General features: G+C 64.2%; 54 protein-coding genes, 1 tRNA gene and 2 pseudogenes (1 of these 57 running past the window's edge). 24 read left to right on the forward strand and 33 right to left on the reverse strand.

The features are described 5' to 3' along the window. Nucleotides 1-135 precede the first annotated feature (135 nt). Nucleotides 136-975, reverse strand: coding sequence for an NAD-dependent epimerase/dehydratase family protein (locus tag QCD70_RS13610; RefSeq protein WP_301217178.1), 840 nt, complete (start codon nt 973-975; stop codon nt 136-138). A 96-nt stretch (nt 976-1,071) separates the two neighbouring features. Between QCD70_RS13610 and QCD70_RS13615 the strand changes: the two genes are divergently transcribed. After that, nucleotides 1,072-1,701 carry a YqaJ viral recombinase family protein gene (locus QCD70_RS13615; protein WP_367316726.1) on the forward strand — a complete coding sequence of 210 codons (630 nt, stop codon included), beginning with the start codon at nt 1,072-1,074 and terminating at the stop codon, nt 1,699-1,701. After that, a complete protein-coding gene (locus QCD70_RS13620; protein ID WP_301217180.1) occupies nt 1,698-2,456 on the forward strand; it encodes an alpha/beta fold hydrolase in 759 nt (252 codons plus the stop codon). The genes QCD70_RS13615 and QCD70_RS13620 overlap by 4 nt, the downstream gene beginning before the upstream one ends. On the opposite strand, the gene QCD70_RS13625 is transcribed toward QCD70_RS13620, so the two are convergent. Next, entirely contained in the window at nt 2,428-3,036 is a 609-nt protein-coding gene (locus QCD70_RS13625; protein WP_301217182.1) for a DUF998 domain-containing protein, read from the reverse strand. The genes QCD70_RS13620 and QCD70_RS13625 overlap by 29 nt on opposite strands. A 213-nt stretch (nt 3,037-3,249) precedes the next feature. On the opposite strand from QCD70_RS13625, the gene QCD70_RS13630 reads away from it, so the two are divergent. Together QCD70_RS13630 and QCD70_RS13635 are read left to right on the forward strand one after the other, a co-directional pair. Beyond that, nucleotides 3,250-4,272, forward strand: a complete 1,023-nt coding sequence (locus QCD70_RS13630; RefSeq protein ID WP_301217184.1) for an NADP-dependent oxidoreductase — start codon at nt 3,250-3,252, stop codon at nt 4,270-4,272. A 49-nt stretch (nt 4,273-4,321) separates the two neighbouring features. Then, entirely contained in the window at nt 4,322-5,755 is a 1,434-nt protein-coding gene (locus QCD70_RS13635; protein WP_301217186.1) for an RNB domain-containing ribonuclease, read from the forward strand. 12 nt (nt 5,756-5,767) lie between these two features. Here QCD70_RS13635 and QCD70_RS13640 read toward each other — a convergent pair whose 3' ends face one another. Further along, nucleotides 5,768-6,424, reverse strand: coding sequence for a TetR/AcrR family transcriptional regulator (locus QCD70_RS13640; protein WP_301217188.1), 657 nt, complete (start codon nt 6,422-6,424; stop codon nt 5,768-5,770). Between the two features lie 75 nt (nt 6,425-6,499). Between QCD70_RS13640 and QCD70_RS13645 the strand changes: the two genes are divergently transcribed. Continuing rightward, nucleotides 6,500-7,933 carry a DHA2 family efflux MFS transporter permease subunit gene (locus QCD70_RS13645; RefSeq protein WP_301217190.1) on the forward strand — a complete coding sequence of 478 codons (1,434 nt, stop codon included), beginning with the start codon at nt 6,500-6,502 and terminating at the stop codon, nt 7,931-7,933. A gap of 42 nt (nt 7,934-7,975) precedes the next feature. Here the strand turns inward: QCD70_RS13645 and QCD70_RS13650 are convergent, their stop codons facing one another. The 7 genes from QCD70_RS13650 to QCD70_RS13680 form a co-directional block, all read right to left on the reverse strand. After that, entirely contained in the window at nt 7,976-8,506 is a 531-nt protein-coding gene (locus QCD70_RS13650) for a GNAT family N-acetyltransferase (RefSeq protein WP_301217192.1), read from the reverse strand. 146 nt (nt 8,507-8,652) lie between these two features. Further along, nucleotides 8,653-9,042 (reverse strand): hypothetical protein, encoded by a 390-nt coding sequence (locus tag QCD70_RS13655; RefSeq protein WP_301217194.1) that lies wholly within the window; start codon nt 9,040-9,042, stop codon nt 8,653-8,655. A gap of 789 nt (nt 9,043-9,831) precedes the next feature. Further along, on the reverse strand, nt 9,832-10,521 hold the full coding sequence (rplA, locus tag QCD70_RS13660; protein ID WP_301217196.1) for a 50S ribosomal protein L1: 690 nt from the start codon (nt 10,519-10,521) through the stop codon (nt 9,832-9,834). Between the two features lie 80 nt (nt 10,522-10,601). Beyond that, nucleotides 10,602-11,033, reverse strand: a complete 432-nt coding sequence (gene rplK / locus QCD70_RS13665; RefSeq protein WP_055776148.1) for a 50S ribosomal protein L11 — start codon at nt 11,031-11,033, stop codon at nt 10,602-10,604. A 199-nt stretch (nt 11,034-11,232) separates the two neighbouring features. Next, nucleotides 11,233-12,219 carry a transcription termination/antitermination protein NusG gene (gene nusG / locus QCD70_RS13670; protein WP_301217198.1) on the reverse strand — a complete coding sequence of 329 codons (987 nt, stop codon included), beginning with the start codon at nt 12,217-12,219 and terminating at the stop codon, nt 11,233-11,235. Between the two features lie 156 nt (nt 12,220-12,375). Then, nucleotides 12,376-12,648, reverse strand: a complete 273-nt coding sequence (secE, locus tag QCD70_RS13675; protein ID WP_055924239.1) for a preprotein translocase subunit SecE — start codon at nt 12,646-12,648, stop codon at nt 12,376-12,378. A gap of 89 nt (nt 12,649-12,737) precedes the next feature. Further along, nucleotides 12,738-12,810, reverse strand: a tRNA-Trp gene (locus QCD70_RS13680). Between the two features lie 208 nt (nt 12,811-13,018). Between QCD70_RS13680 and rfbB the strand changes: the two genes are divergently transcribed. Genes rfbB through QCD70_RS13695 form a run of 3 tightly spaced genes read left to right on the forward strand, consistent with a single transcriptional unit; the run spans nt 13,019 to nt 15,531 of the window. Beyond that, nucleotides 13,019-14,017: a dTDP-glucose 4,6-dehydratase gene (gene rfbB, locus QCD70_RS13685; RefSeq protein ID WP_301217201.1), complete on the forward strand. Its 999-nt coding sequence runs from the start codon at nt 13,019-13,021 to the stop codon at nt 14,015-14,017. Nucleotide 14,018: 1 nt separating this feature from the next. Next, a complete protein-coding gene (locus QCD70_RS13690; protein WP_301217203.1) occupies nt 14,019-14,726 on the forward strand; it encodes an HAD-IA family hydrolase in 708 nt (235 codons plus the stop codon). A gap of 46 nt (nt 14,727-14,772) precedes the next feature. Then, the gene (locus tag QCD70_RS13695; RefSeq protein WP_301217205.1) at nt 14,773-15,531 is read left to right on the forward strand and encodes an HAD-IIB family hydrolase; all 759 of its coding nucleotides are present in this window, start codon (nt 14,773-14,775) and stop codon (nt 15,529-15,531) included. A gap of 66 nt (nt 15,532-15,597) precedes the next feature. Here the strand turns inward: QCD70_RS13695 and QCD70_RS13700 are convergent, their stop codons facing one another. Beyond that, nucleotides 15,598-16,374, reverse strand: coding sequence for an SDR family oxidoreductase (locus QCD70_RS13700; RefSeq protein ID WP_301217207.1), 777 nt, complete (start codon nt 16,372-16,374; stop codon nt 15,598-15,600). A gap of 65 nt (nt 16,375-16,439) precedes the next feature. Here QCD70_RS13700 and QCD70_RS13705 point away from each other — a divergent pair, with 65 nt between their 5' ends. Continuing rightward, nucleotides 16,440-16,937 (forward strand): MarR family winged helix-turn-helix transcriptional regulator, encoded by a 498-nt coding sequence (locus QCD70_RS13705; RefSeq protein ID WP_301217209.1) that lies wholly within the window; start codon nt 16,440-16,442, stop codon nt 16,935-16,937. Between the two features lie 74 nt (nt 16,938-17,011). Here the strand turns inward: QCD70_RS13705 and QCD70_RS13710 are convergent, their stop codons facing one another. Continuing rightward, nucleotides 17,012-17,749 (reverse strand): glycosyltransferase family A protein, encoded by a 738-nt coding sequence (locus QCD70_RS13710; protein WP_301217356.1) that lies wholly within the window; start codon nt 17,747-17,749, stop codon nt 17,012-17,014. Continuing rightward, a complete protein-coding gene (locus QCD70_RS13715; protein WP_301217211.1) occupies nt 17,740-18,864 on the reverse strand; it encodes a diacylglycerol/lipid kinase family protein in 1,125 nt (374 codons plus the stop codon). The genes QCD70_RS13710 and QCD70_RS13715 overlap by 10 nt, the downstream gene beginning before the upstream one ends. A gap of 123 nt (nt 18,865-18,987) precedes the next feature. Between QCD70_RS13715 and QCD70_RS13720 the strand changes: the two genes are divergently transcribed. Then, nucleotides 18,988-20,211: a pyridoxal phosphate-dependent aminotransferase gene (locus QCD70_RS13720; RefSeq protein ID WP_301217213.1), complete on the forward strand. Its 1,224-nt coding sequence runs from the start codon at nt 18,988-18,990 to the stop codon at nt 20,209-20,211. Nucleotides 20,212-20,322: 111 nt separating this feature from the next. On the opposite strand, the gene QCD70_RS13725 is transcribed toward QCD70_RS13720, so the two are convergent. After that, on the reverse strand, nt 20,323-20,604 hold the full coding sequence (locus tag QCD70_RS13725) for a hypothetical protein (protein WP_055924271.1): 282 nt from the start codon (nt 20,602-20,604) through the stop codon (nt 20,323-20,325). 196 nt (nt 20,605-20,800) lie between these two features. On the opposite strand from QCD70_RS13725, the gene QCD70_RS13730 reads away from it, so the two are divergent. Further along, nucleotides 20,801-21,382, forward strand: coding sequence for a histidine phosphatase family protein (locus tag QCD70_RS13730; RefSeq protein WP_301217216.1), 582 nt, complete (start codon nt 20,801-20,803; stop codon nt 21,380-21,382). Nucleotides 21,383-21,453: 71 nt separating this feature from the next. Here the strand turns inward: QCD70_RS13730 and QCD70_RS13735 are convergent, their stop codons facing one another. The 5 genes from QCD70_RS13735 to QCD70_RS13755 all read right to left on the reverse strand — a co-directional run bounded on the left by QCD70_RS13735 (nt 21,454) and on the right by QCD70_RS13755 (nt 28,309). Continuing rightward, on the reverse strand, nt 21,454-22,827 hold the full coding sequence (locus QCD70_RS13735) for a hypothetical protein (protein WP_301217217.1): 1,374 nt from the start codon (nt 22,825-22,827) through the stop codon (nt 21,454-21,456). A gap of 50 nt (nt 22,828-22,877) precedes the next feature. Then, nucleotides 22,878-24,119: a multiple monosaccharide ABC transporter permease gene (mmsB, locus tag QCD70_RS13740; protein WP_301217218.1), complete on the reverse strand. Its 1,242-nt coding sequence runs from the start codon at nt 24,117-24,119 to the stop codon at nt 22,878-22,880. A gap of 33 nt (nt 24,120-24,152) precedes the next feature. Further along, the gene (gene mmsA / locus QCD70_RS13745) at nt 24,153-25,691 is read right to left on the reverse strand and encodes a multiple monosaccharide ABC transporter ATP-binding protein (RefSeq protein ID WP_301217357.1); all 1,539 of its coding nucleotides are present in this window, start codon (nt 25,689-25,691) and stop codon (nt 24,153-24,155) included. Between the two features lie 144 nt (nt 25,692-25,835). Further along, the gene (chvE, locus tag QCD70_RS13750) at nt 25,836-26,915 is read right to left on the reverse strand and encodes a multiple monosaccharide ABC transporter substrate-binding protein (RefSeq protein WP_441004946.1); all 1,080 of its coding nucleotides are present in this window, start codon (nt 26,913-26,915) and stop codon (nt 25,836-25,838) included. Between the two features lie 347 nt (nt 26,916-27,262). Continuing rightward, nucleotides 27,263-28,309: a LacI family DNA-binding transcriptional regulator gene (locus tag QCD70_RS13755; RefSeq protein ID WP_441004944.1), complete on the reverse strand. Its 1,047-nt coding sequence runs from the start codon at nt 28,307-28,309 to the stop codon at nt 27,263-27,265. 276 nt (nt 28,310-28,585) lie between these two features. Between QCD70_RS13755 and QCD70_RS13760 the strand changes: the two genes are divergently transcribed. Continuing rightward, a complete protein-coding gene (locus tag QCD70_RS13760) occupies nt 28,586-29,509 on the forward strand; it encodes a type IV toxin-antitoxin system AbiEi family antitoxin domain-containing protein (RefSeq protein ID WP_301217222.1) in 924 nt (307 codons plus the stop codon). Between the two features lie 49 nt (nt 29,510-29,558). Here QCD70_RS13760 and QCD70_RS13765 read toward each other — a convergent pair whose 3' ends face one another. Continuing rightward, a complete protein-coding gene (locus QCD70_RS13765; protein WP_301217224.1) occupies nt 29,559-30,656 on the reverse strand; it encodes a fatty acid desaturase family protein in 1,098 nt (365 codons plus the stop codon). Nucleotides 30,657-30,808: 152 nt separating this feature from the next. Then, nucleotides 30,809-31,243, reverse strand: coding sequence for a VanZ family protein (locus tag QCD70_RS13770; RefSeq protein ID WP_301217226.1), 435 nt, complete (start codon nt 31,241-31,243; stop codon nt 30,809-30,811). 155 nt (nt 31,244-31,398) lie between these two features. Between QCD70_RS13770 and QCD70_RS13775 the strand changes: the two genes are divergently transcribed. Beyond that, nucleotides 31,399-32,322 carry a hypothetical protein gene (locus QCD70_RS13775; protein WP_301217228.1) on the forward strand — a complete coding sequence of 308 codons (924 nt, stop codon included), beginning with the start codon at nt 31,399-31,401 and terminating at the stop codon, nt 32,320-32,322. Nucleotides 32,323-32,365: 43 nt separating this feature from the next. On the opposite strand, the gene QCD70_RS13780 is transcribed toward QCD70_RS13775, so the two are convergent. Then, nucleotides 32,366-33,754 carry a bifunctional dTDP-4-dehydrorhamnose 3,5-epimerase family protein/NAD(P)-dependent oxidoreductase gene (locus QCD70_RS13780; RefSeq protein WP_301217230.1) on the reverse strand — a complete coding sequence of 463 codons (1,389 nt, stop codon included), beginning with the start codon at nt 33,752-33,754 and terminating at the stop codon, nt 32,366-32,368. A 127-nt stretch (nt 33,755-33,881) separates the two neighbouring features. On the opposite strand from QCD70_RS13780, the pseudogene QCD70_RS13785 reads away from it, so the two are divergent. The 5 genes and pseudogenes from QCD70_RS13785 to QCD70_RS13805 form a co-directional block, all read left to right on the forward strand. Beyond that, nucleotides 33,882-34,820 (forward strand): annotated as a pseudogene (locus QCD70_RS13785) (MFS transporter); the annotation flags it as partial. A 46-nt stretch (nt 34,821-34,866) separates the two neighbouring features. After that, nucleotides 34,867-35,718: pseudogene (locus QCD70_RS13790) on the forward strand (SDR family oxidoreductase); the annotation flags it as partial. 196 nt (nt 35,719-35,914) lie between these two features. Beyond that, a complete protein-coding gene (locus QCD70_RS13795; RefSeq protein WP_301217232.1) occupies nt 35,915-36,205 on the forward strand; it encodes a hypothetical protein in 291 nt (96 codons plus the stop codon). Between the two features lie 142 nt (nt 36,206-36,347). Continuing rightward, nucleotides 36,348-37,664: a UDP-glucose dehydrogenase family protein gene (locus QCD70_RS13800; protein WP_301217234.1), complete on the forward strand. Its 1,317-nt coding sequence runs from the start codon at nt 36,348-36,350 to the stop codon at nt 37,662-37,664. Between the two features lie 233 nt (nt 37,665-37,897). Further along, nucleotides 37,898-38,080: a hypothetical protein gene (locus QCD70_RS13805; RefSeq protein WP_301217236.1), complete on the forward strand. Its 183-nt coding sequence runs from the start codon at nt 37,898-37,900 to the stop codon at nt 38,078-38,080. Nucleotides 38,081-38,198: 118 nt separating this feature from the next. Here QCD70_RS13805 and QCD70_RS13810 read toward each other — a convergent pair whose 3' ends face one another. The 5 genes from QCD70_RS13810 to QCD70_RS13830 form a co-directional block, all read right to left on the reverse strand. Next, entirely contained in the window at nt 38,199-38,411 is a 213-nt protein-coding gene (locus tag QCD70_RS13810; RefSeq protein ID WP_301217240.1) for a hypothetical protein, read from the reverse strand. Nucleotides 38,412-38,795: 384 nt separating this feature from the next. Further along, nucleotides 38,796-40,523 carry a DUF4012 domain-containing protein gene (locus tag QCD70_RS13815; protein WP_301217242.1) on the reverse strand — a complete coding sequence of 576 codons (1,728 nt, stop codon included), beginning with the start codon at nt 40,521-40,523 and terminating at the stop codon, nt 38,796-38,798. 160 nt (nt 40,524-40,683) lie between these two features. After that, nucleotides 40,684-41,688 carry a GDP-L-fucose synthase family protein gene (locus QCD70_RS13820; protein ID WP_301217243.1) on the reverse strand — a complete coding sequence of 335 codons (1,005 nt, stop codon included), beginning with the start codon at nt 41,686-41,688 and terminating at the stop codon, nt 40,684-40,686. Between the two features lie 2 nt (nt 41,689-41,690). After that, the gene (gene gmd, locus QCD70_RS13825; protein ID WP_301217245.1) at nt 41,691-42,722 is read right to left on the reverse strand and encodes a GDP-mannose 4,6-dehydratase; all 1,032 of its coding nucleotides are present in this window, start codon (nt 42,720-42,722) and stop codon (nt 41,691-41,693) included. 130 nt (nt 42,723-42,852) lie between these two features. Further along, a complete protein-coding gene (locus QCD70_RS13830; RefSeq protein WP_301217247.1) occupies nt 42,853-44,121 on the reverse strand; it encodes a glycosyltransferase in 1,269 nt (422 codons plus the stop codon). A 52-nt stretch (nt 44,122-44,173) separates the two neighbouring features. Here QCD70_RS13830 and QCD70_RS13835 point away from each other — a divergent pair, with 52 nt between their 5' ends. Beyond that, entirely contained in the window at nt 44,174-44,794 is a 621-nt protein-coding gene (locus QCD70_RS13835) for an acetyltransferase (RefSeq protein WP_301217249.1), read from the forward strand. A gap of 117 nt (nt 44,795-44,911) precedes the next feature. Here QCD70_RS13835 and QCD70_RS13840 read toward each other — a convergent pair whose 3' ends face one another. Continuing rightward, nucleotides 44,912-46,015, reverse strand: coding sequence for a glycosyltransferase (locus QCD70_RS13840; protein WP_301217251.1), 1,104 nt, complete (start codon nt 46,013-46,015; stop codon nt 44,912-44,914). 12 nt (nt 46,016-46,027) lie between these two features. Beyond that, nucleotides 46,028-47,143: a glycosyltransferase gene (locus tag QCD70_RS13845; protein WP_301217253.1), complete on the reverse strand. Its 1,116-nt coding sequence runs from the start codon at nt 47,141-47,143 to the stop codon at nt 46,028-46,030. A gap of 218 nt (nt 47,144-47,361) precedes the next feature. On the opposite strand from QCD70_RS13845, the gene QCD70_RS13850 reads away from it, so the two are divergent. The 3 genes from QCD70_RS13850 (at nt 47,362) to QCD70_RS13860 (ending at nt 51,167) form a co-directional block, all read left to right on the forward strand. Then, nucleotides 47,362-48,591: a lipopolysaccharide biosynthesis protein gene (locus QCD70_RS13850; protein ID WP_301217255.1), complete on the forward strand. Its 1,230-nt coding sequence runs from the start codon at nt 47,362-47,364 to the stop codon at nt 48,589-48,591. A gap of 97 nt (nt 48,592-48,688) precedes the next feature. Next, complete coding sequence (locus tag QCD70_RS13855) at nt 48,689-49,936, forward strand: glycosyltransferase family 4 protein (protein ID WP_301217257.1); 1,248 nt, start codon at nt 48,689-48,691, stop codon at nt 49,934-49,936. 211 nt (nt 49,937-50,147) lie between these two features. Then, complete coding sequence (locus QCD70_RS13860; RefSeq protein WP_301217259.1) at nt 50,148-51,167, forward strand: glycosyltransferase family 4 protein; 1,020 nt, start codon at nt 50,148-50,150, stop codon at nt 51,165-51,167. 127 nt (nt 51,168-51,294) lie between these two features. On the opposite strand, the gene QCD70_RS13865 is transcribed toward QCD70_RS13860, so the two are convergent. Then, nucleotides 51,295-51,468, reverse strand: a complete 174-nt coding sequence (locus QCD70_RS13865; protein ID WP_301217261.1) for a hypothetical protein — start codon at nt 51,466-51,468, stop codon at nt 51,295-51,297. On the opposite strand from QCD70_RS13865, the gene QCD70_RS19245 reads away from it, so the two are divergent. Both QCD70_RS19245 and QCD70_RS13870 read left to right on the forward strand, forming a co-directional pair. Beyond that, nucleotides 51,469-51,711 carry a DapH/DapD/GlmU-related protein gene (locus tag QCD70_RS19245; protein WP_367316728.1) on the forward strand — a complete coding sequence of 81 codons (243 nt, stop codon included), beginning with the start codon at nt 51,469-51,471 and terminating at the stop codon, nt 51,709-51,711. Further along, nucleotides 51,708-53,249 carry an O-antigen polymerase gene (locus QCD70_RS13870; protein WP_301217263.1) on the forward strand — a complete coding sequence of 514 codons (1,542 nt, stop codon included), beginning with the start codon at nt 51,708-51,710 and terminating at the stop codon, nt 53,247-53,249. Before QCD70_RS19245 ends, QCD70_RS13870 begins: the two co-directional genes overlap by 4 nt. 18 nt (nt 53,250-53,267) lie before the next feature. Here the strand turns inward: QCD70_RS13870 and QCD70_RS13875 are convergent, their stop codons facing one another. The 3 genes in view from QCD70_RS13875 to QCD70_RS13885 are tightly spaced (at most 55 nt apart) and all read right to left on the reverse strand, a layout consistent with a single transcriptional unit that may run on beyond the window. Beyond that, complete coding sequence (locus QCD70_RS13875; protein WP_301217359.1) at nt 53,268-54,755, reverse strand: sugar transferase; 1,488 nt, start codon at nt 54,753-54,755, stop codon at nt 53,268-53,270. Continuing rightward, nucleotides 54,748-55,455: an arsenate reductase/protein-tyrosine-phosphatase family protein gene (locus QCD70_RS13880; protein ID WP_301217265.1), complete on the reverse strand. Its 708-nt coding sequence runs from the start codon at nt 55,453-55,455 to the stop codon at nt 54,748-54,750. The genes QCD70_RS13875 and QCD70_RS13880 overlap by 8 nt, the downstream gene beginning before the upstream one ends. Nucleotides 55,456-55,510: 55 nt before the next feature. Further along, nucleotides 55,511-56,843 carry the 3' portion of a polysaccharide biosynthesis tyrosine autokinase gene (locus QCD70_RS13885; RefSeq protein ID WP_441004945.1) on the reverse strand. Its footprint extends 104 nt past the window's final position, so the window shows 1,333 of its 1,437 coding nt (coding positions 105-1,437); the start codon falls outside the window, past its right edge — the gene reads right to left on this strand; it ends in the stop codon at nt 55,511-55,513.

The following is a 56,843-nucleotide window of genomic DNA, read 5'->3' on the forward strand; positions in this document are numbered from 1 at the left end:
CAAGGGCCGAACCGGGAGCGTGTCCACGGGCCGTTCCCTTAGCGTGGCGAGGGGCGTTACCGTGAGCGTGTCAAAGGGCGGTACCGGGAGCCTGGCGACGGGCCCCCCTGCGACAGGCTCAGGGAACGGAGAGGGTCAGTCGCGCCAGCTGTGCTTCGGGTCGTAGCCGAGCAGGCGACGGGCCTTGTCGATCGACAGCAGTGTGCGGGTGTTGTCGAGGTCGCCCCGGGTCTCGACGCCCGGAAACACCTCGGCGACGAGCTCCGCATTCGAGCGGCTCATCACGGTGTCGGGCGACGCGATGATGAAGCGGTCGAACCCGGTGTGCTGCCACTCGAGCGCCTTCAGCACGGCCTGCGCGCCGTCGCGCGCGTCGATGTAGCCCCAGAGGTTCCACTTGCGCAGCATCGCGTCCGCGTCGAACGACGGGAACTCCGCGTAGTCGGACTCGTGCATCACGTTCGAGAAGCGCAGCGCCACGATCTTGAGCTCGGGGTTCCACCGGGTGAGCTCGATCGCCATCGTCTCCTCGAGGTGCTTCACCAGCGAGTAGGTGCTCTCGGGTCGGGCCGGGTACTCCTCGTCGACGGGGATGTAAGGCGGCGGCGCATCGAACGGCAGCCCGAGCACGGTCTCACTCGAGGCGTAGACGATGTTCGTGATTCCGGCCCGCTCGGCCGCCTTGAACACGTGATAGGTGCCGAGCATGTTGTTCTCGAACGTCACGACATCGCTTCGGATGCCCGGGGCAGGGATCGCGGCAAGGTGCACGATCGCGTCGAAACCGTCGGGTCCGTCGTCGACGCCGTGGAAGGCATCCACGACATCGCCGTAGTTCGTGAGGTCGAGCCGCACGAAGCCCTCGCCGCGCTGGCCGACGACGTCGAAATTCGTCACGGTGTGACCCTGCTCCCGCAGGTAGGGCAGCACCACGCTGCCGAGCTTTCCAGAACCACCGGTCAGTGCAATACGCATCGAGAACTCCATTGTCATAGGCGAGGAAACGCGTTCGTGGGATCGATCACGCCGCGTCATCCCAGTCTGTCACCGGTCGTGGGAGAGAATGGACCGGTGACCCTCCAGCCCATGCTCTCCTTCCCGTGGGAAGAGGAGCAGCGGCCCGCCCGCCCGGCCCACCTCGAGCGCCTGGTCGCCGACGGCACGAACCGCGTCGAGTGGCTGCGCGCGCGCAGCCGCGGGGTCACCGCCACCGACGTCGCCCGCCTCACGGGCCCGCAGAACCTCGAGTCGGTCGCCTACGACAAGATCAACGGCACCGGCTTCGGCGGCAACATCTTCACCGAGCACGGCAGAGACCGCGAGCCGCACATCGCGCGCTACGTGCGGGCCATGTACGGCGTGCTGCCGAGTTCGTCGCTTTTCCACGCCGAGGGCGAGAAGCGGCATCTCGCGACGCCCGACGGCGTGGCGGTCACCAAGCACGGCACCGTCGAACTCGCCGAGATCAAGACCACGAACAAGGCCTGGCGCTCCATTCCCCGGCACTACCTGCGACAGGTCTGGTGGCAGCAGTACGTTCTGGGCGCCGAACGAACCATCGTCGTGTGGGAGCAGCACGACAACTTCCTTCCCGTCGACCCAGAGCCGCAGAGCCGGTGGGTCGACCGCGACGAGAACGAGATCGCGCGTCTCGTGAGCCTCGCCGACAAGCTGCTCGCGCTCATCCAGCCCGGCCGATGACCGTCGTTCTGCTGCACGGCCTGGGCGGCGAGAGCTCCCAGCCGCTCAGCCTGTTCGCCCCGGTGATCCCGCCCACGATCACCGTCGTGGCACCCGACGTCCGGGCGCATGGCAGCAGCACGGTCGTGGGATCGGCAGCCGACTTCTCGCTGGCGAACCTCGCCGACGAGGTGGCTCTGGCACTCCTGTCGGCGGGCCATGCCGCCACGCCGCTCACCCTGATCGGCATCTCCATGGGCGCAGCGATCGCCCTTCGTCTGGCCCTCGACGAGCGCCTCGACGTGCGCGAGGCCGTCTTCGTTCGACCGGCCTTCACCGACAGCGGACTCCCCGCGAATCTGCGGCCCTTTCCCGTGATCGCCCAGCTGCTGGCCGACCACGGCGCCGTCGAGGGAGAGCGACGATTCCGCCGCAGCGCGCTGTTCGCGCACGCCGCCGCCGAGTCCCCCGTCGGCGCCGACGCGCTGCTCCAGCAGTTCCGCAATCCGCTCGCCGTGGAGCGCTCGAGGCGGCTCGTCGAGATCCCCCGCAACCGTGCCTGGTCCGACGCATCCGAGCCCGCCGCCGTGACCGCCCGCACGGCCGTGGTCGCCGCGATCGGCGACCCCGTGCATCCGGTGGCCGTCGCTGGCCGCTGGGCGGAGCTGCTGCCCGACCCGGACTACGCGGAAGTGCCCTCGCGCGACGCGGGCTACGGAGCGCAGGTCGCTGCGACCCGTCGAGCCGTCACCGCGTTCCTGGGGTGGGGCGCGTAACGCCGAGCAGAGCCAGGGCGAGCGCGGCGAGCCAGAGCAGGGCCACGGTCGTGGCGACGAACTCGAGAATGCCGCCGAGGTCCACCATGAAACGGGCCAGAGACAGGATGCCGCCGGTTCCGGCGACGACGGCGACCACGACGGCCGAGATCCAGGAGAGCCGGGCCAGGCCCGGGTGGTCCTTCGCCGTCGCCACCTGGAGCATCGCGACACAGGCCGCGGCGAATCCGAGCACGGCGATGCTCGTGTGGATGAGGTCCTGCCAGGTGAACGACGAACCGACGGGCAGGGGGCATCCGCTCGTGCAGGTGACCTGGGAGGCCACCGCGAACGAGACGCCCGCGACGACCAGTGACACCGAGGGACTCCACACCGCGAGGATGCGCAACCGCGAGCGCAGGTGGCGCGCGGCGACGGCGACGACCACGGCGGCCGAGGCGATGAGGAGGAGGGCCCAGCGGAACGCCCATGCGGTGGGTTCGCCGTCGGCTCCGAGCTCGCTCACGTAGACGAAACGATTCGCGGCGATGCGCGCTCCCCAGAGGAGGGCGAGCCCGACGAGAACGGCTGTGGCAGCCATCGGAAGGAGGATTCGGACTGTCACGATATGCGAATGGTACCGGGGGTGCCGTTTGTTTGCTTCCAAGGAACACCGTCGTAACACCGGTGAATCATTCGACCGATTGACTGGAGCCTGCGGGAAGCCCGAACGACCCTCACACTCGATGGACTCTGTATTCCCCATCGAGAATCCCTCACGGGATGCCCAGAACCCGTCGATGAAAGGCCAGCGATGACGCCGCACGAGACCCATTCGATCACCCCGAGCCTCGTCAGCGCTCCCCCGTCGAACACTCCCGCGACAATGAAGGCGATCGTGTTCGATGCGCCGGGCGGCCCGGGCGTTCTGCACCTCGCCGACGTGCCCACGCCCGTCCGAGCCGGCTCGGAGATTCTGGTGAAGGTCTCGGCGGCGGGAGTCAATCCGATCGATGCGAAGACGCGGGCGGGCGCCGGCGTCGCGGCGGCCATCCCGCTCTACCCCTCCGTTCTCGGGCGCGATTTCTGCGGCATCGTCGTCGAGAGCCCGTACGACGGGCATCCGCTCAAGCCCGGCGACGAGGTGTACGGCGTCAGCGCCTCGCCGCGGGTGGCCGGCTCGTACGCCCAGTACGTGTCCGTGCCCAGCCTGCAGGTCGCGCGCAAGCCGCGGCGGCTCACCCCCATCGAGGCGGGTGCGGTGCCGACCGCGGCGCTCACCGCCTGGGGGCTGGTGGTCGATGTGGCTAAGGCGCACGAGGGGCAGCGCATGCTCATCCACGCGGGAGCCGGCGGAGTTGGCCACCTCGCCGTGCAGCTCGCGGCATACTTCGGCGCCCGGGTGGTCGCCACGACCTCGGCCGCAAACGCGAGCTGGCTGCGCGAGCTCGGAGCGGAGGAGGTCATCGATTACACGACGACGAGGTTCGAAGACCGGGTGTCGGATGTCGACGTGGTGATCGACCTCGTCGGCAACGTTCGCGACGACACCGGAACGCGCTCGCTCGCCACTCTGCGCCCCGGAGGGCTCATCATCTCGGTTCCCACGGGCAGCTGGCCCGGTTTCGCCGCGGAGGCGGAGGCGGCCGGCATGCGGTCGAGCGGATACTCCGTCGCCCCCGACGCGGCCTGCCTCTCCATCATCTCCCGGCTCATCGACTCGGGCGATCTGCATGTGCACATCTCCGAGATCTACCCCTTGGAGGACGCGGCCGAGGCGCACGCGCTGCTCGAACGCGGACACACCCGCGGCAAGATCGTGCTCGAGATCCCCTAGCGACCCGTGCGAACGGGCGTCGTCACCGGCGCCGCGTACGCTGGGGCGGGTGACCACGTTTCCGCTGAGACTGACCTCCACCGACGACCGGCTCACCGCTGCGATAGCGGCGATCCGTGACGACCTCGCCCTGCCGCAGGGGTTTCCGGCCGCGGTCGAGCACGAGGCCGAGCGCGTCGTCGCGGCGCATCCGCTGCCCGAAGCCGACCTCACGGCGGTTCCGTTCATCACCATCGACCCCGAGGGCTCGACCGACCTCGACCAGGCCGTGCAGATCGAACGCCTCGGCCAGGGGTTTCTCGTTCGCTATGCGATCGCCGACGTGCCGGCGTTCGTCGAACCGCTCGGCGCGATCGACGAGGAGACCCGGCTCCGCGGCCAGACGTTCTACGCCCCGGACGGGCGCATTCCGCTTCATCCGACCGTGATCAGCGAGAACGCCGCGTCACTTCTTCCGGATCTCGAACGAGGCGCGTTCGTGTGGAGGTTCGAGCTCGACGGCGACGGCGCCGTGCTCGACACCACCCTCTCCCGCGCGCGCATCCGGAGCGTGCGCCAGCTGTCGTACCTCGAGGCCCAGCGCGAGATCGACGCGGGCGCGCTCGAGACCGATCCCGTGCGGTCGACGCTGCTGCTGCTCGCCGAGCTCGGCCCTGCGCGGCGCGAGCTCGAGCGCCTGCGAGGCGGTGCGAGCCTGTCGAGACCCGAGCAGATCGTGGAATCGCACGACGGGCACTACACGCTCGAGCGTCGCTCGTCGCTGCCGGTCGAGCAGTGGAACGCGCAGATCTCGCTGCTCACCGGCATGGAGGCCGCGCGCATCATGATCGACGGTCGTGTCGGCATCCTGCGCACGATGCCCGAGCCCGAGCCCGACACCGTCGATCGCTTTCGACGACGCACAGAGGCGCTGGGGCATCCGTGGCCCACAGACATGCCCTATGGCGAGTACCTCGCGTCTCTCGATCCGAACGAACCTCTTCAGCTCGCCATCACGCACGCGGCGGGCTCGCTGTTCCGAGGCGCCGGCTACACGGCCTTCGACGCAGAGCTGCCCGAGCAGGTGATGCAGGCCGCCGTCGCGGCGCCCTACGCTCACACCACGGCGCCGCTCCGGCGCCTGGTCGATCGCTTCGTTCTGGTCGTCTGCGAGGCCCTGTGCGCCGACGAGGCTCCCCCTCGGTGGGTGCGCGATGCCCTCCCCGCGCTGCCCAAGATCATGGCCTCGTCCGACTCGCGCGCATCGCAGCTCGACAGCAGGTCGATCGCGGCGGTCGAGGCGGCCCTGCTGTGCGATCGAGTGGGCGAGGTCTTCGATGCCTCGGTGATCTCGGCAAAGGAGTCCCGCGGAATCGTGCAGGTGCTCGACCCCGCCGTCGATGCAGAGTGCACCGGCGCCCTGACGCCCGGCCAGCGGGTGCGCGTGCGTCTCGTCGAGGCCGAGATCGCGACCGGCCGGGTGCTGTTCGAGCTGGTCGCGTGAGGCAGGTCGGGCCTAGGGCAGGTTCGCCTGCGCCCGATCGGCCGGTCGGTCTGTCGCCGCGCACAGCACGGTGTCGAGCTTCGCCCCGAACGAGAGGGTCATCAGCTCGGTGGCCGCCTCGTCGCCCTCGAAGTTGTCGGGCAGACCGATGGCGAGGAGCGTGTTGATGAGCATGCCGTCGGCGAGGAAGCTGCGCACCTCGTCTGCCGGAAAGTTCGCCTCGTCGCGGAGCAGTCGATAGATCTCTAGGAAGCCCGCCCGTGCCCGCTCCCCGATGACCGGGTCGTGACCCTGGATGAAGCCCTGCATCAGGGACATCAGGATTCCCCTGTCTTCGATCAGGTCGACATAGGCCTGCCCGAGCCTCGCGCCGAGTTCGTTCGACGGGATCTCCCCCGTGCTGTGCAGCCGGAGGACCTCCCGGAACGCCACGGTGAGCTTGCCCAGGGCGCGCTCGATGACCTCGACGAAGAGCTTCTCCTTCGTTCCGAACATGCGCACCACATAGGGCTGGCTGATGCCGGCCGCCTGTGCGATCTGCTCCGTCGTCGTGCCCGCATAGCCGCGCCTGCCGAAGACCTCGCTCGCGTGGCCGAGAATCAGCTCTCGGCGCTCGGCGGCGGGCATGCGTTCTCTGACCGGGTGTTCGACGGCGGCGTTGTTGGTCACGCTTGACATGGTATCAGGTGATAACTTAGCCTCTGGTTATTGATTGATTACTAAGCAGAACCGTCTGGAGAATCCATGTCCGTCGCCCGTCGCATTCCCGTCTGGCTCGCGCTCGTCGCCGCCTCGTTGCCCATGTTCATGGCCACCCTCGACAACCTCGTCGTGACGAGCGCGCTCCCCGTGATCCACGAGGACCTCGGCGCCGGCGTGACCGAACTGCAGTGGATCACCAACGCATACACCCTGAGCTTCGCCGCCCTCATGCTGCTCTTCGTCAGTCTCGGCGACCGCTTCGGCAGGCGGCACTTCTTCGTCGGGGGAATCGTGCTTTTCACAGTCTCGAGCGCCGCCGCCGCGCTCAGCACGGAGCCATGGATGCTCGTGCTCGCCCGGGCGCTGCAGGGTGCGGGGTCCGCGGCCGTGATGCCCCTGTCGCTCACTCTCCTCGTCGGCAGCGTCTCCACCCGCATGCGCCCTCTCGCCATCGGCATCTGGGGCGGCATCTCCGGACTCGGCGTGGCGCTCGGCCCCCTGGTCGGCGGCGCGGTGGTCGAGGGCTGGAGCTGGCAGGCCATCTTCTGGCTCAACGTGCCACTGGGCATCCTGTCGGTTCCGCTCGCCATCGCCGCCCTCCCGAACTCGTTCGGCGCACGGGTGCGCGCCGACGTCATCGGCGTCATCCTCGCCGGGGTGGGAATTCTCGGCATCGTCTACGGGATCGTGCGCGGCAACGATGCGGGCTGGGCGAGCGCCGAGGTGCTCGTCGGCCTGATCGGCGGCGCTGTGCTGCTGGCGCTGTTCCTGGTGAGGGAGTCGCGCGTGTCCGCGCCGCTGCTGCCGCTGCGTCTGTTCCGAGACCGCAGCTTCTCGATCTCGAACGCGGTGGGCCTCACGTTCAGCTTCGGCGCCTTCGGCTCCGTCTTCATCCTCATCCAGTTCCTGCAGATCGTGCAGGGGTACTCCCCCCTCGAAGCGGGTGTTCTCACCATGCCCTGGACCATCGCGCCCATGGTCGTGGCCCCGCTCGCCGGGCTCGTCGCACCCCGCGTCGGCACGCGCATCCTGATCGTCGCCGGCCTCACCTCGTTGGCGATCGGCATCGGCTGGCTGGCCGCTACCATGGCCCCGGATGCGACGTACCCGAGCATGCTTCCCGGGTTCATCTTCGCGGGGCTGGGCATGGGCCTGGTCTTCGCGCCGAGCTCCACCGCGGTGCTGGTGAACATGGCTCCCGACGACCACGCCAAGGCCTCGGGCACCAACTCGACGCTGCGCGAGATCGGCGTCGCCCTCGGCATCGCCGTGCTCACCGCCGTCTTCACCGGGGCGGGCGGCGAGCTCACGCCCACCGGGTACGTGGATGCCGCGGTGCCGGCCGTGTTCGTCGGCGCCGGGGCCCTGGCCCTCGCCGCCGTGATCGCGCTCTTCCTTCCGGCCGGGCGGAGCCGCGGCATGCGCGACGTGGCCCCGCTCACCCCGGAGCCGGTGCTCGTCTCGGCCGCACCCTGATCCTCTCGAAGGGCGCCGTTCCCTGAGCCTGTCGAAGGGCGCCTACAGGGCGAGTTGCCTCACGAAGTCGTCTTCGTAGGTGTCGCCGACGAGAAAGTGCTTCGTGCCCACCCTCACGAAGCCGTTCTTCTCGTAGAAGCGGTTGGCGCGAGCGTTCTCCTCGTTCACGCCGAGCCACACCCCGGCGGCGCCGCGACCGCGCGCTGTCAACAGCGTCTCGGTCATCAGGGCTGCGGCGATGCCCTGGCCGTGGTGGCCCTGCATGACGTAGAACTTGCTGAGCTCGATCGACGGCCGCAGGCTGAGGGCCGCGACGACGTCGGGATCGCTCGGCTCGGCGAACACCAGCATCGTGTAGCCGACGACCTCGTCGTCGACCTCGGCGATCAGGATGTCACGGGCCGGGTCTGCGAGGTACGCCTCGAAGTTCGCCTGGCTGAGGTGAGTCGCGATGAAGGCCGCCTTGGCCTCGTCGGTGGTGTGCGGAGGACACGCGAGCGGGAAGGTGGCGGCGGCGACCCGGGCGAGCGTCGCGGCATCGGACGCGACGGCAGGCCTCACAGAAACAGACATCCCGCCACACTACTGCCCTCTGCCAAACGGCACTCTGCCCACCGATCACGGGCACCGTGTTGCCAGTCCGGTGCACACCTAGGGGCCGAGTTGCCGACTGCGGCGATCCGAACTGTCACCGCATTGCTTTAGCCACGTGCCGACGCTCAGTTCGACCTGTAGCGGAGCCTTCCTACCCACCCCTGCCGGTCGAGTTCTCCCTGCAAATCCGCGAGAAACTCGAAGACTCCAGGCGGCTTCAGGTCATCGCCGACCACGCGAAGTGCGACCATCTCCTCGCCCGCGAGCTGCCGAAAACGCCTGATGTCGCGCATCCATTGACTGCGGCTCGTGCGGTGATGGTCGCCTTCGTAGTCGAGGGTGATGCGGTAGTCCCGAATGCGCAGATCGGGCTGCACGATGACACGGCCCCGCTCGTCGAGGATGGCTTCGTTGACGACGAGGTCCGGGCATCCTGCCCGAAGCAGCAGCAGACGAAGCTGCGTCTCTTTCGGTGAATCGACGCCTTCCCGTATCGCTCCCAGCGCTGCCGACACGAGGCGACTCCCTCGGCGGTCGGCGGACTGTTCCGCGGCTGCGCGCAGTTCTTCGAGCGTCGCCAGGGGGCGATATCCCCTTCTGGTCTCCCGTGCTCGAACGAGGTAGTCGCCTGCAACGACGACATCCTCGAGAGTCAACGACGTGCTCGCCAGCTCGACCCAGGCCCGCGCCGCGGTGCTGTGCGCGAACCCGGCGGATCGCATCCACTCAGTGCCTGTCAGAGTCGCACGATGGCCGAAGACCTGGGCACGCCGGGGAGCACGATACGGCGCAGGCACAGTGACATGGATGCTCGGAGTCCCGGCCGCACCCACGGGAAATCCGTAGAGCCGTGCCGCCGAGCCATGGCTGACGAAGGAACCGGCAGGGAGTACCCGCATCAGTGCCCGACAGCGCTGAATGAAGGTCGGCCCGGAACGAGACGCGAGGTTGACGCCACGAACAGGCTGACGAATGTCTCTAGCACGGAGCCTCGACGCGCCGATTCCTCGCGCGAGCGCCTCGCGAGTGGTGAAGGCGCGAAGGATCAGATCATCGGGGAGCGGCGCTGGGGTAGGCATGAAGCGAGGATGACAGTGCTCGACGCGGGTGCAGAAGCGCCTTCCTGCAACTGTGCACGGGCGGGATTCTCGGTCGCCTGTGGCGGAGTCGATCATGTGGGCGGTTCCGTTGCTTCGGATCGTCACCTCGTGGCCACCTCACGACGGCAACTGCCATCTCGGGGCGTGGATGCAGAAAGGGCCGCCCTCGCGATGCGAGGGCGGCCCTTTCTGAGGGAGCTGAGCCTAGATGGCGTTGACGTCGAGCGGGATGCCCGGGCCGAACGTCGTGGAGACCGTGCCCTTGTGGATGTAGCGGCCCTTGGAGGAGGACGGCTTCAAGCGGACGACCTCTTCGAGGGCGGCCTTGATGTTGTCGGTGAGCTGGTCTTCGGAGAACGAGGCCTTGCCGGCGACGAAGTGCACGTTGGAGTGCTTGTCGACGCGGAACTCGATCTTTCCGCCCTTGATCTCGTTGACAGCCTTGGCGACGTCGGGCGTCACGGTGCCGGTCTTCGGGTTGGGCATAAGACCACGCGGGCCGAGCACCTTTCCGAGACGACCGACCTTGCCCATGAGCTCGGGGGTCGAGACGGCGGAGTCGAAGTTCGTGTAGCCGGCGGCCACCTTCTCGATGAGCTCGTCGCCACCGACCTCGTCGGCGCCGGCCGCGATGGCGGCCTCTGCTGCGGGGCCCGTCGCGAAGACGATGACGCGCGCGGTCTTGCCGGTGCCGTGAGGAAGAATCACGGTGCCGCGGACCATCTGGTCTGCCTTGCGGGGGTCGACACCGAGCTTGAGGGCGACCTCAACGGTGCTGTCGAACTTGGCGGAGCCGGTGACCTTCGCGAGGGCGACTGCCTCGGTGGGCGAGTAGACCTTGCCCTCTTCGATCTTCTCTGCCGCGGCCTTGTAAGCCTTGGAATTCTTTGCCATTGTCGATTCTCCTGAATCTGAGAGTGTGGTTTACGTGAGCCTGGCTGGCTCTCCCACGTCGTGCGTTAAGCGGTGAGGTGTTACGCCTCGACCGTGATGCCCATGGAGCGGGCGGTGCCGGCGATGATCTTCGACGCGGCGGCGATGTCGTTCGCGTTGAGGTCGGCCATCTTGGTCTCGGCGATCTCGCGGACCTGAGCCTGGGTGAGCTTCGCAACCTTGACGGTGTGCGGCGTGCCCGAACCCTTGGCGACTCCGGCGGCCTTCTTGATGAGCTCGGCGGCCGGGGGCGTCTTCAGGATGAACGTGAACGAACGGTCTTCGTAGACGGTGATCTCGACGGGGATGACGTTTCCGCGCTGAGCTTCGGTTGCTGCGTTGTACTGCTTGCAGAACTCCATGATGTTGACGCCGTGCTGTCCGAGCGCCGGCCCGATGGGCGGTGCGGGGTTGGCGGCGCCGGCCTTGATCTGAAGCTTGATCAGACCAGTAACCTTCTTCTTCGGTGCCATGATTTCTCTTCCTTCTCTGTGTCGAGTCGGCCCTGATTGGCGAACTCTCCCGCCGTTCGGTGAACGCGGTTTGTGGTCGACCCCGTCAGCACGCCATTGGCGCGCCGGAATGAGCACAACCCCGCAAGCATACGCGATTCAGCCCGTTAACGCCATCGAGCCCACCGGATCAGCGGTGGGCTCGATGGGATGAAGAGCGTTAGAGCTTGGTGACCTGGTCGAAGCTGAGCTCGACCGGAGTCTCGCGCTCGAACAGGGAGACGAGCACCGTGAGCTTGCCGCTCTCGGGCTTGATCTCGCTGATCGACCCGGGCAGACCCGCGAACGAGCCTTCCTTGATCGTGATGGTCTCGCCGATCTCGAAGTCGACCTCGGCCGGGATCGAGCGGGAGACGGCCTTGCCGCCCTTGCCACCCGACGCCTTGGCCACGGGGACCTCGGCGACGACGACGAGCGACTGCAGCATCGAGAACGCCTCTTCGAAACGCAGCGGCGTGGGGTTGTGCGAGTTGCCGACGAAGCCGGTGACGCCGGGCGTGTGACGCACGACAGACCAGCTGTCTTCGTTGAGGAACATGCGCACCAGCACGTAGCCGGGGATGCGCACGCGGGTGACGAGCTTGCGCTGGCCGTTCTTGATCTCGACGACGTCTTCCATCGGAACCTCGACCTGGAAGACGAAGTCCTCCATGCCCATCGAGGTCTTGCGGCTCTCGATGTTCTGCTTCACGCGCTTCTCGAAGCCGGCGTAGGAGTGGATGACGTACCACTTGCCGGGGAGGGTGCGGAGCTCTTTGCGGAACGCCTCGTAGGGGTCGACCTCGGCGGGCTCGGCCTCGGCCTCATCGGCCTCGTCGTCACCGGATGCGTCGGGCTGGCCGGCCGCGTCGATCACGTCTGCCTCGGCCTCGGCCTCGGCGACCGCGGTGGCGATGTCGTCTTCATCGGCGTCGAGCACCGTGTCGGCGTCGGGGTCGTCGATCACGTCGATGGCCGCTCGGGCCTCGTCTGCGTCGCTGATGTCGAGGGCGTCATCGACGATGGCGTCGGCCTCGGGGTCTGGGTTCGCGTCGATAGCCTCGAGGAGAGCGTCGAGGTCGGCGGGCGTCTCGCGCGCCGCCGTGCTCTCGGCTGACTTCTCTTCGGCTGCGACGATATCGACGTCGTCGCGCTGTGACTCTGACACGTAAATCCGTTCCAATTCGTTTATTGATGCGCTCCGCGCATGGGGCCTTCGGTCACCGCTCAACGGCACCAAGCCGTACTACTGCAAAGGTCGGCCGCTCTACTTCTCAGGCTGCACCTGTTCGAGTGGAACATGTGTACCCCGTCTTCAATATATTCAGACCGGGTTGCCGAAGACGATCAGTGCAAGCCAGGCGAACACCGCGTCGAGACCCGACACCAGCGCCATCATGATGATGACGAAGACCAGAACGACTGCGGTGTAGCTCAGCAGCTCCTTGCGCGTCGGGGTGACGACCTTCTTGAGCTCCTGGAAGACCTGCTTGATGAAGAGCACGATACGGGCGAACGGGTTGCGGCGAGCAGCCCGTTCTTTCTTGGCGCTCTCGACGACGTCTTCACTCGGTTCGTCGATTACTTTGCGTGCCACGTAAGTAGTTACCCTTCACAATTCGGCCATCCGGCCCAATCGCATCCGTTCTCCCTCGCCGAACAGCGAGGGCTACCGGATTCGATCAGCAGGGCGGACAGGACTCGAACCTGCAACCTGCGGTTTTGGAGACCGCTGCTCTACCAATTGAGCCACCACCCTTCGGGCTGAGAAGCCCGGGAATCGATGCCCTCCAAGCTGTCGCATACCCAAAATGGGCACAAAAAAGCTTGGCAGACTTCAACTACCTCGACCAAGTGTAGGCGAGAGCAGAACGAGAGTAAAGCCAGCGCACACAGCCCTCCCTGAGAGCGGCATCGGGCCCCCGTTACTATGGGGTCATTCTTTTCCTCTACTTCAGGAGATCTCCGTGCGCAAGCTTCTCGTTACCGGTGGGGCCGGTTTCATCGGTTCCAATTTCGTGCACTACGTGCTCGAGAACACCGATGACCACGTGACCGTGCTCGACAAACTGACCTACGCCGGCAACCTCGCCTCGCTCGAGGGGCTCGACCCGGAGCGGTTCACGTTCGTCAAGGGCGACATCGCCGACGCGGCCCTGGTCGACGGGCTCGTGAAAGACGCCGACGTGGTGGTGCACTACGCGGCAGAGAGCCACAACGACAACTCCCTGCACGACCCGCGTCCCTTCCTCGACACGAACATCATCGGAACGTTCACGCTGATCGAGGCGGCCCGCACCCACGACGTGCGCTTCCACCACATCTCGACCGACGAGGTCTACGGCGACCTCGAGCTCGACGACCCGGAGCGCTTCACCGAGCAGACCCCCTACAACCCGTCGTCGCCCTACTCCTCCACCAAGGCCGGCAGCGACCTGCTGGTGCGCGCCTGGGTGCGCTCGTTCGGCCTGCGCGCCACCATCTCGAACTGCTCGAACAACTACGGCCCCTATCAGCACGTCGAGAAGTTCATCCCACGCCAGATCACGAACGTGCTCACGGGTGAGCGCCCGAAGCTCTATGGAGCGGGCGAGAACGTACGCGACTGGATCCACGCGAACGACCACTCCTCGGCCGTTCTCACCATCATCGACAAGGGCGAGATCGGCGAGACCTACCTCATCGGCGCCGACGGCGAGAAGAACAACAAGCAGGTCGTCGAGCTGATCCTCGAGACCCTCGGACAGCCGTCGGACGCCTACGACCACGTCATCGACCGCCCGGGCCACGACCTGCGCTACGCGATCGACTCCACCAAGCTGCGCACCCAGCTCGGCTGGACCCCGAAGTACTCCGACTTCGAGTCTGGGCTGGCGTCCACGGTGGCCTGGTACCGCGACAACGAGAACTGGTGGAAGCCGCAGAAGGCCGAGACCGAGGCGAAGTACCAGCTCCAGGGGCAGTAGCGTGACGACCGCCGCTTCGACAGGAGCCGACGGCACGACGAACCTCACCGCGCGTGCCGTCCTGTTCGACATGGACGGCACCCTCGTGGACTCGACCGCCGTGGTCGAGCAGGTCTGGACCGCCTTCGCGGCCGAGAACGGCCTGGATGCGCAGGCGATCATCGCGACCGGCCACGGCGTGCGGGCGGAGGACACGATGCTCCGCCACGGACCGGCCGGCTTCGACGTCGCCCGGGGCGCCGACCGCCTCTTCGACCTCGAGCTGGCCGCGGTCGACGGGATCGTCGCCGTTCCCGGAGCCGCCGCGTTCGTCGAGAGCCTGCCCGCGGCATCCATCGCCCTGGTCACCTCGGCGAGGCGCGCGCTCGCGCTGCGCCGCCTCGAACTGGCCGAGGTGCCCGCCCCCGGGGTGGTCGTGACCGCGGCCGACGTCGAGCACGGCAAGCCAGCCCCCGACTGCTACCTGATGGCGGCGTCGCTGCTGGGCGTCGACCCCGCCGACGCGATCGTCTTCGAGGATGCCGAGGCCGGTATCGCCGCGGGCCTCGCGGCGGGCATGCGCACCGTGGTCGTCGGCTCGCACGAGAGCGAGACCACCCGCGGGCTTCCGCGCATCCGCGACTATCGCGACGTCGTCGTGACCCTGCACGAGCCGGCCGCCGGCGACGCCGACGCCCGGCCGAGCTTCACCATCGCACTGCCCCTCTAGAATCGACGCGCCCGCGACTTTCGCGACCGGTGCAGAACGGACAGCCATGACCTCGACTCCCCGCCTCGTCGCCTTCGATCTCGACGACACCCTCGCGCCGTCGAAGACGGCCATCGATCCGCGCATGGCCGACCTGCTGCTCGAGCTGCTCGACCGCGTCGAGGTCTGCATCATCTCGGGTGGACAGTACGGACAATTCACGGCCCAGGTGATCGACAGGCTCACGAACGCGAGCGGGGCGGCCCTCGAGCGGCTGCACCTCATGCCCACCTGCGGCACCCAGTACTACCGCTACGGCGAGGGCACCTGGAACCAGGTCTACGCGCAGAACCTCACCGACGACGAGAAGCAGCGTGCGCTCGCCGCCGTCGAAACCGAGGCCAAGCGGCTCGGCTACTGGGAGAGCGAGACCTGGGGCCCGATCCTCGAGGACCGCGGCTCGCAGATCACGTTCTCGGCCCTCGGCCAGGGCGCTCCCGTGGCCGAGAAATCGGCGTGGGACGCCGACGGGGTCAAGAAGAACACGCTGCGCGAGGCGGTGCAGGCGCTCCTCCCCGACCTCGAGGTGCGCAGCGGCGGCTCGACCTCCGTCGACATCACGCGGCAGGGCATCGACAAGGCCTACGGAATGACCCGCCTGGCCGAGCTCACGGGCATTCCCCTCGACGACATGCTGTTCGTGGGCGACCGCCTCGACCCCGACGGCAACGACTACCCGGTGAAGGTGCTCGGGGTCGAATGCCACGCGGTCGAGGGCTGGCACGACACGGCCGCCTACCTCGACGAGCTCATCCCGACGCTGTAGGCCCGCTCCCTGAGCCCGTCGAAGGGAGCCCGTCTCGACAGGCTCGACGAACGGGGCCTCCGGCGATCACCAGGTGGAGTCGCCCCTGATCACCGCGTCGCTGCCGCCGTCGACGAACACGATCTGGCCGCAGAGGTGCGAGTTCTCCTCGCTGACCAGCCACGCGAGCAGCCGCGCGGGCACGATCGCGTCGGCGAAGCCGTTGAGCGGCATGGGCACACCCTGGCGGATCTGCTCCCTGCCCTCCTCGGTCTCGAGCAGCGGCGCGGTCATGGGGGTCACGATGACGCCTGGCGCGATCGCATTCAGGGGGATGCCCGCCCCGGCCCAGTCGGGCGTCGGAGCAGTGCGCCGAATCCACTGCGCGAACGCCTTCTTGGTCGAGGCGTAGATCGTGCCGCCGGTTCCGCCCTTCGCCACGGCCTCGGCCCTCGTGAGCGCCGCCGCCTCGTCGCCGGCGGCCATCGCGGCGACCAGTTCGTCGTCGACGGGATGCAGGCTCGCCATGGAGGCGACCCCCACGGCGCGCGGCGCGTCCGACGTCGCGAGCAGCGGGCGCAGCCCCTCGAGGGTGGCGACCATCCCGAAGAAATTCACCCCGACGGTCGCGGGGATCTCTGCGGCGAGTCCCGCGATCGCGAGCACCCCGTCGATGGATCCGCCGCTGATGCGCTCGACCTCGGTGACGAGCGTGCTGCGCCCCTCCGCCGTGGTGAGGTCGACGGTGATGTCGGCGTTCCTCAGGTCGACACCGATGACGGTGGCTCCCCGTTCCGCAAGAAGGGCGGCTGTGGCCTGCCCGATTCCGGATGCGGCTCCGGTGACGACGTACGTGCGAGTCATGAGATCTCCTTTGGTCATGAAAAGGTTTCCATTGGAAAGCATATCTGTCGACTAGCGTGGACTCCATGGTCGGCGGCGAAACCTCAGGCGAGTACGCCGCTCCCCTGCAGTACCGCTCCGAGCTCGTCGCGATCCTCGCCGACCTGCAGGGCGTGTGGGACTCTCCGCGGTTCCAGTCCGGCATCGCGCACTCCCGCCGACGCGACTTCGGCGCCATCGAGGTGCGCATCCTCTGGACCCTGGCCCGCCGCGGCCCGCTTCGATCGTCGGCGCTCGCCCAGCTGCTGGTGACCGGCGCCCCGACGATCAGCAAGGCGCTCGTCAAGCTGACGGCATCCGGCCTCGTTCGCCGCGACGTCGACGCCAGCGACGGCCGCGCGCACACCATCGCGCTCACCGACGCGGGCGTGGCCGCCGCGCAGGATCTCTACGACGCGGGCGACGACATGATTTCCGAGCTCCTCGCGGACTGGCCGGCCGACGAGGCCGCCGACTTCACGCGCTTCGCCCGACGCTTCCTCGAGCAGACCATCGCCTACGCCACGCGCCTGCCCGCCCCCTGAGCCCGCCCGTTCGCTGAGCCTGTCGAAGGGAACCGTCTCGACAGGCTCGACGAACGGGGTCCCTGTTCGACGACTCAGGGAACGCGCCACAGGATGCGCCGAGCCCAGCGCAGCCACGGCAGGTCGTGCGGCCAGTGGATGAACAGGGAATGGAAGCCCCGGCGAATGCGGGTCGCGAACCCGCTCGCATCGAAGAGCGGGCGCATCGAGATGCCCATCCCCAGCCGTCGCACGTAGCGGATGCGCCGGCGCGGCCCGATGTGCATCGACAGGTCCATGTCGTCGTGAACGACCTCGTCGCCCCGGTGCACGGCGTCGCTCACCGACACCCAGGCGTCGCGCCGGATGGCGAAGTTCGAGCCGAAGAGCGGCGGGTGCCCGAGGGCCAGGAACACCGTGCCGAAGTACGCGCCCAGGTAGAACAGCGCCAGGGGCGCGCGCAGGGCCCTCGGTCCGTCGATGAAGTGCGCGCCGCCCGTGACGGCGACGGCATCCGGATGCCCGACCAGGGCCCGTTCGATTCGCTCGAGCCAGTCGCGCCCGGGCACGCAATCGGCATCCAGTCTCGCGATGACGTCGCAGGCGGCCGCGTCGTAGCCTGCCGCGCTGGCCGCCGGGATTCCGCCGCCCTCGATGAAGACCACGCGGGCGCCGGCATCGCGGGCGACCCGCGCGCTGTCGTCGCTCGAGCCGTTGTCGACGACCACGATCTCATCGGGTCGGCGCGTCTGGCCCGCGATCGCGCGCAGGCAGCGCGCCAGCAGGTCGGCGTCGTCCTTGACCGGGATGACGACCGAGATCGTCAGCGCGATGGGGTCTCGTCACCCGAGGCCTCGAAGAGGTCCTCTTCTGCCCCGTCGCCTTCGTCGATGCGCTCACCCGGCAGGGCGGTCTCGTCGGGCTCGTCCTCGGGCTGCGGCTCTTCGAGCGCGGCCTCCGCCGGGATGCGCACGCGCAGCGCGCCCGCGTCGACCCATGTGCGGAAGGCGACCGTGGTGCCGAAGCTGTCGCCGTCGAGCTCGATGTCGTGGGCGCGATCCAGCTTGACGACGAGCTCCTTGCCCTTCACGTAGTTGAGGGCGCGCACCTCCTTCGACAGACCGGCGAGGCGACGGCCCGCGGCGGTGCGGCGCAGCACGCCGTTCTCCCAGACGATCTTCACGATGATCTGAACCCAGCCGACGACGCCCTTCGGACGCAGCATCACGATGTCGAAGAGGCCGTCGTCGACGGCCGCCTCGGGAAGCAGCAGGATGTTGGCCGGCAGCGACCCGCAGTTGCCGATGATGATCGTGTGGGCGCGCACGGAGTGGTTGCCCTGCTTGTCGAGGTTGTAGCGCATGCGCAGCTCGTTCTTGTCGCGCAGCGCCTTGGCGATGGCGCTCACATACGCGAGCCAGCCGACCTTCTTCTTGAGGTCGTCGTCGGTGTTGGCGATCATCGTGGCGTCGATGCCGAGACCGGCCATCACGACGAAGGCGAACTTCTCGACGGAGCTGTCCTCCCGGCGCACCTGGATCATGCCGACGTCGATCGCACGATCGTCACCCGAGAAGGCGGTCTCGACGGCATGGTCGAGGTCGTTCAGGGTGAGGTCGAGGTTGCGGGCGAGCAGGTTGCCCGTTCCGCTCGGAAGCAGGGCGAGCGAGGCCTCGCTTCCGTGAACGGCCTCGGCGACCGACCGCACCGTGCCGTCACCGCCGGCCGCGAGGATCATGTCGGCACCGGCATCCAGAGCGTCTTTCGTGACACCCTGCCCCGGGTCGTCGACGCTCGTCTGGAACCAGAGCGTCTCGCCCCACCCGTTGGGGCCCTCGTGCCGCTCGACCGAGGCGCGCAGCGCGTCGAGGTCGACCTTGATCGGGTTGTAGACGACGGCGGCGACGGGCTTCTGGCTGTCGGATGCGTCGGGCTGGTTTTCGCTCATGGGTCAAGGGTATGGGTGACGTGCGATTGCAGGAATATATCCCTCCGACCGGATGCGCAAACGGCCGCGGAGGCCCTAAACTCTCCCGTCGATTCGCGCCCCCTCCCGCTAGGCTTGACTCTTGTGACCGAACCCACCCGCATCTCGCACCGCATCGCATCCATCGCCGAATCGGCGACCCTGAAGGTCGACAGCAAGGCCAAAGCGCTCCAGGCGCAGGGCCGCCCTGTCATCAGCTATGCGGCGGGCGAGCCCGACTTCGCCACCCCCTCGCACATCGTCGAGGCGGCGTCGCGCGCGGTGCTCGATCCCAAGAACTACAAGTACACCCCCGCGGTGGGCCTGCCCGAGCTGCGCGAGGCCATCGCGGCCAAGACGCTGCGCGACTCGGGGCTCGAGGTGTCTGCGGCGCAGGTCATCGTCACCAATGGGGGTAAGCAGGCCGTCTACCAGAGCTTCGCCACGCTGCTCGATCCGGGCGACGAGGTGCTCGTGCCCACTCCGTACTGGACCACGTACCCCGAGGCGATCCGTCTCGCGGGTGGTGTGCCCGTCGACGTGTTCGCCGGCAGCGACCAGAACTACCTCGTGACCGTCGAGCAGCTCGAGGCCGCGCGCACCGAGCGCACCAAGGTGCTGCTGTTCGTGTCGCCGTCGAACCCCACGGGCGCGGTGTACTCGGAGGAGCAGACCAAGGCGATCGGCGAGTGGGCCGAGGCCAACGGGCTGTGGGTCATCAGCGACGAGATCTACCAGAACCTCACGTACCCTTCGACAAGCTCAGGGCAAGCGCCGAAAGCTGCATTGTCGATCGTCGAGGCCGTTCCGGCACTGGCCGACCGCACGATCCTCGTCAACGGCGTCGCGAAGACGTACGCGATGACCGGATGGCGGGTCGGGTGGATGGTCGGCCCGGCCGACGCCATCAAGGGCGCCGCGAACCTGCAGTCGCACCTCTCGAGCAACGTCTCGAACGTGTCGCAGCGCGCCGCCATCGAGGCCCTGAACGGTCCGCAGGACGCGGTCGAGGAGATGCGCCAGGCCTTCGACCGTCGACGCAAGACCATCGTCGCGGGCCTCAACGCCATCGACGGAATCGTGTGCCCGACTCCGGAGGGCGCGTTCTACGTCTACCCCGATGTCACCGGGCTCCTGGGGCGCTCGTGGGGCGGAGTCACTCCCACCACGTCTCTCGAGCTCGCCGATCTGATCCTCGACCAGGCCGAGGTCGCCGTCGTTCCCGGAGAGGCCTTCGGGCCCAGCGGGTTCCTGCGTCTGTCGTACGCGCTGGGCGACGAGCCGCTCGCCGAGGGCATCGCCCGACTGCAGAAGCTCTTCGCGGTCTAGCCTCGCCGCTTTTGTGCCCGAACACCTCCATTACGCATCTGTCAGGGTGACGGAATGGAGGTATTCGGGCACGAAGGCCGCGACCGTAGCGGGCCTAGCGCTGCCGGGCTTCTACTTCGAGGCCTTCTTCTCTTTCTTCGAGATCGTCTCGCGCTCGGCCTCAAGGGTGGCCCGCAGATTGTCGTCGATGCGGTCGTCGACGACACCGAGGAACGGGTTGGCCAACCGCTTCTTCGCGGGCAGCGACGACAGGTAGGCGGTGGCCGCCTTCTGCACGCGAACGGTCGCCCGCTCGATCTTCGAGACCGACGCATCGGGGGTGGCGGCGATCTCCGCGTGCTTCCCCAGAGCCTTGATGAGTTCGGCCAGCGCCGTGGTGATCTTCTTCGTCATGGAGGCATTGTCTCAGGCGAAGGTTAACTCGCAAGTCGAAGACGACCATTGCTCACAACCGCCCTTTTCGCCCCCGAACAGATGTGCAGAAAAGAGCACTCCGGGGCGTGTCGGCGAGCGGGGTTCTACGATGGGTCAGGGCCCCGACGTCTGAGCGGATCGCCCTCCTCACCCTGCCGACGAAAGCCCTTCCTCTATGCGCATCGAACTCATCCGCCACGGCCAGACGGACTGGAACCGCGACGACCGGCTGCAGGGATCGAGCGACATTCCCCTCAACGCCACCGGGCGCGCGCAGGCCGTCGAGACCGCTGCCCTGCTCGCCGACCAGGGCCTCGCCGCCATCGTGTCGTCGCCGCTGGCACGCGCCCGCGACACCGCGCGCATCATCGCCGACATCCTCGGCATCGACCTGGGCGCCAGCTACGACGACCTCATCGAGCGCGACTACGCCTCCTTCGAGGGAACCGTGGCGACCAGCCCGATGCCCGACGAGCCCGATGCCGAGTACCCCGACATCGAGAGCCGCGAGTCCGTGACGCTGCGCGGCATGCGCGCCATCGGCGAGATCCGCGACACACGGCTGCCGATCGACGGGCCGGATGCGACGATCGCCGCGGTCTGCCACGGCACGATCATCCGGTTCGTCCTCTCCGAGATCCTCGGCCAGGAGATCCCCCACATCCACAACGCCGCCATCAACGAGATCGAGTGGGCCGACGGCTCGTGGCGCGTGCTGAGCGTCAACGGCACTCCCACCCTCGACGTCTCGGCGTAGCGACCGCCGCAACTCAGGAAGAACCGGGGCGCGGCGCACGAAAATCCGCGATCGGCGCGATTTTTCCTGCGTTAGAGCGGTGCGATCAGGTCGAGCAGCTCGAGTCGACCGCCGCCCCCGGGCACCTCGCCCACGACGCGACCGCCGGCCATCGCCACGGTGCGGTCGCACAGCTGCTGCAGCTCGTCGAGGTCCGACGAGGTCATGATCACGGCTTTACCCGCCGCCGTGATCTCCCCGAGGAGCCGCCACACCTCGGCGCGCTGCCCGGCGTCGAGCTCGCGGGTCGGCTCGACGAGCAGCAGCACTCGATGCGCCGACGCCGGGAACAGTTCGAGCAGGCTGCGGATGCGCACCCACTCGTCGTCACGTCCGCGCATGCGCACGGCGTCGAGCGCCCGGGCTCCCGGCGTCGACGCGGGCGGCTCGTCGTCACGGCTGACGAGCCCCGTGTTCACGAGCGTCGGCAGCATCGAGGGCGTCGCGGGCGCGGAGATGCCACCCACGATGCGCACGCGGTACTTCGGCTGCACCGTCACGATGGCGAAGATGCCGGCGTGGATCGCTGCGATGGTCGAGCTCGTGTCGACGGGCAGCCCGTCGAGCAGCACCGCGCCGGTGGGCTCGGTTCCCGCGGTGCGCCCGAACACGCTGAGCAGCAGTTCGTTGCGGCCCGATCCCTCGAGTCCGGCCAGACCGACGATCTCGCCGGCCGCCGCGCTCACCGAGGCGTCGACGACCACCGGGGTCGTGCGGTCGAACTCGTCGAGAGTGCTCCAGTTCGCGATCTCGACCAGGGGCCCGGATGGCGACTCCGTCGATCGGTCGCGTGGCGCAGGGCCCGTTGCGCCGGCGGGCGCGTCACCGGCCGGCGCCTCGCCGATCGGCGCGTCGCCAGCCATCGCCCGGAGAAGCCGGCCACGGGCATCCACCCGACTGTCGCTGGGCTGCAGCACGGTCGTGACCGACCCCGACGACAGCACCGAGACCGCGTCGGCGATCTCGAGCGCCAGGCGGGGTCGCTGCGAGGCGATGACGACCGCGACTCCGTCGTTCGCGAGGCGGCGCAGCACCTGCACGACGCGGCCGGCACCGGCCTCGGTCAGACCGGCGGTCGGCTCGGTGAGGGCGATCGTGGTGGCCCCGTGGGCGAGCGCCCTGGCCACCTCGACGAGCACGCGCGACGCGGCGTCGAGCTCTCTCGCCGGGGTGGGCAGAGGCGTATAGACGTCGACGCGGCGCAGCAGGGCGGTCGTGCGGGTGCGCATCGACACCCGGTCGACGATGCCCGGAAGCCCGAACAGCCGTCGGCGCGGCTCGATGCCGAGGAACACGTTGTCGGCCAGGTCGAGGGTCGCGGTCAGGCCCGACTGCCGCCGCACGTGGGCGAACGCGACGTCGCCCGCGACCCGCGCCAGGACGGCATCGAGCCCGGGCGAGTCCACGCCGAGTACGACGTGGATCTCGCCCGGGCTCGGGCTGAACGCTTCGGGGATCAGCGGCCTCCGGAGCGGCGCTTGTTGTAGACGTCGAAGGCGACGGCGAAGAGCAGCACGAGGCCCTTGACGGCCTGCTGCCACTCGATGCCGATGCCCATGATCGACATACCGTTGTTCAGAACACCGATGATGAGACCACCGATGATGGCGCCGCCGATGGTGCCGACACCACCCTGAACCGCGGCTCCACCGATGAAGGCGGCCGAGATGGCCTCGAGCTCGAAGCCGTCACCGGCTTTCGGGCCTGCGAGGTTGAGTCGCGCGGTGAAGATGAGGCCGGCGAGGGCGGCGAGGAAGCCCATGTTGACGAACAGCCAGAAGGTGACGTTGCGGGTCTTGATGCCCGAGAGCTCGGCCGCGTGCAGGTTGCCGCCGATGGCGTAGATGTGCCGGCCGAAGACCGAGCGGTTCATCACGATGCCGTAGACGAGCACGAGCACGGCGAGCACGATCAGCGTGATCGGGATGCCCTTGTAGCTGGCGAGCGCGTAGGCGAAGAATCCGATGGCCACCGCGATGAGCACGAGCTTGGCGATGAACCAGATGATCGGCTCGACGGCCTGCCCATAGCTCGCACGGCCCTTGCGGGTGCGGAACTGCTGCACGACGAGCGCGATGATCGCGATGGCGGCAACGCCGAGCGTCAGCGGATCGAGTTCGAGTTCACCGAAGACGTTGCTGAGGAAGCCGTTGCCCAAGGCGCGGTACTCGGTGGGGAACGAACCGATGTTGGCGTTGCCGAGCACGACGAGCGCGAGGCCCCTGAATATGAGCATGCCCGCGAGCGTCACGATGAACGCGGGTATGCCCACGAAGGCGATCCAGAAGCCCTGCCAGACACCCACGAGGGCACCGACCAGCAGCGACAGGATGATCGACAGCCACCAGGGAAGGCCCCATTGCACGGCGAAGACACCCGATACGGCACCGACGAAGGCCGCAACCGATCCGACCGACAGGTCGATGTGGCCGGCGATGATCACCATCACCATGCCGATCGCGAGAACGAGGATGTAGCCGTTCTGCACGATCAGGTTGGAGATGTTCTGCGGTCGCAGCAGGATGCCGTTGGTCAGCACGCTGAACAGCACCACCACCAGGATCAGTGCGATGAAGATGCCGTTCTTGCCGAGGTCGGACAAGATGTGGCTGAACCGTTCGGTGAACCTGTTCTCAACCGGGTTCACCTGGCTGCCGGCCGCGACGCCGTCGGCGGGCTTGGTCTCGAGGTCAGACATGTCGTTGTGCTCCTATATCCACCAGCGCGGGCGCTAGCGGGCCTTTTCCATGGTCATGAGTTTGAGCAGAGCCTCGGGGCTCGCCTCTTCGATCGGCAATTCGCCGGTGATGCGTCCCTCGGAGAGGGCGTAGATGCGGTCGCAGATTCCGAGCAGCTCGGGCAGTTCGCTCGAGATGACGATCACGCCTTTGCCCTCGGCGGCCAGCTTGTTGATGATGCTGTAGATCTCGTACTTCGCTCCCACGTCGATGCCTCGGGTGGGCTCGTCGAGGATCAGAACGTCGGGGTCGGAGTAGATCCACTTCGACAGCACGACCTTCTGCTGGTTTCCGCCCGACAGCTTGCCGGTCTTCGCCAGCACGGTCGGAGACTTGATGTTCATGCTCTTGCGGTACTCGTTGGCGACGGTCCACTCCTGGCCGTCGTTCACGAGGCCGAGCTTCTCGAGCTTCTTCAGCGCCGCCATCGAGATGTTGCGCTTGATGTCGTCGATCAGGTTGAGGCCGTAGGTCTTGCGGTCTTCGGTCGCGTAGGCGAGGCCGTTCGCGATCGCCTCGGAGACGGTGCGGGTCTTGATCTCGACGCCGTTCTTGAACACGCGGCCACTGATCTTCGAGCCGTAGGTGCGGCCGAACAGGCTCATCGCGAACTCGGTGCGGCCGGCTCCCATGAGCCCGGCGATTCCGACGATCTCGCCACGACGTACGTTGATGTTGACGTTGTCGACCATCACGCGGCTCGGGTCCTGGGGGTGGTGCGCGGTCCAGTCCTCCACTCGCAGGATCTCATCGCCGATGTGCGGCGTGTGATCGGGGTAGCGGTGCTCGAGGTCGCGGCCCACCATGTCTTTGATGATGCGCTCTTCGGTGACGTCGCTCTTCTTGATCGTCTCGATCGTCTTGCCGTCTCGGATGACGGTGACCGAGTCGGCGACCTTCTTGATCTCGTTCAGCTTGTGGCTGATGATGATCGCCGTGATCCCCTGCTCCTTCAGGTGCAGGATCAGGTTCAGCAGGTGATCGCTGTCCTCGTCGTTCAGGGCCGCGGTCGGCTCGTCGAGGATGAGCAGCTTCACACGCTTCGACAGCGCCTTCGCGATCTCGACGAGCTGCTGCTTGCCGACTCCGATGTCCATGATCTTGGTCGTCGGGTTCTCGCGCAGGCCGACCCGGGCGAGCAGCTTGGCCGCCTCCGAGTTGGTCTTGTTCCAGTCGATGAGGCCCATGGCCCCACGCTGCTCGTTGTTGAGGAAGATGTTCTCGGCGATCGACAGGTACGGGCTCAGGGCAAGCTCCTGGTGGATGATGACGATGCCCTCGGCCTCGGAGTCGCGGATGTCCTTGAACTCGACGATCTTGTCTTCGAAGACGATGTCGCCCTCGTAGGTGCCGAACGGGTAGACGCCCGAGAGCACCTTCATGAGCGTGGACTTGCCGGCGCCGTTCTCGCCGCAGATGGCGTGCACCTGGCCACGGCCGACCTCGATGGTCACATCTTGCAGAGCCTTGACGCCGGGGAACGTCTTGGTGATTCCCCTCATCTCGAGGATGTTGAGCGGCGCATCGACCATGTCCGTCATCTGCGAACCTGCTTCCTTGCTGGTTGTTCGTGTGGGGGGGTTTTACGTCGCCCTGGGCGGCGACGAGAGACGGGATGCGCCGGGCGCGCGACCCGATCGGGTCACGCGCCCGGAACATCCGGGATCTTCGGGGTATTAGCCCTTGATCTCGTCTTCGGTCCAGTAGCCGGAGTCGACCAGAACCTCGGTGATGTTGTCCTTCACGACGATCTGCGACTCGAGCAGGTAGGAGGGAACGACCTTCGCACCGTTGTCGTAGTCCTCGGTGTTGTTCACCTCGGGCTCTTCGCCGTTGAGGATCGCGGTCGCCATGGCGACGGCGACCTTGGCCAGCTCACGCGTGTCCTTGAAGATGGTCGCGTACTGCTCGCCCGAGTTGATCGCCTTGACCGAGTCGAGCTCGGCGTCCTGGCCGGAGATGGTCGGCCATTCGTCGCCCACCGTGTAACCGGCGTCGGTGAGAGCCGAGATGATTCCACGCGAGATGCCGTCGTAGGGCGAGAGAACCGCGTTGACCTTCTTGGAACCGTCGGAGTACGTGGAGGTCAGGATGTCCTCCATGCGGCTCTGCGCGGTTTCGCCGTCCCAGCGGAGGGTTGCGACCTGCTCGAAGTCGGTCTGGCCACTGCCGACGACGAGAACGCCGCTGTCGATGAGGGGCTGGATCTCCTGCATGGCGCCGTCGAAGAAGAACGTGGCGTTGTTGTCGTCGGGCGATCCGGCGAAGAGCTCGATGTTGAACGGGCCGGCGGGTGCGCCCTCGATGGGCGTTCCGCCGAGCTCGGTGAGGCCGAGACCGTTCAGCATCGACCATGCCTGCTGCTGGCCGACCTTGAAGTTGTCGAACGACGCGTAGTAGTCGACGTTCTCGGTGTCGCGGATCAGGCGGTCGTAGGCGATGACGGGGATGTCGGCGTCGGCCGCATCCTGCAGAACGCTGGTGAGCGTGGTGCCGTCGATGGAGGCGACGATCAGGGCCTTGGCGCCCTTGGTGATCATGTTCTCGATCTGCGAGACCTGGGTGGGGATGTCGTCTTCTGCGTACTGCAGGTCGACCGTGAAGCCGGCGTCTTCGAGCTGCGACTTGACGGCGTCGCCGTCCTGGATCCAGCGCTCGCTCGACTTGGTGGGCATCGCGACGCCGATGAGGCCGCCGTCTCCGCCGCCGTCTCCACCGCTCGATCCGCTCGAGCAGGCCGAGAGGCCGATGATCATCGCGCCGGCGGCGACGCCGGCGAGGAGGGTTTTGATTTTCACTGTGTGAATTCCTTTCGAATGTGCAGTGGACGTCGTTGTCTGCAGTGGTGCGCGAACCGGCGTCGTCCCGGATGACCGATTCGTTTGCCGTGCGAGGCATAGGCCTCGAACGGCGGGGTGCTGGCTAGGAAGAGGACGGTGGACAGTTGCTGCCCCTTCGACGACTCCCTTGTCTGCTCTGTTGTTTCTTCTTGGTACTCAGCGCGAGGTGCTTCACTTTCCTTGTGAACGTTCACAACGCGTGTTCATACTAGTCCTGCACCGGATCACCGTGTCAACCACCATTTTCGGCCGTGTCACGATCGTTACCGAGAAAGCGGCGGGCCGGTCGATCCGCGCACGACGAGGGTCGGAGCGATGATGCCGTCGTACTGCTCCCCCGCGTCGAGGCCGCCGAGAAGCAGTGCCACGCAGCGCCGTCCGAGCTCGGGGAAGTCTTGCCGCACCGTGGTCAGGGGCGGCCAGAAGTGGGCGGCATCCGGAATATCGTCGAAGCCGACGATGCTGATGTCGCCCGGAACATCGAGACGGGCGTCGCGAATGGCGTGCATGAGCCCGAGGGCCATCTGGTCGTTCGCGGCGAAGATGGCCGTGAAGTCGCGCACGCGCAGCAGCTCGCGCCCGGCGAAATAGCCGAACTCGGCGGTCCAATCGCCCAGGAACGGGGCCGTCGTCGGCATGTCCTGGGCGTTCATCTCGTCGAGGAAGCCGGTCATGCGTGCCTCCGCCTCGATCCAGTCCTGGGGGCCGGCGAGGTGGTAGATCGAACGATGGCCGAGTTCGATCAGGTGGCGCGTTGCGAGGCGCGCGCCCATGATCTGGTCGACGGAGAGCGACCTGTCGCCGTCTGTTCCCGTGGACTGCAGGGTGACGATCGGCAGGCGCAGCGCCATGCCCGCCAGGGTGTCGAACACACGCCGCTGCGGCGCGATGACCACGAGTCCCTCGATGGCCTGGTCGAGCAGACGATCGATGGCGCGCACGATCGAGGTCGATTCGAAGCCGTGGATGTTCGCCGTCGTCACCGCGTAGCCGGCCGCGTTGGCCGCGTCTTCGATCGCCTGGATACTGGCGGCGGGGCCGTAGTTCGTGCGCGACGCCGACAGGATGCCGATGGTGCGGGATCGGGAGGTGACCAGCGCGCGGGCGGCCCGGTTGGGCCGGTACTGCAGCTGCTCCATCGAATCGAGCACACGCTGCTTTGTCTCGTCGCGGATGTTGGGCGCGTCGTTGATGACCCGGGAGACCGTCTGGTGGGAGACCCCGGCGAGGCGCGCGACATCGTGCATGCTCGGCGCCCGTGACTTCTTCGCCACCGGCTCGGGTTCGTCTGTCACGCTCTCAAACCTCATCGTTGTTCACGTTCACAAGGGTGAGCGCCTACTCATTATGCACACCCCGGCCGATGGCGCCAGCATCGTGCGGCGCGCAGGGCCCGCCCGCCTGACGATTGACGCCGCCCGTATGCAGGAGAAATGAGCCGAATACGCGGTTTTCGCGCTCGGCACCCCGGTTCTTCCTGAGAAGAGGCGCTTCTCCACTCCGCACTCCGGCCCAGCAGGCAAAGAAGTCCACCGAATCGCCGCCGTCTGCCGCGGGCCACCGCTCGGGTGACCACGATCGGGGCCATGACGACGACCTACGACCGCGACCAGATCATCTCCCGAAGGGGGCTCCTTGCCTTCGGAATGACCCACCACTCCATCGCTCGCGCCGTCGAGCGGGGCGACCTGCTGCGTCTTCGTCGGGGTTGGTACGCGGCGGCCGGGGCACCATCCGATGCCACTCGCGCGGTGCAGCTCGGTGGAGTCGCGACCTCGCTGTCGGCGGCATCCCTGCTCAATCTCTGGACTCCGCCCGACAACACCCTGCACGTCGCGATGCCTCCGAAGGGCAACAGGCGCCGCGTGCCCACCACGCCTCGGCAGGCGCCGAGCCGATACCCGGCGGTATGCCTTCACTGGCGCCAGCACGGCGACAGGCCACGGGCAGGAATCGCATCGGTGGTCGACGCACTCGCCGACGCGGTTCAGTGCCAGCCGGAGGAGTACGCGGTTGTCGTAATCGACTCGGCGCTGAATAGCGGCCTGGTCTCCCTGCGCGAACTCGAGGCCGCATTCACTCGACTCCCCCGCCGCTACGCACGTGCACTCCGCCGCGCGGATGCACGGAGCGAGTCCGGCACCGAGACCCTGGTGCGGATGAGGCTTCGCGCCCTGGGTATCCGCGTCTCGGTGCAGGTGCGCATTGTCGGAGTCGGCCGAGTCGACCTGCTCATCGGCGATCGTTTCGTGATCGAGTGCGACAGCAAGAAGTGGCACACCGGCTCGGAGAAGTACCATGCGGATCGAAACCGAGACCGCATACTCATCGGCCTGGGCTACCTGCCCATGCGCATCACGTACGAGATGGTGATGTTCGACTGGCCCGAGACCGAGCGAGTGATTCTGCGCCGCGTCGCGCAGCGAGACCACCTGTGGCCGCGTCGCCGCAACGCAGGAAAAACCGCCCCTCGTCGGGCGAATACTCGCCGGAAGGACGGTTTTTCCTGAGTTACAGCAAGCACACTCGAAGCGCCGACGCTGCGGAACTGCGCTGGTGCTAGCGGCCGAACGCCTGCGCCGCCGGGCAGTCGAACGGGTCTCCGCCGGCCGAGAGTCCGACCTTGTTGAGGTAGCGGATCACGATGCCGTAGGACTGGCGAAGACCGGTCTCGGTGTAGAGGATGTCGTGCTTCTCGCAGTACTCCTTGGCGATGGCCTGCGCCTTCTTCAGGTTCGGCCGGGCCATGTTCGGAAAGAGGTGGTGCTCGACCTGGTAGTTGAGCCCGCCCATGAACGTGTCCATGGCGAAGCCGCCGCGGATGTTGCGCGAGGTCAGCACCTGGCGACGCAGGAAGTCGACCTTGCTGTCGTGCGGCAGGGTGGGCATTCCCTTGTGGTTCGGGGCGAACGAGGCGCCCATGTAGACGCCGAAGACGGCGAGCTGAACGCCGATGAAGGCGAACGCCATCCCGGGCTCGAGCAGCAGGAAGATGACGACGACGTAGGCCGCGATGCGCGTGGTCAACATGCTGATCTCGAGCCAGCGCTTGTCGACCTTGCCCTTGCCGAACACCGTGCGGAAGCCGTGGATGTGAAGGTTCAGGCCTTCGAACATCAGCACGGGGAAGAAGAAGTAGCCCTGGCGCTTGGTGGCCCAGGCGTAGAGACCCTTCGACTTGGCCGCGTCTTCAGGGATGAACGAGATGAAGTCGCGCTCGATGTCGGGGTCTTTGCCGAGCACGTTGGGGTTGGCGTGGTGGCGCGAGTGCTTCGTCATCCACCACGAGTAGCTGATGCCCACGAACAGATTGGCGAGGGCGCGTCCTGCGATGTCGTTCGCCTTGCCCGAGGTGAAGACCTGGCGGTGCGACGCCTCATGAGCGAGAAACGCGAACTGGGTGAAGATGATGCCGAGCGCGGCGGCCATCAGCAGCTGGAACCACGAGTCGCCGAGCAGCACGATGCCCACGCCGACTCCCCCGAGTGCGGCGATGAGCACACCGAACATGGAGTAGTAGAAGCCCTTGCGGCGGCGCAGCAGGCCGGCGTCGCGAACGGTGTTGAGCAGCGAGGAGTACTCGCTGGTCGGGCTGGTGCGCGCCCCGCCAGGCTTGGTCTTCGTGAACGTGATGCGCGGTTTTACTGTGTCAGTCACAGAGGCCCCCTTCGGCCATCGGGCCCGAGCAGGGCAGCAAGACAACCGGGTTCTAGGGGTGACTTGTTGCCACTCTACGGGGCGGGGCCTCGTTCATGGGCTCGAAGACCGGATGCACGGTCGACCCACAGGCGCTTGCCAGCCCCGGCGGGTTACGCCGGCGATCGGTGCGTCTGTATATAACGCAGGATGCATATGATCGCTCCCCCGAGCAGGGCGCCGCTCGTATTGGCGGCGACATCACCCAGCGAGGCGTACCTGGCGGGCAGGAAGATCAGCTGCGAGAGTTCGATGCACACGGATGCGAGTAGACCGAGCACACCGGACACCCACCAGAGAGACCGTCGCACGAGGATGGCGATGAGAGCACCGATCGGTACGAACATCACGACGTTCGAGGCCGACTCGATGGCGGCGTAGGTCACCCAGTGGGGCAGGCCATGGCGATGCAGGGTCGCCAGAACCCGGCCGATCGCCAGATGGAACGGCCGGTCGACCGGTGTGGGCCAGAAGGTGATGGTGATCACCGCCAGGGTGATCAGTCCCAACGCCATCCATGCCCAGCGTCTGGATCGTGGGCTGTCCATCCACCGAGGGTACCGAAGCAGTGTTTCGATGCCATTTCCTCCGCGCACACCAGCAGAAAATGAGAATTATTCCTTTTTCTCTGGCGAAATTCAGTTATGAGGCGTAGCGTCCGGCTAATGAGAAATATTCATCAAAGTCTCGTCTGGATATAAACATGAGAATTCATCAGTTAGTGATGGCTGTGGCGCTGGCCGGGATACTTCCCGGCGCTGCGATGATCGGTGTCGCCGGCGCCCCCTCCTCGGCGTCGGCCGCAAGTCTCACGTCCGCACCCTCGGCTGTCGTCACCGGCGACGCGGCCTGCGCTGCCGACGGCACCTACTCGATCACCTGGACCGTACAGACGTCAGGCATCCCCGACGGCGACGAGGCCGAGGTCAAGGTGATCACGCCCGAGAACGCGTGGCTCTACGAGTGGGCCCAGCACAGCGCCAACCACGGGCTGCCGGCACTGCCGCCGAACGCATCGTTCACCTGGGTGCAGACCGGCGTCGCCGGAACCACCACGACGGCGCACGTCACCTTCCAGATCGACTGGCACAGCTACAGCCACGACCCCGAGGGCGTGCTCACCCTCACCGGCGACTGCACGACGCCGCCTCCCCCGCCGACGGATGTCCTGCCCGAGACCACGACCAGTTCGATGGACGACACGTCATGCTCGACCGGCCTGGTCACGACCACGACCACCACGACCACCTACTCGTGGATGCCGTCGAGCACGTCTCGCCCCGTCGCCACCCCCACGACCACCACGTCGACATCCACGCGTGCCACCACCGCGGTCGAATGCCCGGTCCCACCCGTCGATCCGCCGGTCCCTCCGGTCGATCCGCCGATCACCCCGGACCCCCCGATCACCCCAGACCCCTCGGTCACGCCGAATCCCCCGACGATCCTCGCCTCGCCCATCACGACGACGGCCCACACCGGAGTCACCCCTGCCCCGCCGGCGCGCCAGCAGCTCGCGAGCACCGGAGTCGACGCACGTCTCCTCGGGGTGGGCGCCCTGGTGCTGCTCACGGGAGGGGTCATGGCGGCGAGCACGGCCGTCATCCGTCGCCGCTCCACGCGATGACAGGGCAAGGAGCAGGGATAAGAGCGCCGAGCCCCGGAGAGCGCTACACGCCCAGGTAGCTCTTCAGAGCCTCGTCGCCATCGCGGGGAACGAACCCGGTGGCGGCGAGCTTGCCGAGGGGCAGCACGCTGCCCAGCGGGCGAGGCGCGACCGACTTGCCGGCGAAGTACTCCTCGGTCGAGACGCCGGTCACATCCGACGCGGAGTGACCGGTGAGCTCGTAGACGCGGGCAGCGATGGCAGCCCACGACAGCGGCTCGCCCTCGTTCGTGAGGTTGTACGTTCCGAAGTCGGCGCCCGTCTTCAGCAGGTGCCGGATGCCGTCGGCCAGGTCGGTCGTGAAGGTCAGGCGCCCGATCTGGTCGTTCACGACGCTCGGGGCCACCCCGCGCGACGCGAGCGACGCCATGGTGCGCACGAAGTTGTTGCCTTCGCCGATGACCCAGCTGGTGCGCACGATGTAGTGACGCGGAACGGTCGACACGATGGCGTCGGCCGCCGCCTTGGTCTGGCCGTAGACGCCGAGCGGCGAGAACGCCTCGTCTTCGGGGTGCTCCGGCGCGGTTCCGTCGAAGACGTAGTCGCTCGAGACGTGCACGAGGGTGAGCCGGTTGGCGGTGGCGACCGATGCGAGCAACGCGACGGCCGAGACGTTCGCGGCCCAGGCATCCGCTCGGCCCGATGCCGTCTCGGCCTCGTCGACCTTCGTGTAGGCGGCGGCGTTGATGATGGTGTCGTAGTCGCCCCAGTGCCGCGTGGTGTAGCTGGCGGGGTCGGCGACGTCGAACTCGGCGCGCGACACGTATTCGGCGTCGGGGAAGACGTCGCGGAGGGCGAGGCCGAGCTGTCCACCGGCGCCGAGCACGAGCGTGCGCGCACCCTTCATAGGAACGACGTCGGCGAGGCGCGGGTGAGCCTGGTCTTTGGCGCTGATCTCGACGTCGTCGAGCGAGATGGGCCAGGGGATGTTCGCGGTCTCGTCGGCGAGGTTGAGGAACGTGTACGAGGCGGCCGGGCTCCAGTGGTCGTTGACCAGGTAGGTGTAGGCCGTGTCCTCTTCGAGGGTCTGGTAGGAGTTGCCGACCCCGCGCGGCACGTAGACGGCGCGGCCCGCGTCGAGCTCGACGGTCACGACGGCGCCGAACGTGTCGCCCTCGCGCAGGTCGACCCAGGCTCCGAAGATGCGGCCGGTGGCCACCGATACGTACTTGTCCCACGGCTCGGCGTGGATGCCGCGGGTGGTGCCGGCCTTGCCGTTGAAGGAGATGTTGTTCTGCACCGGTCCGAAGTCGGGCAGCCCCAGGGCGAGCATCTTCTCGCGCTGCCAGTTCTCTTTGAACCAGCCGCGGTTGTCGCCGTGCACCGGAAGGTCGAGGATCACGAGCCCCGGAATCGCGGTCTCGGTCAGACGCAGTTCGGTCGCTTCGGTCATCGGTAACACCTGTGCTTTCTTTTGCCGCACGCGTTCGGTCGCGCGCAGCGAGCCTACCGGGAACGGGCGCGAGGGTCACTCCGTTGCGCCGGGAATGGACTCGGGTGTTCGGCGCTTGTAGCTCGTCATGACCTCTGTCGCGAACCGGCCCGGCACCACCAGCTCCGACCTGCGTGGATGGCTCGGGGTGCTGTCCGTATCTCTGGGCTCGTTCGTGCTGGTGCTCTCGGAGTTCCTGCCGATCGGCCTCCTCACGGCGATCGCCGACGATCTCGATGTGAGCATCGGAACGGCGGGCCTGATGGTCGTCGCCACCGGCCTGGCCGGTGCGGTCAGCGCGCCGATCGTCACCATCGCCACCTCGCGGATCGACCGGAGGATCGTGCTGTGGTCGCTCAGCCTTCTACTCGTGCTGGCCGATCTGCTCGGCGCGATGGCGCCGAACTTCACCGTGCTCATCGTGGCCCGGCTGCTGCTCGGCGTCGCCCTCGGCGGATTCTGGTCGATCGGCGCCGGCGTCGCGGCGCGGCTCGTGCGCCCGGAGTCGGTCATCCGGGCGTCGTCGTTCATCACGGCCGGCATCTCGGTGGCGACCGTCGTGAGCCTTCCGCTCGGCTCGTTCATCGCATCCGTGGCCGACTGGCGCCTCGCGTTCGTGATCGGCGCGGCGCTCGGCGCCGTATCGCTCGTCGGCCAGCTGCTGCTGCTGCCGAAGATCCCGTCGGTGCAGCGGGTGCGCGCGTCGACCCTGGCCGCGCTGCTGAAGCTGCCCCGCGCCCGGGTGGGACTGATCGGAGCAGTCTTCGTCTTCGTCGCACAGTTCGCGGCCTACACGTTCGTGTCTCCTTACCTCGACGAGCTCGTCGAGGTCGACGCGGCCACGATCACCATGGCGCTGCTCATCTTCGGCATCGCGGGCATCGTGGGCAACTTCGTGGCCGGCTTCACCCTCTCTCGCAGTGTGACCGGCACCGTGGGCGGAGCCATGATCGTGGTCGCCGCCGCCATCGTGCTGCTGCCTTTGCTGGCGTCGACGCTGGTCGGCGTGATCGTGTTGCTCGCTCTGTGGGGTCTGGTCTGGGGCGCACTGCCGCTCGGCCTGCAGACCTGGATGGTCGCGCCAGTCGACCGAGGAGCAGAACATCGCGGTGAACGGCGGCATGGTGCGCGACCTGCTCGCTGCGCTCGACGGGTCTCCGGTGGTGCACGCCGCCCTGGTGACGGGCCTCAAGCACTACCTGGGCCCGTTCGACGCCTATGCACAAGGCGAGATGCCCGATACGCCCTTCCACGAGGACGAGCCCCGGCTCGACGTGCCGAACTTCTACTACACGCAGGAGGACGAGCTCTTCGCCGCCGCGGAGCGACAGGGCTTCACGTGGTCGGTGCACCGCTCCCACACGGTGATCGGCCACGCCGTCGGCAACCTGATGAACATGGGGCTCACGCTCGCGACCTACGCCTCGATCTGCCGTCACCTCGATCGCCCCTTCGTGTTTCCCGGCAGCGAGACGCAGTGGAACGGCGTGACCGACATGACCGACTCGACCGTGCTCGCCGAGCAGATGGTCTGGGCCTCCACATCGCCGACCGGCGCCAACGAGGCGTTCAACGTGGTGAACGGCGACATCTTCCGGTGGCGCTGGATGTGGCCGCAGCTCGCCGCGTACTTCGGCGTCGAGCCCGTCGGCTTCGACACGAACCCCCGACCGCTCGAGCAGCAGATGGAGGGGATGAACGACGTGTGGACGGAGATCGCCACCCTGCACGGGCTCGCCGAGCCCGACCTCGGCCGCCTGGCCTCGTGGTGGCACACCGACGCCGATCTGGGCCGTGACATCGAGGTCGTGACCGACATCAGCAAGAGCCGGCTGGCCGGGTTCCACACCCATCACCGCACGGTGGACTCGTTCACAGCCCTCTTCGATCGCTACCGACACGAGCGGCTCATCCCTGCCGCGTGAACCGAAAAGCCGGTCGAACTCTGCTGACGGCACCCCGCGGTAGGCGGCGCGACCCTACGGCATCCGGGCCCACCTGGCTAGCATCAGTTGCGCCGCTCGCCTGCACGGCTAGCCTCGAAGCTCGATCGAACATGACACCGCAAAGAGGCGGTGCAGGCGATGGGACAGCTGTCCTGATCGTGTCGAGGGGGCCGACATGAAGTTCATCCGATGCCAGGGCAAGTCGTTCGTGACGACCGATGACGTCGCACACGCGGTGACGAACTTCTCGGTCGCCGCCGGTCGCCGCGGGCGTGTGGTGATCATCGACGTTCCGGTCGTCGCCGAGAACGATGGGCCGGTCGTGCAGCTCATTCTCTTTCCGGGCGAACCGCTCGAGGTCTCCGACTCGGCGATGCCGCACCAGGAGCTCGACACGACCCCCCTCATCCGGTCGCTCACGGAAAGAAGGCTGGCCTGGCTGCCCCACACGACCGAGACCGACTGAACCGAGCAGACACACGCTGACACCGGCCGGATGCGCCGCAGCGCACCTCAGGAAACTCGCCGGATACATAAGTCTGGTAGGAATGAGGAATGGATATGCACAACGGAGTGCGTCAATTTGCTAAATCGGGGGAAGGCAGCAAATGAAGCTCTCTGTAATCGGCTGCGGTTATCTAGGCGCGGTTCACGCCGCATCGATGGTGGAGCTGGGTCACGAAGTGATCGGCATCGACATCGACCAGGCCAAGATCGACGCACTCGCCGCCGGCATATCTCCCATCTTCGAACCAGGACTACCCGAACTCCTCACCGCAGCCATGGCCTCCGGCCGATTGCGCTTCTCGACCGACCTCGCCGACGCCGCCGGCAGCCAGGTGCACTTCATCGCGGTGGGAACGCCGCAGAAGAAGGGCAGCTACGCCGCCGACCTCACCTACGTGAACGCAGCAGTCGACGGCCTGCTCCCCTACCTCTCCGAGGGCGACCTGGTGGTCGGCAAGTCGACCGTTCCCGTGGGAACGGCCGCCGATCTCGCCGGAAAGGTCGCCGCGAGCGGAACGGGCGCGATGCTCGCCTGGAACCCCGAGTTCCTGCGTGAGGGCTTCGCCGTTCAAGACACCATCTCTCCCGACCGTCTCGTCTACGGGCTGCCGCCCGAGCCGGCCCAGGCCGAGGCATCCAAGGCCTTGCTCGACGGCGTCTACGAGTCGGCGCTCGGCAAGGACACCCCGCTGGTGGTCACCGACTACGCGACAGCCGAGCTCGTGAAGGTCTCGGCCAACGCCTTTCTGGCCACGAAGATCTCGTTCATCAATGCGATGGCCGAGATCGCCGAGGTCACCGGCGCCGACGTGACGCAGCTGTCGACCGCCATCGGCCTCGACGACCGAATCGGCTGGAAGTTCCTGAAGGCCGGCGTCGGCTTCGGCGGCGGGTGCCTGCCGAAGGACATCCGCGCGTTCACCGCCCGCGCCGAAGAGCTGGGCCGCGGCGAGTCCGTCGCCTTCCTCAAGGAGGTCGACGCCATCAACCTGCGTCGCCGCCAGCGTGTGGTCGATCTCGCGGTCGAGTCGCTCGGGGGCCAGGTCAATGGCAAGAAGATCGCCGTTCTCGGCCTGGCGTTCAAGCCGCACTCCGACGACATCCGTGACAGCCCGGCGCTCGACGTGGCCGTGCAGCTCAAGGGCCTCGGAGCGAACGTCGTGGCCACCGACCCCGAGGCGATCCATACGGCCAGCCGCGCGCATCCACAGCTCTCATACGAGGCCGACCCGGCCGCGGCGCTGCAGGATGCCGACCTGGTCGTACTGGTCACGGAGTGGGACGAGTTCCGTCACATGGACCCGGCGTGGGCGCTGCCCCTGGTGAAGACCGCGACGATCATCGACGGCCGCAACACACTGGATGCGACGGCCTGGCGCGCCGCCGGCTGGTCCTACATCGGGCTGGGTCGCCCCTAGTACGGCCGCCGCTCCCTGAGCCTGTCGAAGGGAGCCCGCGTTCCCTGAGTCGTCGTTCCCTGAGCCTGTCGAAGGGGCGTCCACCACCGGTGGGCGCCCCTTCTTCTATGGGATGCGCCGGTCGAGTAGCAGAGGCCGCCCGCGGCCGACGCGTATCGAGACCACACACACGACAACCCGTAGTTAACCGAGAAATCCTCGCCTTCGGCGCAATTTGGCCCTATGCTCCATTCATGGATCTCGCCGCCGTCGTCACCGCCGCCGCCCTCGCGCTGGCTGCCTGGCTCGTGATCGCAACGGTCACCGCCGTGGCCATCGGGGCGACCATCCGTCTTCGCGACTCGTTCCGAGCGATCCCCCAAGAGTCGACTCGAGACGAGTTCGCGAAAGGCAGATCCGCGTTCGACGTCTTCTGACGCCTCACGAAGACCTGCAGATACGCAGAATGCCCCCGGCTTTCGCCGAGGGCATTCCGTGTAAGACGCCTACCAGAAGCTATCCGAGTGTCGGTTCAAGACACCTTCCAGGCGTTTGCTAGACCGACGCCTTCTGGCGACGAACGATGGTGAGAACCACCGTCAGGGCGATACCGAGAGCAAGAGCGCCGGCAGCACCCCAGATGATCAGCATCGGGGTCTCGAGACCCGTGTTGGGCAGAGCGCCGTTCGAGCCAGAGCCCGAACCGCTTCCGGCACCCGAGTCAGCAGGTACGACAGTCAGCGCTGCCGATCCAATCTTTCCCGACACACCTACGACCGTAACTGTGTAAGTTCCGGGCGTGGATGCCGTGGCCGTGTAGGAGACAACTCCCGACCCGTTTGCCGCACGAGAGAATGTCGAGACGACCTTGACGATTCCGAGAGTCACCGCGTCGGGTGCTGATGCGGTGGTGGGCTCGTTGGCATCAAAACCAGAGAACGTCAGGGTGGCAGCGACACCCGGCGTGGTAGTGACGGCAGGCCCGTCAATTTCGTACGCATTCGCCGCTGCTGGAACAGCGAACACCGCGAGAACTGCAAGTAAGCCTGTTGCAAGGACCTTTTTGAACATTAAAAACTACCCCCAAAATAGTTTGTGATTTTCGCCGACACTGGCAGCCCGAGTGGGCATATACCCCAGATTGGGGTACTCCTACTGTAGGGCACTTTCACAGCCAAGATCAACGTTCGATGTTTCGAGGCTGTAAACAAGCGGTGTATGTTCGACAACCATCTCTTTCGGCTGCGCGTCTCCGCCGAGGAACTGGAAGTCCAACACGGTGCTCTCGCCGGGCGCCAGCTCGACCTGCAGCTTGCTCAAGGTGTAGCCCGAATCCGATGCCGGATGGTATGGGGCCGACTGACCGTCACGCAGCACCCCGAGGTTGAACGTACCGGGCGCACCGTACAGCGCGACGTTCGTCCGGATGCTCCCGGGCGCGACCCCGCTCCCGCCATCCCCTGTCACATACGCGGGGAGGACCACGGCGGCATCCGCCGGCGCCGTGTTCGTCAGCGTCACTCGAATCGAATAGTTGGGCAGTTTGTCGTTTCTGCACACGGCCCGGGCCGTCTCCACGTCGACCTTTAGGTACGGGTCCATCTTCGCGGCGGTCGCATCGTTGAAATAGAGACCGAACGCCTGGGTCTGATCATCGCTCACCGGCAGGGCTCCCGACAGTGTGCTGTCACTCAGCACAGCCTGATCTTCTTCATGGGAGCTCCAGATGAGCACCCGTCGTTCCGTGCCGGCCTCAGCGAGGGCCGCGACCAGTTTCGATGTGTCCACGTCGCCCTGGGTCATTCTGTCGAAAACTGCGGCTGCGGCAGACGCGAAGAAGGCGTTCTGGTCTGCAGGAACCTGGTACCTGGCATAGACATCTTGAAGCAGCAACTGCACCGCGTTGTCACCGTTGATCTCGTCACCGCTCGGAAGCACGATGGGGCCTGTGGCCTTCAGCAGGTATGACAGAGCGATCGGGTCCACAGATATGACCCCGTCCACCTCTACACCGAACTGCCGTTTCCACATCTCGCGAGCGATCTGACCGGAAAGCGCGAATTGAGGCGTGAAGTTGACATCTTGCATATACTGCGCCGTGTTGTCGCCGTATAAGGCCCGAGTCTCGATGGGCAGTTCCACGACGGGCGGCTTGAATTTCGGAAAGTCGGCAGCAGCAGCCTGCTGCACAAGGTTCATCGAGCCGCCATCGGTGTGCACCATCGCCATTGCCCCCGGTATACCGCCCGTCGAACGCAGTTCCGCGTTGTTCTGGAAGAGGACCAGGTAGTTGCGCGGGCCTTCGTTGCCGAGCATTGCGGGAATCAGCTGCGCTGCGCCATCGATCACGTCGATGCTCAACGACACCTCATCCAGCAGCCCGCTCAGTTTGCCCCTCGCGTCGGAGAGCGGCGAGATGACGCCATCGGCATCGATATCGTCGACCTTCGTCTTCGCGCGAGTGATCGCACCGGCGGCGAGGCTCACATCCTGCTGCGCGTCGAGCATGGGCTGTACATCGATACGGCCGTCGACGGGCTTGAAGCTGTCGAGACTAAGCGTTCCCGCCATCTGGGTCAGGGGGAGAATGGCACGCTGTGCCACATCGTCGGTGGCCTCCGTGAGTTCTCGCATGACCTGAAGGTTCTTGCCGAGAACGGGAACGAATTCGACGATCCGCCATACCGGGTCGCCCGTCAGGGCCGCCGCGTTGTTGGCGTGCACGGTGAGGGCCTGTCCGGATGCGAGGGCACCCTGCCCGTCGGCCTCCATAATCTGCGAGCGCACTTTCGTGGCCAAAGGCATTGCGGCTTCGAGCTCGCCCTTCGCCAGATACGCGCGGATTCCGACCCATGCCAGCACGCCGACCACGATGACCACGGAGACGGAGACGGCTCCGAGTATCCACCGCCGCCTCACCTTCGACCGCCGGCTTCGGCGACGACGATGGCTACGAAAGCGGTTGGACGATGACATTGGCAGATTCAATCACAGTGTTCGGTCGAGCCGCCGAAACGGGCTCGCGGCATAGAGGCGCAGACTACTCGCGAAGAGTCGCGAGATGGGCTCGGTACCACTCCACGGTGGAGCGCAGTCCCTCTTCGAGCCCGATCGCAGCAGTCCATCCCTCGTTCGTGAGCTTCGACACGTCGAGAAGCTTCTGTGGCGTGCCGTCGGGCTTCGACTCGTCCCATTCCGTGCTTCCCTCGAAGCCGACGACCCGGGCGACCGTCTCGGCGATCTCCCGAATGGAGACATCCGTTCCCGTACCCACGTTGACCTGCTGGGGACCGTCATAGTGCTCGAGCAGATGGAGACACGCGGCGGCCATGTCGTCGACGTGCAGGAACTCCCGGCGTGGAGTTCCGGTGCCCCAGTTGGTCACCACCTCCGCACCGGACTTGACGGCCTCGTCGTAGCGCCGGATCAGTGCCGGAAGCACGTGCGAGCCCTGAGGCGAGAAGTTGTCGTTGGGGCCGTACAGATTCGTCGGCATGGCCGAGATCCAGGGCAGGCCGTACTGTCGGCGGATCGCCTGAATCTGCATGATGCCCGCGATCTTCGCGATGGCGTAAGCGTCGTTCGTCGGCTCGAGGTGGCCCGTCAGCAGGCTGTCCTCGGGAATCGGCTGCGGAGCGAACTTGGGATAGATGCACGACGAGCCCAGAAAGAGCAGGCGCTCCGTGTCGTACTTGAGCGCGGCGTCAAGAACATTTACCTGGATGCGTAGATTGTCGCTCAGAAAGTCGACGGGGTAGGTACTGTTCGCGAGGATTCCACCGACCTTCGCCGCAGCCAGAACCACATACCTCGGTCGAGTCTGCTCGAAGAACTCGAAGACGGCACCCCGGTCCATCAGGTCGAGCTCGGACGAGCTGCGGCCGACCAGGTCGGTGAACCCCTCGTTCTCGAGCGTGCGCCAGATCGCCGAGCCCACCAGGCCGCGATGACCGGCGACGTAGAAGCGGGCTGAACGATCCAGCGGTGCCGGCTCGAACGCGACGGCGTCGCGCTCGTCCACGACCTTCGGCAGTTCTGCTGACATGGCTACTTCGTCCCCCAGCTCTCGAGGTACACCTTGTCGACCCACTGTTTCTCTGGCGAGGCGAGCGCCGCGATGTCGGCGTCGACCATGATCCTGGCGAGCTCGGCGGTGTCGACCGTCGCCTTCCACCCGAGCTTCGCCTCCGCCTTCGAAGCGTCACCGATCAGTGCGTCGACCTCTGTCGGACGAAGGTACCGTTCGTCGAATTTCACGTGGTCCTCCCAGTTGAGGCCCGCGTGCGAGAAGGCGGTCTCGAGGAACGTGCGCACGGTGAAGTTGCCGCCCGTCGCCAGAACGAAATCGTCGGGCTCATCGGCCTGCAGCATCCGCCACATGCCCTCCACATACTCCGCCGCGTACCCCCAGTCCCGGATCGAGTCGAGGTTGCCGAGGTAGACGCTGTCTTGGGTGCCGGCCTTAATGGCGGCCACTGCCCGGGTGATCTTGCGCGTCACGAAGGTCTCGCCGCGGCGCGGCGACTCGTGGTTGAAGAGGATGCCGTTGACCGCGAACATGTCATAGGCCTCGCGGTAGTTCTTGGTGATCCAGAAGCTGTAGAGCTTGGCTGCGCCGTACGGCGAGCGCGGATAGAACGGTGTGGTCTCGCTCTGGGGCGGCGGCGTGGCGCCGTAGAGCTCCGACGACGACGCCTGGTAGAAGCGCGTCTCGATTCCCGACAGCCTTACGGCCTCCAGCATGCGAATCGTTCCCGTGCCCGTCGTGTCGGCCGTGTGCTCGGGCTCGTCGAATGAGACCCGCACGTGTGACTGGGCGGCGAGGTTGTAGACCTCGTCCGGTCGGATCTGCGAGAGCAGTGTGACGAGACGCGACCCGTCACTCAGGTCTCCGTAATGCAGGAACAGCTTCGCGGCCGGGTCATGCGGATCGACGTAGAGGTGATCGATGCGAGCGGTGTTGAAGGTCGAAGAACGGCGGATCAGGCCGTGTACTTCGTAGCCCTTGCTGAGCAGTAACTCAGCGAGATACGAGCCGTCCTGCCCCGTGATACCGGTGATGAAAGCACGTTTGGTCATGTATTTCTCCCCCAAGAAACTGTGGCCTCGCGCATACAGTCATAGCGACCGTGCATCGTTGCCATGCTGAATACGAATTCAGACTAGCGCGTCATTTTGGCATCACAGGTGTGTTTTCATTTCGGCGAGGTTAAGCCTCCGAGGGCGCGACTCTCGTCGGTCCATCGGCGACGAGACCCGACAGCCAGCCCGCGAATGCGGAGATTGCGGCGTCCTCCGACAGCACGTTCTGCCGGAAGGCCGTGCCCCGCGCACCGAGCTCGCGTGCGCGCTCCCCGTCTTCACCCAGAGCGCGGGCCGCGTCGAGCAGGGCGAGCGGGTCGCCCGCGTCCACGCGGACTCCTCCGCCCGACGACTCGATCTCCCCCGCCGTCACACTGCCCTCGTCTGTGGCGACGACAATAGGCAGCCCTGTGCTGAAGTACGAGGTGAGCTTGCTCGGAACGGCCATCTCGGCCACGCCCGGCTTCTCGTTCACGATCAGCACATCGGCCGCGGCCATCGTCGCCTGATACTCGAGGTCGGGCAAAGGATCGATGAACTGGATGTTGCGGATGCCCCGAGCGGAGGCCTGAATGAGCTCCCGCTGATTGCCCTTGCCCAGCAGCACGAAACGCACGTTGTCGCCGCGCTCGTCAGCTACTCTCGCTGCGGCGACCAGGTTCTCGAGCCCCTGCTTGACCCCCATGTTGCCCGCGTGCAGCGCAATGGTCTCGTCGTCAGCCCAGCCGTACGTCTGCCGGGTCTGCTCACGCGGGGGCAGGTCGAGCTCCTCCAGGTGCGTCCAGTTGCGGACGACTCGAGCCCGATCCGAATCAACACCCAGATTGTCGACAACGTGAGCGGCGAACCTGTCGTGAATCACGGCGACGCCGGAAGCACTGCGAAGCAGGGCCGACTCGACCCCCGTGATGACACGCGCGGCCCGTCCGCCTCCCGTTCCTGTCTCCGTGACACCCAACCCGTACAGGTCCTGAACCCACACGGCGAAGGGCACCCGTCGGGCCAGCAGCCGGAGTCGCATCGACGCGAGCGAGCTCGAGAAGAGCGCCGGAGAGACGAGCAGCACGACGTCGGGCCGCCCCCAACGGCTGAAGACAGTCCTTAGGCCGAAACTCAGTTCAGACGCCACGCGGGCCAGGTTGGACTGCCGCCGCGGCACGTAGTGAAGCAATCGCTGAACCCGCACGCCCGCGATAGTTTCGCGTTGCGACCAACGCCCGTAACCTTCTCGAATTCTCCACTCGGGATAATGGGGATGGGTCGTCTTGACGATCACACTGTGGCCGCGCTGAACCAGTCCCTTCGCAAGGGAGGCCGTGTACGGCGCGATGCCAGTGGGTTCCGGCGCATAGTTCAGGCCGAGGATCAGGATGCGCAATGATGGCTTGTGACTCACAGGTGCGACATTAGCGCCGGATCATGTCCGGCGGATTTCGGGGGGAAATCAAATGAGCGAACTGAACGACGAATCGAGCACGCCGGATGAGGCTCCTGTCATCGACCTGTCGAAGGCCCCCGGCGAACGTGCGGCCTGGGACAGGCCGAGAATTGTCGTCTACCTCTGGGCGGTCGCCGAACTCATCTTCGTGACAAACGCGTGGCAGATAAGTTCAAGCTTGCGCGTTCGTGTTCTGCGATTGTTCGGTGCCGAGATCGGCGAGGGCGTGATCTATCGACCCCGCACGCGCGTCAAATTCCCCTGGAAGCTTCACATCGGTGCCCGATCGTGGATCGGCGAAGGTGTGTGGATTCACAATCAGGACCACGTCTACATCGGTAGCGACGTGTCGATCTCGCAGGAGACGATGATCACCACCGGAAGTCATGCGCATCGCACCGATATGGCGTTGATCATGCGGCCGGTGACGATCGAGGACGGAGCCTGGATCACGTCGAGGTGCATGGTCCTCGGAGGGGTAACAGTCGGTCGCTCAGCACTCATCGGACCGATGACCGTGGTGAAGCAGGATGTCGAGCCCAACTCGGTGATCGCGCCGGGTGACGTCAAGAACCTCGGGCGCCGCTTTCCGGCACGCAGGACGGCTCGCTCAAACGGGGGGCAGGCGTAGGTCCGACGAACACTCCACATGCCTGCCCTCACCGGCCCCCGACGGCGCCCCGGGGACCGGTGAGAGTCACCGAGAACCAGCTCCGAACACTCGTGTCTGGCACGTGGCATCTCCTGATCAGAGAAGCATCCGCTTCACGCCGTTTGCGAAGTTCTCTACCATGTCTTCGATCTCGGGGTAACGCCACTCGCCAATTTGAGGGGACCGGCCGAGGGCGACAACCTCAAGAACTTTGTCCGCAAAGTCCCCCGCTTCATTGCGAGCAGTGAACTTGCTCTCGCCCTCGATTAGATACTCACTCTCGGGAGCGTGATACGGCCAATCCGTCGTGACTATCGGCATTTTGAGGAAGAGCGATTCAACCGCTACCAGTCCTATACGGCCCGGCATGAGTAGTGCTTTGGAGACTCGCGAGAGAATTACTTTTTCGGTTGGACCTACGTAGCCCAAGATCCGAACCTGACCCCGCGAGCGCGCGCTATCTAAAAGATAAGCCAACTTACCTTCGCCTCCGATAAGCAAGACGATATCTGGCGCTACTTTCCACAACCGGTCAAGCGCGTCGGCTAGAAACGCTATCCTCTTCGATTCATCGAGCCCGCCGATAAACGCTACCGCGCGCCGACCCTCTAGCTCATGGTCAACAACAAACTTGTTGATATCTCGGTCATTGATCATTGTCGATGCGTCGCGTAGCGCATTAGTATCAACAGTGTTCATCAAAACGGTGATTTTTTCGGAGCCAATACCCGCTTTCAGCGCCGCCCTCTCCCCGCCCGAGGTATAAGCGAAAACTTGATCCGCCCTACGCATCTGCCACTTCTCGAGGGCGAGGTCGATCGAATTTGGCGGGCCGATATACGACGCCACATGGCCCCACAGCCCGACTCGCATGCCCCGAAAGATGCCATTTAGAATCACTCGATAGGCGTCAACAGAAGTACCTTCAAGGCCCACTATGACGCCATCTGCTCGCGACAGAACACGACCTAAGTTGCTGAACTTGATGGAGGCTCGACCCACACGAACTTCATGTCGACGAACCGGGACAAGCCATTCTGCGTCGGCCCTGTCATTCCTCGCGGCCTGAATACCCTGCGGCTCTCCCGCCGCAACGACGCAGTCGATGCCGTCCCGGGCTAACTCGTCGACTAGAGAACTGAATAATGGAATTCTGTATTTCGGAACGTAGGGCTGGACAATTACAAGACGTTTCGTCATGGATGGTCTCCTCTATGACTTTCCAGATGCGCTTACGTATAGCGACTCAAGTCTCACGGCCACTGCACCCATTTCAAAGGTGCTCCGAGCGAGGTCGAGCGCGGACTTAGCCATTCCGCGTCGCGCAGTATCGTCAGTCAGCAAGAGCTTTATAGCCTCGACTAAATCTTGAACACTTCCGTCCGTGACGATTCCGGCGCCCGCACCTTCGACGAATGGCGCCAATCCGCACGTGTCCGTTATCACCACGGGGATTCCCAATGACAGCGCTTCAAGAACGGACATGGGGAAGGGCTCATCTACTGCGGGAAGAACGTAAATCGTCGCTCCCCGCATTCGACTCAGAGTCAGACCAGGGTCGAGAGCTCCTTCCCAGTTCAGCCAGGCCCCCGTCGTTCCGTTTTGGATCATCGTCGAAACCTCCGCAGCCTCCCCTTCGTCTGGCCCGACGAGAGCGAAAGTGACTTCAGGAAAGTGCTCATGAAGCTCGAGCGCCGCTTCTACGAAAGCGGTCGGCCGTTTTCGCGAATGCATGCGGGCAAGAAAAAGCACCTGTCGCTTCGCGGGCTGAATATTCTGGACGGACGCCCTAGGTACCCCGTTCGGCAAATTGACTAAGCTCCCGCCTAACCCGAAAACGCCCGCCAGAGAGCGCTTTTCCTCAGGGGTCAGGTAGGCGACACTTTGGGCGTGATGTAAAGCACTTCGCGTAAGTGCTAGATCTAGTGCCTTCGCGAGAATTTTGTTTGACTCGTCGATCATTCCGTGCGATTGAACGACATAAGGAATCTTCAAGCTTGTCAGCATCCGCGCCACTGGCATCGTGATCATGTCTCGCGCTAAGTGAATGTGCACAATGTCGTAGTTAGATGCATGCGTCCAGATCCACCTCAACATTGGTATCGAGAACATGGTCGCGAAACCAAACTTTTTTGCCGGATGCATCACAGGGAAAAGCTTCATTCGAACGTTTTCCATAGAGGTTGGAGGCCCGTCTTCGTAGCCCCGATACCCTCCCACGAAGAGCGTCTCGTGGCCCATGGCTTGCAGTTCTGCAAGCTGGTTCAGGGCGACTCGAAGCGGGCCACCATATGCACCATCTGGAGTCACGAGCGTGGCCACATGCATTATGCGCAAGGAACATCCCCCAAAGTCTTGTCGCAGGTGATTCTCTCTCAAAGAACCAATTGAGACGTAGCGAGACCAGAACATATCGACACGTGCTCGTCATATAGTCTAGGAGTTGGTCAGAGTCGCCCAGACGATACGAATTGCCGGGGGGGAGGCTCGTATGAATACTGAGGGATACGGAAGCCGTAGAGCGCAGACACTAATTCGAGGCGTATGTGAACCGTCTCGTTAGAGCTCTTAGAACTTTAAAAAAATCTCGGACCGCGCGTCGGTTTGCTCTGGTTACAGCCGGACGAGCGTTCTCCTCTTTAGTGCAGGCCGTTTCCTTTGCGCTCATAGCGCGATTCATGGGTGTTGTCGACTTCGGCGCATTCTCCATTGGGTACAGCGCTGCTCTATTACTGATGACGGCGTTCGAGTTCGGTCTTGGAAATAGGTCCCTTCGACTGGCGTCGGACAAGGAACCGGGCCGAACTGTGGCCACAATCTTAAGTACCCGGTTTGTCACGAATCTTGTTGTTTTCACGGCGGTGTTGATCGGATGGCAAATCTTCCATCGGGGATCTTGGAATTGGGGACTTGCACTCGCTCTGTATGTGACCGGTGACTTGTTTGGAAACCTGACGCAATCGATTCTGATTGGTTCTATGCAGGAATATCGTGCAACGATCATCCTGATCGTAAGGCGCATTATTCCTTTGGGCGCGCTTCTGATTTTCCTCTGGGTAGGCGACTCCGGAACGGATGCCGCGTACACGGCGCTCGCTCTCACTGGTGCGGTCGGATACACGCTAGGAATAATTCCGACGATGCGCCTCTTCGGTCGTCCCAGAAATCCCATCACTTTCATCCGTCAAAATCACAAGTTCGCCACCACGAGTCTCGCATCCAATCTCCAGCAAGCTGATTCGCTTGTTATCGGCGCTGTGGGAGGGACGGCCATCGCCGGGCTCTACGGAGCAGCATCGCGGCTGGCGGCACCGCTGAACCTAGTCACGGGATCTTTAACGCAATCGATCGTTCCGTCTCTATCAGCGATGACGGATCCTGACTATAGAAGATCATCGATGGCGCGCGTAATGCGTCTCATGACGATATTCGCGATTCTCTTGGCGACGTCCGCAGTTTTCTCGCCCCTCCTCGTCTGGCTCTTATACGGAGACTCCTTCATGGCAGCCTGGCCCTTGGCGGCGGGCGTTATTCTGATCGCTGCATTCAATTCCCTCAATCAACCCATATTGGGCTGGTACTACGCTCACAGCATTCCGACTCTTGTGCCAGTGCTCATCGCCTCGTCATCTGTCGCAACCGTGTGCGTACTTGGTCTTTCATCTCTAACCCGCCAGCCCTGGGTCATGGCGATAGCAATGGTCTCAGTTGCATTGGTCGCGCACGTCATTCTAAGAACCAGATTTTCCCGCGATCTTCGCACACCCGATCACTGAAGGCATACCATCCGCGAACGGAGCCAACATCTTGTCTAGGTCCTACATCGTTTTCAACCCCGGATCTCATCCCGCGCCCAAATGGATCGCCGCTCGGATGGCGGATGAAGGTGTCCTCGCCCAATACTGGACATCGGCTCAGGTTGGAAACCAGGCAAACGACAGTCTTTGGCTTGGTGCCCTGCCGAAGTCCATCAGGAATGAATTCAACAGTCGGCAATTGCCTATCTCGATTAGGGGTCCCCTTCTCAAACGTGCTGCAATCGCTCGGGACCTTGCGGCTGCGATCGCACGACGCATAGGTAATTCCGATCTCGAACGTCGACTTCTCCACGCACGCAATCGTGCGATCGCGAAGAAAATCATCGGCCAGCTCAAAATGCGCGGCGAAGAAGACCTGTGGGTAATCATCCCCAGCAATACCCATAGTGGACTTGCCCGACAATGCATCAGGCTCGGCGTTCCATACGCCCTCTACACGCCCCTTCCCTTGGCGGACTACTCTTCGAACCTCATGGCAGAAGAAGCCGTTTCAAATCCAGACTGGGCCCGCCACCTACATTTCATTGCGGGCGATCCTCTTGCTGCGGACCGCGATGCGGCAATTGAGGCCAAGGGAGCAAGTCTTGTTCTCGCGAATAGTGCCTTCACGGGAAAATCGTTCGCAACCTTGGTGGACCAGGAAAGGATCGCCTCCATCCCGCTCGCCGTGGACATTGAGCGTTTCAGGGCCCTCGGCCTCTTGGGATCAGCGACTGATGAAAGGAAAGCAACAGAGCCACTTAAGGTGACATATTCCGGGCATATAAGCCAGCGCAAAGGCTTGTCTTATCTGTTCGAGGCAATCGAGGGTTCATCGCATCCCGAAAACTATGAGTTACTGCTCATCGGATCAGATACAACCCAGATGGAATCGCAACTAAGGGGAACTTACCCGCACGTCCGGGCGACCTTTGTGCGTTCCCTCCCCCAAGAATCCCTGTGGCGTCGCCTCGCTTCTCAACACGTTTTTGTATTTCCGACCCTGCTTGATGGCTTCGGCAATGTACTTATCGAGGCATCAGCACTTGGATTGCCGTCGATAGTCACGGATCGATGCGGCGGATTGGACATTGGGCTTGTACCCGACGGCGGTTCGCTAGTGCCGGCACAAGACGGTGGTTCCATCCGAGATGCTCTTCAAAATCTTTACGCCGCTGAAGATGAGAGGCGGCTCATGGGAATCGCTGCAACTGCTGTAGTTGCCCGAGGCAGATCCTGGGCCGACTATGGGGCCGATGTGCTGAAAGCCCTCACGCAGGGAACTCCGTTAGATCAAATCGAGGCGGCTCTGTCCAATGAATAGTTCACTCGACAGCTCGTTCTCAACGTCCATGCCTTACCCGGAAGGCGCCCTCGCCCACCTCACCGAGGAATGGATGTCGAGGGACTTGCTTCTCAGAACGTTTGTTCCATCGCGAAAAATATCCCGCAGTGTCTCGCGCGCGATATCATCGCTCTCTGGCTCGTCGACCACCTCCAAACGCCTCGGTAAGGGACTGGCGGCAGGACCTAGGGTGACTGAAGTCGCTCCAGAATTGGAAGCGCTGCGCCTCATCCAAAAGTATCGAGCAGGATCGGCATCAAGAACACTGGCCCTTCTTCGAATAAAAGAACGATTTGATCGCAAGGTCGCGGCTGCACTGTCGCCGGACACCAGAGTCATCGCGGGAATGCCAGGGGCGGCACTCCAGACCTTTTTATCGGCCGAAGAACACACGCTAAAGGTATTCCATGAAGTCGATGCGCCACCCAAGGCGCACAACGAGGCTCTTCTCAACTTCTATGATCGCCGCGATGTCGTTGGGGAAATCTACCCTCAGAGGCTTGTGTCCAGGGTAGAGGATGAACTCGACGTTGCAAACGTGATTCTCTCCCCCTCGAGTGTCGTCACTCGCCAACTCATCGATAGCGGGATACGTAAGGAAACAATTTTTCAGGCCCCGTACGGCGTCGACTTTACTCGCTTTGCACCGGTGGAAGAGTTACGCTCTCAGCCGCTGAATCGACCCGTTCGACTCGTCTACGTGGGCCAGATCAGCAACAGAAAGGGAATCGGCTTTCTTGTTCAGGCCGCAAGAAACTTGCGTGTGGAGATTGACCTTATCGGTCCTCTCGTCAATAAGAAACTCCTAGATGCACTGCCTCAAAACGTTCGATACAAGGGCGTCCTCCCGCATGAGGACGTGAACATCGCGCTCGCCCGAGCTGACGCGTTCGTCTTCCCCAGCATCGAAGACGCCTGTCCCCTCGCAGTCATCGAAGCTGCCGGCGCCGGGTTACCGGTCATCGTGACTTCCTGTACTGGTTCGGCAGAGCTCCTTGAAGATCAGGATCGATCATTGATCGAACCAGGCGATGTTAAGGCTCTTCGGACAGCGATGGTCTCAGCCGTCCCCCTGCCGTGGCTCGAGCGGGAAGCCCGGGGGAATCGTATGCGCAGTTCGAGCCCAAAGAACAGGATCTTGAGCTGGGGCCAGTACACCGATTTAGTAACCGCTGAGATAGTCCAGCGTTCAATCAATCTGACAAGCTGAGTGATCCGATTGCTGCCCCGCAGTAGTCCTAATCAAAATTGGGATAAATATGAAAAGACAGATTCTCAGCGAGTTAATGCTCGTGTTGAGCTCGTCCAGGTTCGTTCCTCATCGACTTCGCCCTCGTCTACTCGGTTACACCAATGTGCAGGTCGGCGGCCGTACCCTCATCCTGAATGGAACAACAATCCGGGGGCGCTCGCCCGTCACTATTGGAGAGCACGTCTTCATCAATGAGGGCTGCTTCATCGACGCTGAAGCTCCCATAGCTATCGGGCACAATGTTCAAATTGGCGATCATGTGCGATTGATAACGTCTAGTCACGGTCTCGGTCCGTCTGAACGGCGAGCAGGTCCGTCTGAATCCAAGCCCTTATCTATCGGTCCGGGTTGCTGGATAGGCTCCGGAGCCGTGATACTTCCCGGGGTGACTGTGGCACCGGGCTGCATCGTAGGGGCAGGTGCTGTGGTCTCTCGAGACACCCGTCCAGACGGACTCTACGCGGGAATACCTGCTCGAAGGATCAAGGACCTGCAACTATGAATTCGAAAGCCGCCGGAATCACAACGTTTAGACCTGGATCAAAAGATGGGGCTCGGGACGCAAGCAGCGTCCCTCTCTTAATCTACTTACTTGGATCTGCGTTTACGTGCGCCGTAACAGCCGTTCTTCTGCTGTCTCTGCAGGGAGACTTTGCGGATGCTGGAATAGCGATTGCAGCTTTCTTCCTTGCCATAGGCATTATGTTTGTTCGCCTGATAACCGGCGTATTCAATGCGGTGTCCATCATTTCCATAATCACGTACTGCCAGTTCGTGCTCTTCATCGCGCGACCAGCGTACGTCGTCTTGTTTCAGGATTCGATCAACATCTTTACCTCGGCGCCCTATGACCAGAATTACGTATACGCGCAACTCTTCGCGGGGATCGGATTCGCCACACTCTGCCTTGTCTACTCCATTTCAGCCGGCCCAATGGTGAAGGGCGCGTCGAAGCAACAAGTTCGCGAACTACCCCAAGAAGAGTGGTCCAAGATCCGTCCGGCCTTGATCACGATTACGTGCATCGGCATGACACTTTACTTCCTCTACATCCTGCAAACGGGATGGGGAAATTATTGGCAAGGAACCCTCTCCGGCAGGTCGGACGAGCAGCGGAATGCTCTCAGCTCAAGCTCTGGCTACCTATATTCAGGACTTCAGTTCGCCACTGGGGCCGTGCTCTTTCTGTTTCTATACTCAACCGTTCAACGGCGGCGGCGGCTGCAGGTCCTGAGTCTCGTGGTTCTCACCATCACGGTCTTTCCTCAGATCGCGTCCGGAAGTCGGGCGGTATTCATTCCTATTATCATCGCGATAATAGCTGCGCTGGCTCGGGTGGACCCGTCGGTTCTTTCTCCGCGCCGAATTGTCCTCTGGCTACCTACCCTTATTGTTCTCGGGTTCGTCGCACCCCGTATTTGGCGCGACAACCTCGCCTCGGGAGTATCGCTGAGCGACTCCCTAGCTCAGGCACTGACGCCGGATGAGTTATTCGGGGGATTCCTCGGAGGGTTGGACACAGCCATGGTCGATGCGTTTGCCGTACAGATTTCGGCCTATGAGAATCAATCGCTCCCTTACTTGTTCGGAAACTCTTACCTCGCTGCTCTAACAGCCGCTGTCCCTCGAGCAATCTGGCCTGGGAAACCCGGTTCCATTGACGAGTACCTGAACGCCCAGTTGTTCCCTGCAACGGATGCAAAAGGCATCGGATTCGCCTTCAGCTCTTACAGTGAACCAACTGCGAATTTCGGACTCGTCGGAGTCATCTGCGTGTTCGCCCTATTTGGTCTCCTTGTTGGAAAGCTGGCTCGGGCTGCAGAGAACTCGTCTTCCACGATCTCCACGTTTTTCTACATCATGATCGCCGGCTACGTATTCCCATTGATGCGCGGCAGCTTTACCTTCAACTTTCAACGAGTACTAATTCCGCTCGTTCCTGTACTGATAGCCATCGTGATCTTGCAGCTCTCAAAACGAAACAAAGAACGTCGGTCCACCGACACTTCTGGGCGACCCTCGGAGCGAGTCTTGAGCTGACGACCGTAGAACCCGCTGCTAGTAGGCGCCCTCGCGGGCAAATACTGCCCGAGCAGTTCTCCAAAGAATATTGAGGTCGCCCGTCATCGACCAATTCTCGACATAGTACAAGTCGAGTCGAACCGTATCCTCCCAAGAGAGGTTTGAGCGCCCGCTCACTTGCCATAAGCCCGTTATTCCTGGCTTGACAAGAAATCTTCGATGAACGTGAGGGCCATATTGGCTGACCTCACGTTCCAACGGGGGTCGTGGCCCGACGAGAGACATGCTACCGCCGACGACGTTGAAAAGCTGGGGGAGTTCGTCGAGGCTAAATCGTCGAAGAAATCGACCAATCGGGGTAATTCTTGGATCGTCTGACATCTTGAAAAGCACAGCATTGCCTTTGTCACGCTGCTGAAGTCTCAACTGATCAAGGAGATCTTCGGCATTCGTGACCATAGAACGAAACTTGAGCATTTGAAAGTGTTGACCATTAATTCCAATTCGTTCCTGGCGAAACAGAACCGGGCCCGCAGATGTAAGCCGAACACAGATGGCGAGAAGCCCCAGTAGAGGCGACAAGCAGGCCACAAGTAACACTGATGCGACGAGGTCGAACGCTCTTTTCGTGAACTGTTTGGCTCCTGTGTATCGCGGGGTCTCGACGTGAATCAGTGGAAGGCCTGCAACCGGACGAGTATGAATCCTCGGTCCACCGATATCCGTGAGACTTGGTGCGACGACCAGATGCTGCCGGCCAGGCTCGAGTGACCAACTTATTTCTCGAATCTTTTCGGCGGATAACTCCTCGCTGCTGGCGATCACAACAGTGTCTGCCTCGCTTTGAATCATGGCTTCTTGCAACCGGTCGATACTTACGAAAACGGGTATGCCCGTGTCGCCCAGGTAACCCGCTACCGTACCACTCGGGATACACGCGCCCACTACGTGGTAACCCGCGGTGGGCAGGCGAGCTAACTCGGCCGCGAGGTATGTTGTGGAAGCCTCAGAACCAACGAGGAGAACTCGCGACGAGTAACCGCCGTTCTGGCGTTGGACTCCCAACCACTGCCTCCAAATCCATCGCGAGAAGAGCAGCACGATAACCCCGAGCGGGAAGGCCAAGAGGATGTAGCCACGCGCAAAGTCGATCTGAAAGAGGAACGCCACGATCGCGACAAGGCCAAAAAGCCGAACACTGGCGTCTGCAATTAACCTGTATTCCTGAGTTCCAGTACCCAGGACGCGATAGCTTCGCGAGCCAAAAACGCCAAGCATGAGCATCCACGCCAATATCAAAATGAGCGACGTGAAGCTGTAGCTCAGAGCAACATCATTGAGCCTTCCGTTAAACGCCACTTGGGAGGTCGTGAATCCAAACCACGCGATCTGCACTCCGACGATCACCCATATCAGAACCAAGAAATCGGTAAGGACGAGGCCGTACGCATAGCGCTTGCGCCAGTCGCGTGTAACTTTCTGCGGCGTTTGCGTCGGTTCGGCCTCGGCTTCTTGCTCAATCATCGTTCCCCCGTTGTCGCTGAGCGGAACGACTTTGGTCCGAAACAATTCTACCGGTTTGCGATAGTTCGTCACGTTTTGTCTTTGACCCAAAAGAGGTCACAGTGATTATCGCTTGGGACAGCTCCCTGATCGACTGCGAGATGAGCAAGCCAGCCTCGTCATAAACCTCTTGGCTTCGCCGGTAAGGATCAAGAATGTCATCGTCCGTCGGCGAGACTACCGATGTGGAGAAGCCGCGCTTGGCTGCGACGCCGAGAATGAAAGCATCGAGCGTCCCTACGCTCGCGAGCCGTGGCAGGTCCCAGGGTTCCGGTTCGAGGTCTCTGTAGGTGCCGATCAGTCGATCCAGCTCGCGGAGAGTAAATGTCTTGCGCGACGCCCTAGGGAGCATCGACACGACCTCGGCGCGGTGCTGACGGGTCATCGTCACAATGAGGTTGGCTTCCTTGATGCGAGCTAAAGTTAGCTCAGATGCCCGATGTTGAGACGGGTCTCCGTTATATCGTCGCGACAATGCTGCCGCCTGTTCAGTCATGGCCTGGCCAGACATAGCGTAGGTACCCGCACTCGAAGTTGAGATTAGCCCCGATAGCAACCCTGTCTGAGCTCTAAAGAGCTGCTCCGCAATTGGCGAACGACAAATGTTGCCCGTGCAGACGAAGAGGACGACGAACTCGCTGCTGGACTCTGACTGCGACAAAACCTATCTCCCCCCGAAGATGACCGTGCGCGATTCGCCGAATAACGAACGGTGGCTACGACGTGGCCGCAGACGGAACAGAAGTGTCTCCGTAGCCGTACCCGTAGCCATACCCGTAGCGCCCGTATCCATAAGCATCCGGCCCCTTGGTGGGCAGCATGGTGAGCACGACGCCCGACACTGGGGCATCCACATTACTCAAGGCAGTGAACGCTCCTTTCAGTTGGTTCTTATGAGTCCGGCCTGCCGCGCAGACAACAATCGTTCCGCCTACCGTGCGCGCGAGAATAGCAGCATCTGTCACGGGCAGAAGTGGTGCAGCATCGAAGAGCACAACATCGAAGGCCCGGTTGAACTCGCCGATCAAGTTGACCAGCGCGTCGGATCCTAAGAGCTCGCTCGGGTTCGGCGGTATCTTTCCAGCGGGCAGAACAAAAAGGTCTCCCTTGCCCCAGGGCTGTATGACGTCCTCCGGCTCTGCTCGCCCGATCAACAGGTCGGTGAGGCCTACTGCACCTTCGAGCCCCAGGTACTCGTGCACCTTTGGCCGACGGAGGTCAGCGTCTACAAGCAACACGCGAGATCCGGCATCGGACAAGGCGATAGCAAGATTGGCCGCGGTCGTGCTCTTGCCCTCACTCTGGATCGACGACGTAATTACGAATGAGCGGTTGTCTCGACCTACATCAAGAAACTGCAGGTTCGTCCGCAGCGTTCTAAACGACTCTGCTCGAGGGCTTCGCGGATCATCGTGAACGATCAACGGACGTTCTGACGCTTTCGCGTCAAAGACGATTCCTCCGAGGATCGGCGCGGCTGTAATGAGCTCGACGTCGCGCTCATTCCGAATGCGGTTGTCGAGCGTTTCGCGGAGAACGGCCAGTCCAATGCTCAGTGCCAGCCCCACGAGGCCACCGAGTGCGATGTTCAGCGGCACGTTGGGGCTGACCGGTGTCTGTGGAACCTCAGCGTGCTGTACGAGGGTGAGTTTGACTGGTGAGACACTGCTTGTATCGCTGGTCGATGTCTCGATGTTCTCCACGGCGAGCGTGAGGCTCTCGGAGACGGAGGTTGCGATCCTTGCTGCAAGTGCTGCATCAACGCTAGTGACCGAAATCTCGATCAGCGTAGTGTCGAGCGGAGCTGACGCGGTAATCATCGAAGCAAGCTCACTACTACTGACGTCGAGTCCCAATTCAGTGATGACAGGCAGTAAGACTATCGGGGTCGTCGCGAGATCCGCGTAGGTCTTGACCCGTTGTTGAGTGAACGTGTTTCCCTGCTGCAGGTCGGTAACGGTCGAGCCGCCCGAGGTAGAGACGAACACTTTTGCAGAAGAGCTGTACTTGGGCGTCTGCAGGATCGAATACCCGGCAGCTGCACCGATG

Origin of the sequence: Agreia sp. PsM10, assembly GCF_030433855.1 — a bacterium.
In the GTDB taxonomy this organism is placed as follows: Bacteria; Actinomycetota; Actinomycetes; order Actinomycetales; family Microbacteriaceae; genus Agreia.

Bases quoted from the DNA above. Each gene is read 5' to 3' on its own strand.
- QCD70_RS13610 (WP_301217178.1), bottom strand. From the start codon at position 975: ATGCGTATTGCACTGACCGGTGGTTCTGGAAAGCTCGGCAGCGTGGTG.
- QCD70_RS13620 (WP_301217180.1), top strand. From the start codon at position 1,698: ATGACCGTCGTTCTGCTGCACGGCCTGGGCGGCGAGAGCTCCCAGCCG.
- QCD70_RS13625 (WP_301217182.1), bottom strand. From the start codon at position 3,036: ATGGCTGCCACAGCCGTTCTCGTCGGGCTCGCCCTCCTCTGGGGAGCG.
- QCD70_RS13630 (WP_301217184.1), top strand. From the start codon at position 3,250: ATGACGCCGCACGAGACCCATTCGATCACCCCGAGCCTCGTCAGCGCT.
- QCD70_RS13645 (WP_301217190.1), top strand. From the start codon at position 6,500: ATGTCCGTCGCCCGTCGCATTCCCGTCTGGCTCGCGCTCGTCGCCGCC.
- QCD70_RS13650 (WP_301217192.1), bottom strand. From the start codon at position 8,506: ATGTCTGTTTCTGTGAGGCCTGCCGTCGCGTCCGATGCCGCGACGCTC.
- rplA (WP_301217196.1), bottom strand. From the start codon at position 10,521: ATGGCAAAGAATTCCAAGGCTTACAAGGCCGCGGCAGAGAAGATCGAA.
- rplK (WP_055776148.1), bottom strand. From the start codon at position 11,033: ATGGCACCGAAGAAGAAGGTTACTGGTCTGATCAAGCTTCAGATCAAG.
- QCD70_RS13695 (WP_301217205.1), top strand. From the start codon at position 14,773: ATGACCTCGACTCCCCGCCTCGTCGCCTTCGATCTCGACGACACCCTC.
- QCD70_RS13700 (WP_301217207.1), bottom strand. From the start codon at position 16,374: ATGACTCGCACGTACGTCGTCACCGGAGCCGCATCCGGAATCGGGCAG.
- QCD70_RS13705 (WP_301217209.1), top strand. From the start codon at position 16,440: ATGGTCGGCGGCGAAACCTCAGGCGAGTACGCCGCTCCCCTGCAGTAC.
- QCD70_RS13715 (WP_301217211.1), bottom strand. From the start codon at position 18,864: ATGAGCGAAAACCAGCCCGACGCATCCGACAGCCAGAAGCCCGTCGCC.
- QCD70_RS13725 (WP_055924271.1), bottom strand. From the start codon at position 20,604: ATGACGAAGAAGATCACCACGGCGCTGGCCGAACTCATCAAGGCTCTG.
- QCD70_RS13730 (WP_301217216.1), top strand. From the start codon at position 20,801: ATGCGCATCGAACTCATCCGCCACGGCCAGACGGACTGGAACCGCGAC.
- mmsB (WP_301217218.1), bottom strand. From the start codon at position 24,119: ATGTCTGACCTCGAGACCAAGCCCGCCGACGGCGTCGCGGCCGGCAGC.
- mmsA (WP_301217357.1), bottom strand. From the start codon at position 25,691: ATGGTCGATGCGCCGCTCAACATCCTCGAGATGAGGGGAATCACCAAG.
- chvE (WP_441004946.1), bottom strand. From the start codon at position 26,915: ATGATCATCGGCCTCTCGGCCTGCTCGAGCGGATCGAGCGGTGGAGAC.
- QCD70_RS13755 (WP_441004944.1), bottom strand. From the start codon at position 28,309: ATGAGGTTTGAGAGCGTGACAGACGAACCCGAGCCGGTGGCGAAGAAG.
- QCD70_RS13760 (WP_301217222.1), top strand. From the start codon at position 28,586: ATGACGACGACCTACGACCGCGACCAGATCATCTCCCGAAGGGGGCTC.
- QCD70_RS13770 (WP_301217226.1), bottom strand. From the start codon at position 31,243: ATGGACAGCCCACGATCCAGACGCTGGGCATGGATGGCGTTGGGACTG.
- QCD70_RS13775 (WP_301217228.1), top strand. From the start codon at position 31,399: ATGAGAATTCATCAGTTAGTGATGGCTGTGGCGCTGGCCGGGATACTT.
- QCD70_RS13780 (WP_301217230.1), bottom strand. From the start codon at position 33,754: ATGACCGAAGCGACCGAACTGCGTCTGACCGAGACCGCGATTCCGGGG.
- QCD70_RS13795 (WP_301217232.1), top strand. From the start codon at position 35,915: ATGAAGTTCATCCGATGCCAGGGCAAGTCGTTCGTGACGACCGATGAC.
- QCD70_RS13800 (WP_301217234.1), top strand. From the start codon at position 36,348: ATGAAGCTCTCTGTAATCGGCTGCGGTTATCTAGGCGCGGTTCACGCC.
- QCD70_RS13805 (WP_301217236.1), top strand. From the start codon at position 37,898: ATGGATCTCGCCGCCGTCGTCACCGCCGCCGCCCTCGCGCTGGCTGCC.
- QCD70_RS13820 (WP_301217243.1), bottom strand. From the start codon at position 41,688: ATGTCAGCAGAACTGCCGAAGGTCGTGGACGAGCGCGACGCCGTCGCG.
- gmd (WP_301217245.1), bottom strand. From the start codon at position 42,722: ATGACCAAACGTGCTTTCATCACCGGTATCACGGGGCAGGACGGCTCG.
- QCD70_RS13835 (WP_301217249.1), top strand. From the start codon at position 44,174: ATGAGCGAACTGAACGACGAATCGAGCACGCCGGATGAGGCTCCTGTC.
- QCD70_RS13840 (WP_301217251.1), bottom strand. From the start codon at position 46,015: ATGACGAAACGTCTTGTAATTGTCCAGCCCTACGTTCCGAAATACAGA.
- QCD70_RS13845 (WP_301217253.1), bottom strand. From the start codon at position 47,143: ATGCATGTGGCCACGCTCGTGACTCCAGATGGTGCATATGGTGGCCCG.
- QCD70_RS13855 (WP_301217257.1), top strand. From the start codon at position 48,689: ATGGCGGATGAAGGTGTCCTCGCCCAATACTGGACATCGGCTCAGGTT.
- QCD70_RS13865 (WP_301217261.1), bottom strand. From the start codon at position 51,468: ATGATCGCCAATTTGAACATTGTGCCCGATAGCTATGGGAGCTTCAGC.
- QCD70_RS13870 (WP_301217263.1), top strand. From the start codon at position 51,708: ATGAATTCGAAAGCCGCCGGAATCACAACGTTTAGACCTGGATCAAAA.
- QCD70_RS13875 (WP_301217359.1), bottom strand. From the start codon at position 54,755: ATGATTGAGCAAGAAGCCGAGGCCGAACCGACGCAAACGCCGCAGAAA.